The sequence below is a fragment of the Flavobacterium amylolyticum genome (genome assembly GCF_048284335.1).
Taxonomy (GTDB): Bacteria; Bacteroidota; Bacteroidia; order Flavobacteriales; family Flavobacteriaceae; genus Flavobacterium.
This window is the reverse complement of the sequence record NZ_JBLVPG010000002.1, coordinates 1-57671: the sequence shown is the minus strand read 5'-3', so window position 1 is coordinate 57671 and position 57671 is coordinate 1. Positions and strand designations below refer to the sequence as shown.

Annotated in this window: 45 protein-coding genes and 2 pseudogenes; 30 read left to right on the top strand and 17 right to left on the bottom strand. The window is 33.1% G+C overall.

Annotated features, from left to right (window positions below):
• Positions 1–820 precede the first annotated feature (820 nt).
• Positions 821–2287, top strand: a complete 1467-nt coding sequence (locus ACNQF9_RS06485; protein WP_417960317.1) for a glycoside hydrolase family 130 protein — start codon at positions 821–823, stop codon at positions 2285–2287.
• A gap of 69 nt (positions 2288–2356) precedes the next feature.
• On the opposite strand, the gene ACNQF9_RS06480 is transcribed toward ACNQF9_RS06485, so the two are convergent.
• From ACNQF9_RS06480 to ACNQF9_RS06470, 3 genes are all read right to left on the bottom strand, one after another.
• On the bottom strand, positions 2357–4768 hold the full coding sequence (locus tag ACNQF9_RS06480; protein WP_417989881.1) for a TonB-dependent receptor: 2412 nt from the start codon (positions 4766–4768) through the stop codon (positions 2357–2359).
• A gap of 64 nt (positions 4769–4832) precedes the next feature.
• Positions 4833–6125, bottom strand: a complete 1293-nt coding sequence (locus ACNQF9_RS06475) for a sensor histidine kinase (RefSeq protein ID WP_417989880.1) — start codon at positions 6123–6125, stop codon at positions 4833–4835.
• The gene (locus ACNQF9_RS06470; RefSeq protein WP_417960320.1) at positions 6094–6771 is read right to left on the bottom strand and encodes a response regulator transcription factor; all 678 of its coding nucleotides are present in this window, start codon (positions 6769–6771) and stop codon (positions 6094–6096) included. The genes ACNQF9_RS06475 and ACNQF9_RS06470 overlap by 32 nt, the downstream gene beginning before the upstream one ends.
• A gap of 573 nt (positions 6772–7344) precedes the next feature.
• Between ACNQF9_RS06470 and ACNQF9_RS06465 the strand changes: the two genes are divergently transcribed.
• On the top strand, positions 7345–9264 hold the full coding sequence (locus ACNQF9_RS06465; RefSeq protein WP_417989879.1) for a metallophosphoesterase: 1920 nt from the start codon (positions 7345–7347) through the stop codon (positions 9262–9264).
• A gap of 68 nt (positions 9265–9332) precedes the next feature.
• Here ACNQF9_RS06465 and ACNQF9_RS06460 read toward each other — a convergent pair whose 3' ends face one another.
• From ACNQF9_RS06460 to ACNQF9_RS06450, 3 genes are all read right to left on the bottom strand, one after another.
• The gene (locus tag ACNQF9_RS06460) at positions 9333–11132 is read right to left on the bottom strand and encodes an alkaline phosphatase (protein WP_417989878.1); all 1800 of its coding nucleotides are present in this window, start codon (positions 11130–11132) and stop codon (positions 9333–9335) included.
• 164 nt (positions 11133–11296) lie between these two features.
• Entirely contained in the window at positions 11297–12991 is a 1695-nt protein-coding gene (locus tag ACNQF9_RS06455) for a RagB/SusD family nutrient uptake outer membrane protein (protein WP_417960323.1), read from the bottom strand.
• 15 nt (positions 12992–13006) lie between these two features.
• Positions 13007–15958, bottom strand: coding sequence for a SusC/RagA family TonB-linked outer membrane protein (locus tag ACNQF9_RS06450; protein WP_417960324.1), 2952 nt, complete (start codon positions 15956–15958; stop codon positions 13007–13009).
• A 1078-nt stretch (positions 15959–17036) separates the two neighbouring features.
• On the opposite strand from ACNQF9_RS06450, the gene ACNQF9_RS06445 reads away from it, so the two are divergent.
• From ACNQF9_RS06445 to ACNQF9_RS06435, 3 genes and pseudogenes are all read left to right on the top strand, one after another.
• Positions 17037–17486, top strand: a complete 450-nt coding sequence (locus ACNQF9_RS06445) for a transposase (protein ID WP_417990211.1) — start codon at positions 17037–17039, stop codon at positions 17484–17486.
• Positions 17487–17518: 32 nt separating this feature from the next.
• Positions 17519–18055 carry an IS3 family transposase gene (locus tag ACNQF9_RS06440; RefSeq protein ID WP_417989877.1) on the top strand — a complete coding sequence of 179 codons (537 nt, stop codon included), beginning with the start codon at positions 17519–17521 and terminating at the stop codon, positions 18053–18055.
• Positions 18056–18318 (top strand): annotated as a pseudogene (locus ACNQF9_RS06435) (IS3 family transposase).
• A 325-nt stretch (positions 18319–18643) separates the two neighbouring features.
• Here ACNQF9_RS06435 and pdxH read toward each other — a convergent pair.
• Positions 18644–19288, bottom strand: coding sequence for a pyridoxamine 5'-phosphate oxidase (pdxH, locus tag ACNQF9_RS06430; protein ID WP_417960437.1), 645 nt, complete (start codon positions 19286–19288; stop codon positions 18644–18646).
• 1426 nt (positions 19289–20714) lie between these two features.
• Positions 20715–21758, bottom strand: a complete 1044-nt coding sequence (locus ACNQF9_RS06425; protein ID WP_417989876.1) for an NAD(P)-dependent alcohol dehydrogenase — start codon at positions 21756–21758, stop codon at positions 20715–20717.
• Between the two features lie 235 nt (positions 21759–21993).
• On the opposite strand from ACNQF9_RS06425, the gene ACNQF9_RS06420 reads away from it, so the two are divergent.
• Together ACNQF9_RS06420 and ACNQF9_RS06415 are read left to right on the top strand one after the other, a co-directional pair.
• Positions 21994–22428: a DUF6526 family protein gene (locus ACNQF9_RS06420; RefSeq protein ID WP_417989875.1), complete on the top strand. Its 435-nt coding sequence runs from the start codon at positions 21994–21996 to the stop codon at positions 22426–22428.
• 102 nt (positions 22429–22530) lie between these two features.
• A complete protein-coding gene (locus ACNQF9_RS06415; protein ID WP_417960328.1) occupies positions 22531–23100 on the top strand; it encodes a pentapeptide repeat-containing protein in 570 nt (189 codons plus the stop codon).
• Between the two features lie 650 nt (positions 23101–23750).
• On the opposite strand, the gene ACNQF9_RS06410 is transcribed toward ACNQF9_RS06415, so the two are convergent.
• Both ACNQF9_RS06410 and glyA read right to left on the bottom strand, forming a co-directional pair.
• Positions 23751–24344, bottom strand: a complete 594-nt coding sequence (locus ACNQF9_RS06410; protein WP_417989874.1) for a MiaE family protein — start codon at positions 24342–24344, stop codon at positions 23751–23753.
• A gap of 121 nt (positions 24345–24465) precedes the next feature.
• Complete coding sequence (gene glyA / locus ACNQF9_RS06405) at positions 24466–25740, bottom strand: serine hydroxymethyltransferase (RefSeq protein WP_417960330.1); 1275 nt, start codon at positions 25738–25740, stop codon at positions 24466–24468.
• Between the two features lie 108 nt (positions 25741–25848).
• On the opposite strand from glyA, the gene fahA reads away from it, so the two are divergent.
• From fahA to argH, 12 genes are all read left to right on the top strand, one after another.
• Positions 25849–27132, top strand: a complete 1284-nt coding sequence (fahA, locus tag ACNQF9_RS06400; protein WP_417960331.1) for a fumarylacetoacetase — start codon at positions 25849–25851, stop codon at positions 27130–27132.
• A 136-nt stretch (positions 27133–27268) separates the two neighbouring features.
• A complete protein-coding gene (locus tag ACNQF9_RS06395) occupies positions 27269–28453 on the top strand; it encodes a hypothetical protein (RefSeq protein ID WP_417989873.1) in 1185 nt (394 codons plus the stop codon).
• A 473-nt stretch (positions 28454–28926) separates the two neighbouring features.
• A complete protein-coding gene (locus ACNQF9_RS06390; protein WP_417960333.1) occupies positions 28927–29544 on the top strand; it encodes a GNAT family N-acetyltransferase in 618 nt (205 codons plus the stop codon).
• Positions 29545–29548: 4 nt separating this feature from the next.
• Positions 29549–30742, top strand: coding sequence for an argininosuccinate synthase (locus ACNQF9_RS06385; protein WP_417960334.1), 1194 nt, complete (start codon positions 29549–29551; stop codon positions 30740–30742).
• On the top strand, positions 30735–31712 hold the full coding sequence (argC, locus tag ACNQF9_RS06380) for an N-acetyl-gamma-glutamyl-phosphate reductase (RefSeq protein WP_417989872.1): 978 nt from the start codon (positions 30735–30737) through the stop codon (positions 31710–31712). The genes ACNQF9_RS06385 and argC overlap by 8 nt, the downstream gene beginning before the upstream one ends.
• Positions 31713–31802: 90 nt before the next feature.
• The gene (locus ACNQF9_RS06375; protein WP_417989871.1) at positions 31803–32939 is read left to right on the top strand and encodes an aspartate aminotransferase family protein; all 1137 of its coding nucleotides are present in this window, start codon (positions 31803–31805) and stop codon (positions 32937–32939) included.
• An 87-nt stretch (positions 32940–33026) separates the two neighbouring features.
• The gene (locus tag ACNQF9_RS06370; RefSeq protein WP_417989870.1) at positions 33027–34226 is read left to right on the top strand and encodes a glutamate-5-semialdehyde dehydrogenase; all 1200 of its coding nucleotides are present in this window, start codon (positions 33027–33029) and stop codon (positions 34224–34226) included.
• A gap of 66 nt (positions 34227–34292) precedes the next feature.
• Positions 34293–35054: a glutamate 5-kinase gene (proB, locus tag ACNQF9_RS06365; protein ID WP_417989869.1), complete on the top strand. Its 762-nt coding sequence runs from the start codon at positions 34293–34295 to the stop codon at positions 35052–35054.
• Positions 35055–35123: 69 nt separating this feature from the next.
• Positions 35124–36071: an N-acetylornithine carbamoyltransferase gene (locus ACNQF9_RS06360; RefSeq protein WP_417989868.1), complete on the top strand. Its 948-nt coding sequence runs from the start codon at positions 35124–35126 to the stop codon at positions 36069–36071.
• Positions 36061–36846: an acetylglutamate kinase gene (gene argB / locus ACNQF9_RS06355; RefSeq protein ID WP_417989867.1), complete on the top strand. Its 786-nt coding sequence runs from the start codon at positions 36061–36063 to the stop codon at positions 36844–36846. Before ACNQF9_RS06360 ends, argB begins: the two co-directional genes overlap by 11 nt.
• Positions 36843–37913, top strand: coding sequence for a M20 family metallo-hydrolase (locus ACNQF9_RS06350; RefSeq protein ID WP_417989866.1), 1071 nt, complete (start codon positions 36843–36845; stop codon positions 37911–37913). Before argB ends, ACNQF9_RS06350 begins: the two co-directional genes overlap by 4 nt.
• Positions 37914–38052: 139 nt before the next feature.
• Positions 38053–39333, top strand: coding sequence for an argininosuccinate lyase (argH, locus tag ACNQF9_RS06345; protein WP_417989865.1), 1281 nt, complete (start codon positions 38053–38055; stop codon positions 39331–39333).
• Positions 39334–39596: 263 nt separating this feature from the next.
• On the opposite strand, the gene ytxJ is transcribed toward argH, so the two are convergent.
• Positions 39597–39986, bottom strand: coding sequence for a bacillithiol system redox-active protein YtxJ (gene ytxJ, locus ACNQF9_RS06340; protein WP_417989864.1), 390 nt, complete (start codon positions 39984–39986; stop codon positions 39597–39599).
• A gap of 144 nt (positions 39987–40130) precedes the next feature.
• Here ytxJ and clpB point away from each other — a divergent pair, with 144 nt between their 5' ends.
• Positions 40131–42734, top strand: coding sequence for an ATP-dependent chaperone ClpB (gene clpB, locus ACNQF9_RS06335; protein ID WP_417989863.1), 2604 nt, complete (start codon positions 40131–40133; stop codon positions 42732–42734).
• Positions 42735–43448: 714 nt separating this feature from the next.
• Positions 43449–43774 (top strand): annotated as a pseudogene (locus ACNQF9_RS06330) (transposase family protein); the annotation flags it as partial.
• 792 nt (positions 43775–44566) lie between these two features.
• Here ACNQF9_RS06330 and ACNQF9_RS06325 read toward each other — a convergent pair.
• Positions 44567–44917 carry a 4Fe-4S dicluster domain-containing protein gene (locus ACNQF9_RS06325; RefSeq protein WP_417960353.1) on the bottom strand — a complete coding sequence of 117 codons (351 nt, stop codon included), beginning with the start codon at positions 44915–44917 and terminating at the stop codon, positions 44567–44569.
• A gap of 132 nt (positions 44918–45049) precedes the next feature.
• Between ACNQF9_RS06325 and ACNQF9_RS06320 the strand changes: the two genes are divergently transcribed.
• The 5 genes from ACNQF9_RS06320 to ACNQF9_RS06300 all read left to right on the top strand — a co-directional run bounded on the left by ACNQF9_RS06320 (position 45050) and on the right by ACNQF9_RS06300 (position 49229).
• Positions 45050–46108, top strand: a complete 1059-nt coding sequence (locus tag ACNQF9_RS06320; protein ID WP_417960355.1) for an acyl-CoA reductase — start codon at positions 45050–45052, stop codon at positions 46106–46108.
• 93 nt (positions 46109–46201) lie between these two features.
• Complete coding sequence (serC, locus tag ACNQF9_RS06315; protein ID WP_417960357.1) at positions 46202–47272, top strand: 3-phosphoserine/phosphohydroxythreonine transaminase; 1071 nt, start codon at positions 46202–46204, stop codon at positions 47270–47272.
• A 121-nt stretch (positions 47273–47393) separates the two neighbouring features.
• Positions 47394–48344: a D-2-hydroxyacid dehydrogenase gene (locus tag ACNQF9_RS06310; RefSeq protein ID WP_417960359.1), complete on the top strand. Its 951-nt coding sequence runs from the start codon at positions 47394–47396 to the stop codon at positions 48342–48344.
• A gap of 115 nt (positions 48345–48459) precedes the next feature.
• Positions 48460–48894, top strand: coding sequence for a DUF6146 family protein (locus ACNQF9_RS06305; RefSeq protein WP_417960361.1), 435 nt, complete (start codon positions 48460–48462; stop codon positions 48892–48894).
• A 32-nt stretch (positions 48895–48926) separates the two neighbouring features.
• Positions 48927–49229: a DUF6787 family protein gene (locus ACNQF9_RS06300; RefSeq protein WP_417960363.1), complete on the top strand. Its 303-nt coding sequence runs from the start codon at positions 48927–48929 to the stop codon at positions 49227–49229.
• A 248-nt stretch (positions 49230–49477) separates the two neighbouring features.
• On the opposite strand, the gene ACNQF9_RS06295 is transcribed toward ACNQF9_RS06300, so the two are convergent.
• From ACNQF9_RS06295 to ACNQF9_RS06275, 5 genes are read right to left on the bottom strand one after another with little or no spacing between them, the layout of a single operon-like run.
• Positions 49478–50323, bottom strand: a complete 846-nt coding sequence (locus tag ACNQF9_RS06295) for a DUF2911 domain-containing protein (protein ID WP_417989862.1) — start codon at positions 50321–50323, stop codon at positions 49478–49480.
• Between the two features lie 52 nt (positions 50324–50375).
• Positions 50376–51050 (bottom strand): HAD family hydrolase, encoded by a 675-nt coding sequence (locus ACNQF9_RS06290; RefSeq protein ID WP_417960367.1) that lies wholly within the window; start codon positions 51048–51050, stop codon positions 50376–50378.
• A 21-nt stretch (positions 51051–51071) separates the two neighbouring features.
• The gene (locus ACNQF9_RS06285; RefSeq protein WP_417989861.1) at positions 51072–51821 is read right to left on the bottom strand and encodes a tRNA threonylcarbamoyladenosine dehydratase; all 750 of its coding nucleotides are present in this window, start codon (positions 51819–51821) and stop codon (positions 51072–51074) included.
• 16 nt (positions 51822–51837) lie between these two features.
• A complete protein-coding gene (locus tag ACNQF9_RS06280; protein ID WP_417960371.1) occupies positions 51838–52503 on the bottom strand; it encodes a TatD family hydrolase in 666 nt (221 codons plus the stop codon).
• Positions 52503–53105 (bottom strand): DUF1684 domain-containing protein, encoded by a 603-nt coding sequence (locus ACNQF9_RS06275; RefSeq protein WP_417960373.1) that lies wholly within the window; start codon positions 53103–53105, stop codon positions 52503–52505. The genes ACNQF9_RS06280 and ACNQF9_RS06275 overlap by 1 nt, the downstream gene beginning before the upstream one ends.
• 96 nt (positions 53106–53201) lie before the next feature.
• Between ACNQF9_RS06275 and ACNQF9_RS06270 the strand changes: the two genes are divergently transcribed.
• The 4 genes from ACNQF9_RS06270 (at position 53202) to ACNQF9_RS06255 (ending at position 57153) form a co-directional block, all read left to right on the top strand.
• Positions 53202–54419, top strand: a complete 1218-nt coding sequence (locus tag ACNQF9_RS06270; RefSeq protein ID WP_417960375.1) for an MDR family MFS transporter — start codon at positions 53202–53204, stop codon at positions 54417–54419.
• Between the two features lie 271 nt (positions 54420–54690).
• Positions 54691–55059, top strand: a complete 369-nt coding sequence (locus tag ACNQF9_RS06265; protein WP_417960377.1) for a BlaI/MecI/CopY family transcriptional regulator — start codon at positions 54691–54693, stop codon at positions 55057–55059.
• A gap of 41 nt (positions 55060–55100) precedes the next feature.
• Positions 55101–56942, top strand: coding sequence for a M56 family metallopeptidase (locus ACNQF9_RS06260; protein ID WP_417960379.1), 1842 nt, complete (start codon positions 55101–55103; stop codon positions 56940–56942).
• A 70-nt stretch (positions 56943–57012) separates the two neighbouring features.
• Positions 57013–57153, top strand: a complete 141-nt coding sequence (locus tag ACNQF9_RS06255; protein WP_417960381.1) for an SsrA-binding protein — start codon at positions 57013–57015, stop codon at positions 57151–57153.
• Positions 57154–57671 lie beyond the last annotated feature (518 nt).

Sequence of the window (57671 nt, the reverse complement as noted above, 5' to 3'; positions counted from 1 at the left end):
CCGCTCTATGTTAATACATAGTAAAAGTCTCTACGATTATATGAAGAAATAGTATTAACACCATTTTTTACTTCATAAACTTTAAACCTTTTCAACTGTAACCAATGGTATTAAAGTCTTAAGATTGAAAAATAATTCTCAAAGATAAAATGAGAACATCTAATATTATATATTCTTCTAATACTTTTACCGCTTTAAAAGTATCATCCGAAAATAAAAACGTATTGTCAATATGTGCTTATTTATGCCATTTGCTTTACCTAAAAAAACGTTAAAACTAAGTTCTTAATTACATTATTGATAACAAAATGCATAAAATAGAACTAAACCTCGTTTCAAAATAAAAATTAAATAATTAATCTAAATAAACATTTAAAATTAAACTTCAGTGAGTCGTAAGATTTTAAAAAAGTTAGTTGAAATGGTATCAAATATTTACACTTATTTTATGATTTTTTTGTAATTTTGAGGTAATCACTTAATGAAAAGTTACGCTTACAAAATTCATGATATATTAAAGTGAATTGTTTTGAAACAGTTTGGGAATTCAAATTTCAACATAATGATTTAAAAAGCAACACTTTTTTTGCTTTAACTGTTCAATTATTTAGTTTCTTCATCCAATACTTGTTTTATAAATCAATATTCTTTGCACAAGGTTATAGATAGAAATAATTCGGAGTACGAATAGATAATTTTCAATCAAATATACTAAAGTTGATTCCTTTAAACAGGGTTTAACATCAAAGGAGCATGCTTTAAAATCTTCTTATACTTCCTGAAAAAGCGTACTTATTTATTATAATTTAAAAATAAAGCTATGAGAGTTCCTGTTATCCGAAAAAATATAACATTTACCCCTGATTCCAGAAGGGTAGTAGCCCGGTATTTTATGAATGGTGAGCAACGGACTCAAAAAATGGTGAGTCACATAATGATATTAGATGAAAAACAAGTAGTAGAAACCTTGGAACATACACTTCGAGAGTTTGCCAGAAGACACCGAAATATTTCAAGTATATTTTTTAGACATTGCGAAAAAATTAGAGGCATTATTGAAGGCATGAAAATCAACTATGACGCACTCTCACAAGAACGAAAAATGCTTATTGGTTCTTATTGTACAATGGAATATGCTATAGAATCGGCAGCTATTTTTAACCCTTCCATTGTTGAAGATTTTGATCAGTCAGGTCTCGAAAAGGGCGAAAAGCGTGTCATTATTTCTTTCCGTGCTACAGGTGAAGGTCATATTTCCTCAATTGTTTTTAGAAGAGGAATTCTGGATAAGAATAACAATCTTCAGGTAATGAAAATTGGTAGTAACATTGACAAAGCAGAGATTGTTCATAAAACGCTTTATAATAAAGAACGCTTTTTGATTAAATTAGCAGAAATGCATACTTCAGATAAATACTCAACACGCATTATGCAGGATCTTCCAGATGAATTTGAGTATGCGGTATTAAAAAGTTTGGTAAATAGAGCATTAAGCGATCCTATGATTCGGCAGGAGCGGAGAATTGCACTCGAAGAAGTGATCTGGTTAGCAGATTCATTTTATGATTTACAATTCAAACATGATTCCGATATCACTGAACGTGTTATATTTCCGATATCAGATTCTGAAAGCCGTGGTATTGAAGATGCGCGTTTTGTGCGTTTTGTGGACGATGATGCCTCAGAGCGTGTTATGGCTACTTATACGGCTTATAATGGTCATGTCATCCTTCCTAAACTTATTTCTACTGAAGATTTTTATACGTTCCGTGTAATGCCTTTATATGGAACTGGTGCTCAAAATAAAAATCTAGCATTATTCCCTAGAAAAATCAAAGGAAAGTATGCCATGCTATCTAGAATTGATGGTGTGAATAATTACCTCATGTATTCCGATAGGCCTACACAATGGAATAATCCTGTTATTATTCAAGAGCCTCGTTACACCTGGGAATTTACACAAATAGGGAATTGTGGATCGCCGCTTTGGACTGAAGAGGGATGGTTGGTTATTACGCATGGTGTTGGAGCTATGAGGCGGTATTGCATAGGAGCTTCGCTGTTTGATTTAGACGATCCTTCAAAAGAAATAGGAAGATTAAAAGAACCCTTACTCTCACCGCTCGAGGATGAACGGGAAGGCTATGTTCCTAATGTTGTGTATTCATGCGGTTCTATTATTCACAACTGCAGTCTAATATTACCTTATGCGGTATCGGACTATTCATCTACTTATGGCGTAGTCGATTTAATAGAATTAATCGAGGCCTTGAAGAAAAGTAAATAATACTTTAATGATCCTCAATTTTATCATTATAAAATGGTGTAATAACGGTGAGACTTTTGATCTTTGTATCTAAAATTTATAGTTGTAACCCAATCGAATTACTTGTGTTTCGTAATAATCAGAACTAGTGTAGCTAAATTGCTGTCCTTGAATTTGTTTTTTGATTACCAAAGTATTAAAAAGGTCAGTGGCATTCAAGAAGAATTCTCCTTTACCCTTTTGAACTGTTTTTTTTATTCCTAAATCAATTGAAAAACGTGATCTTATTTTGCCTTGCGGAATAATATCCGGTGCTAAATAAATTCCGGTTACTTGAGCATCTACTTTTTTAGATAAATGCAATGTATTGTTCCACTTTATATTTCCAGAGAAAACATCTTGTTTCCCAGCTGAAAATGTATTGGGTTTTGGATATAAATTTTGAACAGTAAAGGCATCAATCTGATTGTAATACGCATTAAAGTTCAGATTGAACGAATACCATTTTGCAATATTTTGTGAAAGAACCATTTCGGCTCCTGTATTGGAACTTTTATTTAGGTTTTGAAAAATGGCATAAATGAGATTGCTATCAGGAATTGTAGACGCAATGCGTGTAATAGTTGCATTGGCAAAACGATGGTAAAAAGCCGTATAAAAAGATCCTTTTTCTAAATTCCTCCTGAAACCTAACTCTAATAAATTAGTAAATTGTGGTCTCAAGGCGGGATTACCAACTTTTATAATTTCTGCATCGTCATACTTTGGAAATATTCGAATATCCACTTCGTTTGGTCTGTCAATTCGGCGGTTGTAAAATAGAGATATTTTGTTGTCTGCATTAATTTTGTAGGCAAAACGAAAATTTGGGAACGGTTCAAAATAGGAATAACCATTAGTTTTGTATGTGGGATGATTTGAGTTTACCTCATAGACCAAATCTAAATATTCCATTCGAACCCCAATTTCTGCCTCAATGGTACTAGTTTCATAAATATAGTTAGTATACAACGCCGGAATAATTTCTTTATACGTTGCTTTTCCTCCAGCATCGGCATCCAAAGGAGAATTTGTTCCTGGGAAGAATTGCATATTGGTTGGGATAATTCGGTTGCGAAGTTTTAAACCAGTTTCAATTCGTCCATATTTTAAAGGTTTACTATAATCAATATTAAAATCCATTACTTTTTCATCCGACAAAAGTTTGAAAGCGTCTTTACTGGAATATGTTGGTAAAATATTATCAAAAAAATATTTTTCATCCTCTCTATGAAAAGTATAATTAAAGCCCATATTTAGTAAATGTCCCGCTTCTTTGAATTTATGTTGATAGGCAACAGTACCCATAAACGTTGTTTTTAATTCATCTTCCAAAAACTGCCAGAGTCGTAATCTTTCGGTAAAGTCAGCATTAAAGAAAGGTTGATCACCATTGTCAATAATTTTTTCTGTCCCAAATAAACCTGAAACAGTCAGTGTGTTTTGGTCATTAATATTCCAGTCGATTCCAGATTTTATAGTAGTAAAATGGGTGTTTCTATTTCTTTTTAATTGTTGGTTTATACGAGTCCCGTCCTCATATGTACGTGTTACAAACTCATTTTTATTTAGTGTTTCGGTATACAAATAATCGCCTTGAAAAAAAGCATTAATTTTGTTTTTACGATAGTTTAGGGACAGTGTAGGATTTATTTTTGGCGTTACCGCATATTGAGGTCGTATTGTAGGTAAATTTTGTTTTCGTTCCCATAAAGCTCCTATTCCTGAGGTAAAACCAGCTTTTCCATTAAATCCTTCTTTTTTGTTTTTCTTATAAATGATATTAATTATTCCAGCGTTTCCGTTAGCATCATATCTTGCGGATGGATTATTTATAATTTCAATTTTTTCTATAGCTGAAGCCGGAATGTTATCTAAACCAGATTGATTCCCAAAGCCTGTTAATGCAGTTTGTTTTCCATCAATCAATACCGTAACTTTATCATTGCCTCTAATTTGTACTTTTCCGTCTTGAACTGTAACTCCGGGTAAATTTTGCATGGTTTGTAATACAGATCCACCACTTTGACTGATATTATCCGCCACAGAAAATGTTTTTTTATCCATTTTTTCACTAATTCCATTTCGTTTAGTAACAACTATGACCTCGTCTAATGTTGTGGAATCTTCCTCTAATTCTATAGTTCCTTGATCTAAAAATTCAGAAAGAGAACCAATATACACTGATTGTACCTTTGTTTTGTATCCAATGTATGAAAATTCCAAAATATACGTATCCGATTTTATATTGGATAACGAAAACCGACCTTCTTCATTAGTTATTGTGCCCATAATTAAAGTATTACTTTCGACTGTCTTTAAGGCAACGTTTACAAATGGTAAAGCTGATTTTGTTATTTTATCTTTAGTAATTCCAGAGAGTGTAACTGTTTTATTTTGTCCTAATAGACTTGTTACGCTCAACAGTAGAATAGAGGTTATCAGATTGATTTTAATTCGCATTGCAAGTATCTTTTTTAATTTAATAGTACAAACGTCTAAATAGAATTTGAAGAAATGTTGAATTTTAAAACTGAATTTCAAAAATATGAAGATTGTCTTTGAAGTGATAAGAAACTTTCCAAGTATTATTTTCTGCAATTTTCTTAATTATTGATAATCCCAAGCCATTTCCCTTTGAAGAGGGATTGACTTTAGAAAAACGCTCAAATAATGTATCCGTTTCCAATGATTTCGGTATTCCTGTATTAGAGAAAATTAAGGAGTTTTCATCTAGAAATACTTTTATACTGCCATTTATAATGTTATGATTAATAGCATTTAAGAATAAATTTTTAATCATTATTTCAGATAAAAAAGCATTAGTATTTAATAGAACATCGGATTCTAAATGTGTAGTTATAGCAATGTTTTTTGCAATCGCTTGTTCTTTAAAAAAGTCTAATTGACTGGTAATAGTGTTTTTTATAGCAACCACCTCGGGAATGTTATACATTTTACTTTCAATTTTAGACAGTAACAAAAGATTTTTATTTAATCGGTTTATTCGTGTAATAGTTTGATTTAGTGTATCTAGTATTTCAAATTGTCCTTTAGTTACGTCTGATCTTTGCAACAATACTTCTATTTTACCCTTAAAGATCGCAATAGGTGTTTGTAATTCGTGTGCGGCATTCTCGATAAACTCCTTTTGACTTTTATAGATTAAAGTATTTTTTTCAATCCATTTATTTAAAACTGTATTTAAACGATTAAATTCCTCAATAGTATTTAGAGCTAATTGAGGATTGGAATTTCTGTCAATTTCAAATTTTTCAATTTGTTGTAACGTTTCGTAAAAAGGTTTCCATAGGGTTGTGGATATTCTTTTAGTAATACTAAATAACCCCAACAGGAGAATTAAAATTATTAGAGTAAAGACGCACAAAATACTAATTATTAAATCTGAATTATCTATGAGATTAATTTTTGCAGAAAAAACATAGGGTTTATTGTTTATGAACACGGGAGTTTTCAATACACGATAAGGCTCGTTTTTCTTTTTTAAAATGTTATAAAAACTTTTCTTGTAGAATGTATCTTTTGAAATCTTTGTTTGTTCTTTTTCTATTTTTAAATCCCTGTTTAAAGTATTAAAAGCATAAATTTCATTGTCTTTAATTTGAGTAGCATAGAACAATATAAACTCTTTTTTTTGAACAATCAGGGCTTCATCTGTTTCGTGAAGGTATAATAATTGAATTATAAAAAAGAATAAGGGAATACCCAATAGCATTACCATCAAAGAAAATGTAATGTAATAATTAAGCGTTTTATGTAATAATTTTTTAGTCATTTTCCCATTTGTACCCCAATCCATAAACGGATTTTATATAATCATAACTTCCTGATTCGTTCAGTTTTTTCTTTAAATTTTTAATATGAGCGTATACAAAATCGTGATTGTCTAACATATCCGCCATGTCTCCAGAAAGATGTTCTGCAATAGCACTTTTAGACAATATTTTCTTATTGTTGCCGATCAAAAATAACAACAAATCGATTTCTTTTTTAGTACAATCGATTTTTTTCTCTTTAATTTTGACTGTTTTAGCTAAAGTATCAATCTCAATTTCATTGAATACGATGATATTATTCCCATTGAATTTTTTTCTTCGTATTAAAGATTGAATTCTTACGAGTAACTCCGAAAGATGAAACGGTTTGGTCAAATAATCATCTGCTCCTAAATTGAATCCTTCTATTTTTGTTTCTAAGGTTTCTTTTGCTGAAATAATAATTACGCCATCCGATTTCTTTAATGCTTTTAGCTCTTTCAATATACCAAAACCATCTCCGTCGGGAAGCATTAAATCTAATAAAATACAATCATAATCGTAGCTAGTAATTTTGTTTAAAGCACTCTGATAATTACAGGCTGTTTCACAATGAATATCATTTGTTTTTAAATAACTTTTTATGCTTGATGCAATTTCTATTTCGTCTTCGATAATTAAAATTTTCATTCTGCAAATTAAGAAATGAATTTTGAATGAAAATTGAATTTAATTATCCGATTTTCAATATAGTATGTCGTTTTATTACCGTTATTCATGGTTTAAAATGTGCTTTTTAGTAAAATCTATCATACCATTAGTATATATTCAAATCCTACAACTGAGAAATAATAAAACGACTATGATTAAAAAAACAACCCGTCAAAAGCTGAACAAAGAAACTACAAAAAACAAAAAAATGTTCGCTTGTTGATAAATAAAAATCGCAATGATTATTTCAAAATATTTAATCTTATGATTTACTATCAAAATTAAAAGATCTGATTTAAAAAAAAATAAAATTTAGATCGCATTATAAAATCTTTAACAAGCTGTTTAAGTCCCAACTTACCATGTATTAAAAAAAGGAGTCCTTTCTAACTGCATTTTTTTACAATAAGCAAGCTTGAATTTAAGAAATAAGGAGAAAACAATATAAAACACATAACATTACCTTAAATGAATAGTAATTTATTATTATTATTATTATTATTATTATTGTACATATTTAAAGACATCATACCTAATCAATTTTAATCTTCAATGAGTCGCATAATCGTTTATTTTTCACTCTTCCTCTGTCTTTTCCCTTCCTTTTCAAAAGGGCAGTCTCCCCCTGACGAAATAAAGATTGCTTTTCTAGCAGATGTTCATTTTCAAGATCTGTATGGGAATTTAGCTGACACCGATTATAAAGGAGTCATTAATACTAAGAATGGAAAACATACTTTATTAAGAACTATGGAATCGCAATTACATTCTACACGTATTTTTAATGAAAACTATTTTGCCTTTATCGCAGCTCTAGATGATATAGCTCAACGTGGTGTAAAAATCGTAGTACTTCCGGGTGATTATAGTGATGACGGACAACCTCTTCACATTAGGGGTTTGAAGAAAATCCTTACTAATTATTCTAAAAAAAATGGTGTCCAATTCTTTATCACCACAGGCAATCACGATCCTTCAGGACCTTTTGCTCAAGAATCAGGGAAAGATGATTTTTTGGGCTCGGGAGGAAAACGACAGCCTATTTTTAGCAAAAAAGAATTGTATGAACCCAACAGCAATACTGAAAACACATTAGTGATTAGCCAAGATATTGCCAAAATGGGATATCTCGGTATTACAACCGAACTAAAAGATTTTGGTTTTTTTCCAAAAGAAAATGATTTATTCTGGGCCTCTCCTTTCAGCACGTATTCAGCTGACAATTACGATTATATTAAAGCTACCGAAGCCGCTTCTTTGACTAACCGAAACTATTGCGTAGCACCCGAACATTCAGTTCCCGATGCAAGTTATGTGGTAGAACCTATTGCAGGGCTTTGGCTACTGGCCATTGATGGTAATGTCTATATTCCTGAAAAAGGGAGTGCTGAAAACTCAAAGGACTCCAAAGAGTATTCTGATGCAGGTTTAGGCTTCAATAAGGTGCTTTCACATAAAAAACACCTGATAAAATGGATTGAAAAAATAAGTGTAGAGGCTAAAAAAAGAGAGAAAACCCTAATCGCATTTAGCCACTTTCCAATGGTAGAATTTAATGATGATGCTTCCACTGAAATTGAAGAATTAATGGGCAAAGGAAAATGGCAATTAGACCGTGTTCCGAAGGAAGAAGTCGCAGAAACCTTTGCTGATGCCGGATTGAGAATCCATTTTGGAGGACACATGCACATCAATGATACCGGAGTTCGAAAAACCAAAAAAGGAAATACGTTGGTAAACATTCAAACCCCTTCTTTGGCTGCCTACATTCCTGCCTACAAACTACTCACTATCAAAGAAAATGAGGTCATGGAAATTGAAACGATACCAATCACTAAAGTGCCCCGATTCAATGAACTTTTTGATCTTTATAAAATGGAATATAATTTTTTGAAAAATAAGAACACAGCAGGCATTTGGAATACCGCAATTTTAGAAACAAAAAACTACCATGATTTTACCGATTATCATTTGAAAGAATTGGTCAGATTACGCTTTTTACCAGACGATTGGCCGGAAGAATTTAAAAATTTTATTTTAGAAATTTCTGCTGAAGACTTGCTCCTACTCGCCAATATAAAATCTACAGCAGATTATAATACCATTATAAACCATAAAAGCAATTTTGAAAAAGAATGGAAAAAAGCAGAAAACAAAGTAAAGCAACAATTAAAAAAGAATCTGTTCAATCAAAGTGATTTTAATTGGTCTGGTTTGGAGCTGATCACCGACTTTTATCGCATTCGAAGTGCTGATGAATTGGCTGTAGCCGAAATTGGAAAAGAAAGAATAAAACAATATCAATTTATTATCGCTTCGTATCTTGACCATCAAAAGGGAAGAAAATTAAATCCTCAAAATCAAACAGCAAGAAATACAATTCTTTTTCTGACCATTCTGAATAAGTTCTTAAACGGAGCTCCTGCAGATCATTTTTTTGTTGATTTGAAATCGGGTATTATTCAAAAATAAAAAAAGAAATACCTTTTATTGATATCTCTTTCTCTCAATAGGTTTAATTTTATGAGAATACAATCAAATTATTGAAGTTTCAAAACTTGTTTGATTTTATGAAAAACTTCATTGTTTTCATATACACCAGAAAAAATATCCGATTGCGGTCCATAGCTAAAGATCGGCACCATAATTCCTGTATGATCATAAGTTGTAAAATCACCTTCAATCATTTTCTCTTTTAAATTCCCTTGCGGTAGCGTAAACCCCGATGTCTCATGATCTGCGGTAACAATGACCAAAGTATTGCCGGTTTGATCCGCAAATTTTATAGCCTCGGTTATCGCTTTGTCAAAATCAATTCCTTCCGAAACAATTCCGGGTACATTATTCGCATGACCGTAGGAATCAATCTGAGCGCCTTCAACCATAAGAAAGAACGGTTTATTCTTGGCATTCAAAAATTCCAATCCCTTTTTTGTGGCTTCTGCCAATAAATTTCCACGTCCTTTTAAAACACTGGGAACAGTATTTTCAGAGAAAAAAAGACCAACTTGATTCTTGTTACTATTGCCAACATCTGCAATGGAATTTAAAATTGAAAAATCAGCTTTAGAAAAACCAGCAGCGAAATTTCGGCTTCCGCCACCCATAAAAAGTGAAATCTTACTATTTATAAGATCATTTGCGATTGCTGCTGTCATATCGCGCTCTTTTTGGTGCGCATAAAAAGACGCAGGGGTCGCTCCTGTAATATGATCCGTGGTGATTAAACCCGTACTAAAACCCTTTTTGCTAAGGACTTCCATAATATTTTCAGTAGGCATCCCTAAGGAATCCACTCCAATTGCCCGATTGAAGGTTTTTTTACCAATAGCTAATGCGGTGCCTGCTGCAGCTGAATCGGTGGTAAAATCATCAGAAGATTGCGTTTTTATAAACCCTATTGATTTTAATTGCGTCAGTGTCAATTGCCCACCATTAGCCAAAACAGCAGTAGAAATCTGAGCAAGTCCATTCCCGTCGCCTATAAGCAGAATTATATTTTGTATAGGACTGTTTTTCTTGTCAGACAAATAAGTAGGTCTGTAAACCGGCGAATCAATCGTATTGTAAAAAACTCTGCTGTCTAAGGAATTCAAATAGCGTGAACTCTCGTAAGGCATGTCGGTATTTATAAAATCGACTCCGAGATCCTTGAACGTTTTCCATGCTGTTTTAGAATCTGGACAACCCCAAAAACGGAATGGTTTTCCATAACTATGCGCCTTATTGATTGCTTCGGATACCTTTTTGTAATCTTCGGCAGTAAGACGTCCTTTTCCGTTCCAAGATGAAAATTCGCTGAAACTTTTGCTGATTAGCGCCACCTTTTCCCACTGTTCTTTTTCTGGAATACTAGCAAAACTTTGAAAATCAAATTGAATGTAATTAGGGTATTGCATATATGTTTTTGCTTCTGGTCGGTTTCCCGATATCACAATGGAAAAATTTTTATTGTTTATTACATTAGGGTAATTTTCTAAAACAGCAATCAGTTTATTTAACGTTGCAACAGACTCGGTTTTAATATCAATAAGTAATTGTATGGGTTGCTGATTGCCCATTTTTAGTGTCATTACTTGTTGCAAAGGATCTAAATACAGCTTTTCAAGGGTACGTTCTTTTTTGATATCAGTCTCGGTATGGCTTACATACAAGTTATTATCCTTCAAAAAAACATCCGCTTCAATAGAATTTAAACCATTGGCGTAAGCGCTCCAAAACGGAATATTTTGCTCATAATCATTATGAGAATGTATTTTATATTTTTGAATCTCTTGTGCCTGAACGAACTGCAAAGAAAACAGCAAGGCCAGAACTGAAATTTTAATTGATTGTGACATAGTATAAATTTTGGTTAATAAACGTATTTTAATTATGTAGACCTTTCGGCTGCTATTACAGTTCACCGAAAGGTCTTTAATAAAATTATATTTTATGACGTGATTCAGTAGCTCAGTTTAATTTTCTCCTTTAAAACCATGCTAAAACCACTTTTTTGATCCAATTAATATCCTGCGTTTTGAACTAAATATCCAGGCTTGTCTGAAGCTCCATCAATAGCAGATTGTGGAATTGGAAAAAGACGTTTCTGAACATTACCATCCGTTTTTTCGGTCCAAGTTCCTTCATATTTTCCAAAACGAATCATATCTGTACGTCTGAGCATTTCCCAGTAAAATTCAAATCCACGTTCTCTATACAAAAGATCGAGTGTCATAGCAGTCAAGGCAGGCGGAACAATTCGGGCTGTTCTTGAAACTCTTACCAAGTTCACATCTGCAAGTGCACCAGCTGCATCATTTGATTTATGAAGTTTTGCTTCGGCACGCATCATATAAACATCAGCCAATCGAAGAATGACAATATCGGCATCACCTCTATTTCTCCCATTATCTGATTTTTTACTAAACTCATATTTCAATACTCTGTATCCACTGCTGTAACCACTTCCTTCTGCGGTAAAATCTATTTTCTCCGTATGGTTGACTAGTTTTGTTTTATCCGCTCTGGTTATATTTCTCAGTTTACCAATTTTATATCCAATTCCATCAGCACAACGAGCAAAGGGTTGGCCATTAGCAGTTGTAAGTAATCCATATTGCTGGCCTCTGATAATCCCGCGATCAATTTCAAAATTAGCTGCCGTAACACACGAATCCGCAGGTATTATAAGATTCTTTTTAGAAAACCTAGGATCCATTGTTGCGGGATCCTTAGAGCCATAAGCTGCGACCCAGGTTTGATAAAAATCAGATGTAATGGCTGGACCGTCAGTTCCATTTGCTCTTACAAATGCGGGAAGCGGAAACCGGTCTCCTGATAAGGAAAAATAAGCCAGTCGGTTATGACCATTCAATTCTGCTCGTTGATCAACAGCAAAAATTAACTCCTTATTGGTATGGTTTTCATCATCAAATATTTCAAAATATTCGGAGGAAAGATTGTATTGACCCGATTCAATAATTTTAGAAGTATACAAAATGACCTTATCCATGTCCTCTGATTTGAAATCAAAAGTACTTGCATATGGATTCCGATACACTGCAGCATTTAAGTGCAAACGAGATAGAAGTCCCCATACAGCACCTTGAGTAATACGACCGGGTCCTGAAGTTTTAGAAACCTCATTTTCAATAGACAAAAATTCGTTTTTGATATAATCTACCGCTTCAGAACCACGTAAAACAGTAGAAATTTCAGCAGGGTTTTCTTTTACAAAAATTAATCCAAAAAGATCTAAACTCAACATAGAGTAATACGCTCGTAGCCCTTTGGCCTCAGCCAAATAAAGTTTAGCCGCAGGATTGCTTGATGCCAGAGGACTTAGTGCATTAATTGCTGTCACGGATCTCGAAATACCTTGAGTGATGGATCCCCAAGTATCTTTTATTCGAATGTGGGAGCTACTGTAAGTATGACGATGCATATCAATAAAAATCCCATTATCACCCCAATCAGTTCCTCCTCGATAAGGCAAAATAGCTTCATCCGTTGATATTTCCTGAAGTGTAAAATAACTGGTGTGTAAAAATAATCCCGGCAAAACGGCATAAGCTGGTGCAATACTTCCATCGGCAACCGCACCTGATGTGGCACCGCCAGTTAGAGACTCGTCTAAAACTTCTTCTTCAAGTGTTGTACAACCAAATTGCAATAAAGTGGTAAAAACGGTCAGTAATAGTATAATTTTATTTTTCATGTGAATTGTATTTAATTAAAAGGAAACATTAAATCCGAATAGGAATGTTCTTGCTTTAGGATAACTCAAATAATCGATACCGTAAGAAGTAACTCCAGCTACAGATCGGTCTGAATTGACCTCTGGATCGTAACCGTCATAATCCGTAATGACAAATAAATTTTGACCGGTTACTGAAAATCGCATCGAACTAATCCAATCTCCAACGCCAATCGACTCTGGTTTTAAAGTATAGCCAAGAGATACATTGTTCAAGCGAAGAAAGGCACCATTTTTCAAGTATCGTGTTGAAATAGAAGCCGGGTTTGTAATCGACTCCGAAGGAAATTCTCCCGCTGGAGCAGTTGTGTTTAATGACTTGGCTAAACGAGCTTTATAGAAATTGGAATTGGCTGTGTTGTCATAGATTTTATTTCCAGCAACACCATTAAAATTAAAGTTTAAGTCAAATGCTTTGTACGCTAGATTACCATAAAAACTGAATAATTTGTCTGGCAATGCACTTCCGGCTACAACACGATCTGCATCGGTATCCAAACCATCATTATTGGCATCTCTAAACTGGCTCATTCCTTGATCATTGATTCCAATAAATTCTTTCATAAAAAAAGTACCAATCGGTTGACCGTTTACATAACCGTTAATCGTAGCCGATGAAAGTCCTGATCCTGAAGCACTTCCTGTAGTGAGCACCGTAAACGGCGAGTTTTCAATTTTATTATCAATAAAAGACACGTTACCTCCAAATCCAAATGAAATTCCTTCTTCACTTTTATACTGATACGCTAGTGCGAATTCCAGACCGCGATTGGTAATAGTCATATCTTTTACATTTGTCCAATACGTCGAAGCGGGCTGAATAGGATCAGATGGTACTACTTCAAGCAAAATATTATCAGAAACCTTATTAAAATAATCTACAGTTCCGGATAAAGCCCCTTTAAAGAATCCAAAATCCAAACCAATGTTAGTTTGTATAGAGACTTCCCATTGAATGTCCGGATTCGCAAAACGAGCAAAAGTAGTTCCTCCAGGATAAGTGCCTGTTGAATAAAGGGGATAACTAGTACTCCCACTCACTGAGGTTGTCGAGGAAGCTTGCGTAATTTTAGATGGTATTTCTTGATTTCCTGTTCGACCCCAACCAGCTCTTATCTTAAGGTTGCTAAAAGGGCTTTTTTGCATGAACTCCTCTTCAGAAATCTTCCATCCTGCTGAAAATGAAGGGAAATTTCCGTATTTATTGTTACTTCCAAATTTTGAAGAACCATCTCTACGCAAAGTCGCTGTCAATAAATACCGATTTTTAAAACTATATCCCAGTCTTCCAAAAAACGATTGTAATTCATTTTTAACCGCTGATCCCGAAGGCATATTATCTATTAAATCCAATTCTTGACCCAAACCTGGATTGTATTTAGGATCGATACCATTATCTTTAAATCGATCGATACTCCAATGCCGGTATTGCACGAATGTTTTTTGGAATGAATGACCCGCCAAAAACGAAAAATTATTCTCGCCTAAATCAAAATTGTAAGTAATGTAATTCTCTATCAAGGTGTTTTTATTATTGCTATAAAAAGAATCAAGTCGTCCATCTTCTTGAGGCAAAGTACTTGGTCTATTTTGAATATCGCGATCAGAACTGGAATTATCAACACCAAAATTCAGTTTATAATCCAAACCTTTGATGATTTCAAACGAAGGAGAAATATTCGCTATAATACGATTCGTTTGAGTCAAATCTTCATATAGTTTAAGGCGAATCAAAGGATTAAAAACATCCGGAAATATAGAAGGAACTCCATTTTCATCATAAGCAGGATACGTCGGATTAAGACTTAATGCAGTCCCTATAAGCCCTTGAATGGTTGGCCGCTCGCTAATGGTATTGGTAACATTTAGGTTCAAATCAATCTTGAGCCTATTATTAAGCAATTTTTGGGTGAGATTAATTCTGCCTGAAAGTCTCTTTAACTCACTATTTTTCAAGATCCCTTGCTGATCCTGGCTTCCTATAGAGGCAAAATAAGTCAGATTATCAGCGCCACCACTTAATGATAGGTTGTGATTTTGTGTCAAAGCAACTCTGGTAATTTCTTTTTGCCAATTAGTGGATCCGCCTAAATCAATAAGCTCTCCGCCAATTTCAACAACTCTTGATCTAAAGGCATCAGCACCGTAAACCAGAATTTCTTTAGCCATCCTTGAGGATCCCAAACTAGTGGAATAGGTTACTTTTGACATTCCTTTTTTACCTCTTTTGGTTGTAATCATAATAACTCCGTTAGCACCTCTTGCTCCATAAATAGCCGTTGCTGAAGCATCTTTCAATACATCAATTGATTCAATATCATCTGCATTAATGAAACTCAGTGGATTAATTGCCCCTCCTGTAGCAGAATTATCAAGAGCAAACCCATCCACAACAAATAAAGGTGTACTTCCCGAACGAACACCACCTTGACCACGTATGCTTATGGTTTGATTACTTCCTGGTTCTCCGCTTGCTGATGTGATATTGACTCCTGAAACCTTACCTTGAATTAATTGTTCCGGAGAAGTAACGATGCCACGATTAAACTGATCGCTTTTTACAGAAGTAACCGCACCCGTAACGTCGCTCTTTTTTTTAGAACCATATCCAACTACAACCAAATCCTCTAATTGCGTGGCGCTTGACTGCAACTTTACATTTAATTTATTGTAATTTTTAATGATTATTGATTGTGTTTCTAATCCTATGTAAGAAAAAACTAAAACATCTCCAACGGATGCCTTTATGCTAAAACGACCATCCAAATCAGTTATTACTCCTTGATTATTTCCTTTTATCAAAACATTAACACCTGGTATTGGGTAATTTGCATCATCTAATACTACTCCTATCACTTCTATTTGTGCCCATGATGCGACAGAAAACACCATTAAAAGGAATAACATCAAAAATTTACTTTTTTTCATCTTTTATCAATTTATTTATGATGGACAAATAGAGTCGTTAATTGCTAAATGAATGTTAATTACGAAACAACAAAAAGTAAAATTTTCGAAAACAAAAAAGTGAGGCTTAATTTAAAGATTCAAGAGATCAACAGCCCAAACTATTAATAAATCTAACTCGATTTAAAATCAAATAAGAAGAGAGTATATAATTAGTTTTTAAAATATTATTCATTTTGGATACTATTAAATAAAATTAATTTGTTCTACAATTACTAAGTATTTATAATAAACTAAACAATTACATAAGAACTGTATCTAAAAAACATTGCATTAATGCATTTAAAAAATATTTCTACATTTATCAAAAAAATGAAGTTTTACACAATAAAATTAATTTATTGTAGAGGCAAACAAAGGTTAAAAAAGAATAAAACATAAACGAACAATAAAAATTCAACATTTATACGCTCTTGTTTTTAACCTATTTTACGCTAAAAATTTATTCCTTTTAAAATAAATTTGTATAACTTATTGACGATAAAAATTTTATAAGATTCAGATGACTAATACCGCTATACTATTCGAAAATCATTTCAAATTTTGTATAATCTGAGACAAATAATTTATGATATCGTTTTGACGAATGGCGCCTAAAAATAGAAATTAAGTTTGAGGTTCATAACGTTAGAGGGATTTAATATCCTAACATATCTGTAAATATTCTAATTTTTATAAAAAGGTTACACCTGTATCAAAAAAATGATTATCTGGTTAATGTAATATCTGATGATTACTTTAAATCAAAAAACAAACTTATTTACGGTAAAAACTTATTTTAAGAAAATGAATAAAAATATAAATACTTATAAATTTATAGTAAAAAGTATTTAGCCTTAAATAATTAAAATAAAATTTTATTTATATTGATTATTACTCATCCAATACCCCAAAATCATAAAAGGCTGACTTTTATGAACTGCCCCCAAAAAGTTAGACACTATTTGGGGGCAGTTTTATGGAAAGAAAAGTCAAATACAATTATGAATTTAAACTTCGCTGTGTAGAAGAAGTTTAAAAAAACCGTTCATTAAGTGCCATTGCCAAAGAAAATAGTGTAGCCTTAACAGGTCTTAAAGTTTGGATTAGATGTTATCACAAATTTGGAAATGCAGGTCTTTTACCTGTCCAAAAAAAAACAAATTACAGTACAGACTTTAAGTTAAAAGTTCTACAAACGATTGAAAGGAAGTTATTATCTTTGAGTGAAGCTTGTTTGACATTCAATATTCCGTCAAGTTCAATAATAAGGCGTTGGCAAAGAAGATATGCACAAGAAGGTGTAGCAGGCTTAGAACTTAAACTTAAAGGAAGACCAATATCTATGAATTCAAAAAGAGCCAAAAAGACACCTGACAAACCATTAATTAGAGAGGAAGAACTCTTAAAAGAAAATGAAGCCTTACGAAGTGAAATCGCTCTTCTAAAAAAGTTTAACGCCTTAATTCAAGCCAAAAAATTGCAGCAGCAGAAAAGGCTCAAGCCATAATAGAATTAAGGCCTAATTTTGATTTAGATATTTTGCTAAATCAAACTAATATGGCTAGAAGTAGTTATTATTATCATAAAAGAAGAACTCAATTAAACGATAAATATCAAGATGTTAAAGAGTTAATTAAGCAGATTTATAATCATCATAAAGGTAGATTGGGTTATCGCCGTATTACTTTAGCAATCAGACAGAAAGGAATCGTAATTAATCATAAAATAGTGTTGCGACTAATGAAACTTTTAGGATTAAAAAGTTTGATTAGAATCAAGAAATATAAATCCTATAAAGGAGAACAAGGCAAAATAGCTCCGAATATATTGCAACGAAATTTTGAAGCAACACAACCCAATCAAAAATGGGCAACCGATGTGACCGAGTTTAATGTCTCAAGTAATAAATTGTACTTATCGCTTGTAATTGATTTATTTAACGGAGAAATAATAAGTTATGAATTATCTGAAAGGCCTAATTTTAATCAAATAACCAATATGCATAAAAAGTCTTTTAGAAGAATACCAAATAACACCAATTTAATATTACACTCCGATCAAGCCTGGCAATATTAAATGAAACAATATCAAATGCTATTAAAAGAAAAAGGATTAGTGCAGAGTATGTCAAGAAAAGAAAACTGTTTAGATAATGCAGTTATAGAAAATTTCTTTGGCATATTAAAATCAGAACTCTTTTATCCTATGAAATTTAATGATATTAACCATTTAAAAAAGAAATTAAAGAATATATTAAATATTACAATAATGAAAGAATCAAACTAAATCTAAAAGGAATGAGCCCGATACAATATCGAGCTCATTATTATCAAAATTAATTATAAATTTGTCTAACTTTTTGGGGGCAGTCTATTTTTTGGTGAAAGACAGCCTTTTAAATATAGAAAAAGCAAGTTGTATTGTGGTTAACATTTAAATATATTCTTATACCATATGCAGAATTTCTATTGATCGTAATGCCAAAAGTGTCTTCTTTATTTTCTTATAAAGTTTCTAAATCAGTATTATTAACCGGAAAAAAATTTGGATATAAAAATAACCTAACCAAGTATGTAATCTATTTTTTATTAAAGTGTAAATATAAAACCGTTAAAAAAATAACTGATTATACTATGCGTATTTAATAAGCGTATAATTCTTACATTACGGAGACAATCTATCTGTTTTCCATGAACAATCATTTTGAATCGTGTACCGTATTCTATCATGTAATCTATTAGGCCTTCCTTGCCAAAATTCAACTTCTAATGGGGTAACTATAAATCCACCCCAATGTTGTGGTCTTGGAATTATAATACCCTCAAAATCTTTTTCTAACTGCTTTAAATTTTCCTCTAAATATTCTCGTGAGGGCACAACTTCACTTTGACTGGAAACAATTGCTCCTAATTTACTCCCATCAGGTCTTGATTCAAAATAACGATCAGATATTTCTTCGGAAGTAGGCTTTGCAATACCTTTTACAATTACTTGACGTTCCATATTATGCCAAAAAAAAGATAAGCAAACATTAGGATTTTCTAATATAGCCCTACCTTTTTCCGAATTATAATTTGTAAAAAAAACAAACCCATTTTCGGTAAAATTTTTTAATAAAACAATTCTAGATTTTGGGAAGCCATCCAAGCCAATAGTAGCAATGGTCATTGCATTTACCTCGCTATTACCCCCATATTCCTCCACTTCATGAAACCATTTATTAAATAGATTTATAGGATCCGTAGGTATGTCAGATTCTAATAACTCGCTTTTTTCGTACGATTTTCTATAATTACTTAAGTCGTTAATAATTTTTATTTTAACCATATAGAATTAGTTTTAATATTTAAATTAGTTTTAATTTCAAAAATAATATTATTGTCCTAGTAAACCCATTTCTCTGGCGTTATTTTTGAGAAAATCATAGTTTTAAAATTATAAAATATTTTTAATAATTTCGCTTGAATAAAACTGACCCTACTTAATAAAATGCTTTTTTCATTTAATTGCTTAATTATGTAAAGAAATAGGTCAATTTGCTGACTTAAGTATTATAGAAATTTAAAAATAACTGCCTATACAGAAAAAACATATAAATAGACAGAATACTTATAATCAATAATATAGTGCAATATTTTTTAAAAAAAATAAGCATTTTTACAAAAACTGCCCATGATTTATAGTTTTATTAAAAATTAATGAATAAATATTCCCGATTGAAAAAATACGTAAAGCACTCCATATTAGCCAAATAAAGCATTGTTGTTAAAAAAAATAAGGAATTATGCTAGAATTAAACTGAAAATCGTCGTAAAAAAGAACAAATATGATTGATTTATTTTAAAACGAAGCAATACTACCAATTTATCAGGATAATACTAGAACTTCATAGTTTAAGTTATAAATTTTTAAAATCTTTAAGCTTTGAATCTATAAGAAAAGCAATTTCAATAGCAAAATAAATCAAAAAGCTAGGCTAACGTAGTAAATTAAAACAGAAGTTTAAAATATCAACCAACTCAAATCATAATTATTTAGTCGCCGAAAGTATATTAAATGGAAAGTTTGTTGCAAAAACTCCTTAAAAAGTATGAGCTTATGTTATTACTTCTTCCCTAACCAAAGAAGAAATTGTACCTCTAACAATTATTATGAATTTGTATGTTAATAAATTACAATTCGGAGTTTGAGTTATCGAATCAGTATTGAGGGCCATTGGGAAAGCTAGTTGGCGTATCAAACTTGATTTAAAGGTTGGAAAATAGCATTTAAAAATCGAAATAGTAATGAATGTGATTTTCCATTTCGACAGTGATGTTAAATATCATATTAAAATTGTGTAAATGTTCTTTATTCTTATAAATTCAACCCGCAATATAAGTCAAAAAGATAATTATTAAGGCATTACGCTATCGCAAATATTTTTTTAAATCTTTGAAAACTGCCTCGAGCTAAAGCGAACAGCCGAAACAATTTATTTGAGAGAATAATCTGATTTTAAAAGAACCAAAAACGATAATTTTTGAACACATTAAAGTTTTTTCACAACATAAAAAGGAGATATTCTGCCTTAAAGTATATAAATTTTAAAGAATTAAATAAACTCTAAAAATGTAATTTAACTTAATATTGGATTTCATTTTCTTGTCAACTTTCCTGTTGATTTAAACTTAGGAAATATAAAAGCCCTAAGCATTTAGAATGTTTAGGGCTTTTACTAATCTTAAAACTACTTTTATAAAGTTGCCATATCAATTACAAAACGGTAACGCACATCACCTCTAATCATTCTGTCGTATGCATCATTAATGTTTTTGATGTCAATCATTTCAATTTCAGAAACAATACCATGTTCTGCACAGTAATCAAGCATTTCTTGAGTTTCTGGCAAACCACCAATTAATGAACCTGCTAAGCTTTTTCTGCCACCTATTAAGCTAAAAGCACGAATTTCATAAGGCGTTGGCGGTACTCCAACACAAATATGTACTCCGTTTACTCTTAATAAAGACATGTACACATTCAAATCATGTGGCGCTGAAACAGTATCCAGAATAAAATCAAAATATCCAGTTACACTTTTTAGTTGTTCTGCATCTTTAGTAACAATAAATTTATGAGCTCCTAATTTTTTAGCATCAGCTTCCTTATCCGGAGAAGTACTTAATACAGTAACCTCTGCTCCAAAAGCAACACCAAATTTAACGGCCATATGTCCCAAACCGCCTAAACCTAAAACAGCTAACTTATGTCCTTTCCCTACTTTCCAATGTTTTAATGGAGAGTAAGTAGTAATTCCAGCACAAAGCAATGGCGCAACAGCCGCTAGATCTAATTTATCAGAAACTTGCAAAACAAAATCTTCATGAACCACTATAGTATTGGAATATCCACCATAAGTGGGCGTTTTCCCGTCTTGTCCTAAAGCATTGTACGTTTCAGTACTTCCGTTTAAACAAAATTGCTCTAATCCCTCTTGACAGTTCTCACAAGTTCTACAAGAATCTACCAAACATCCTGTACCTGCCAAATCTCCTACTTTAAACTTTTTGACATGACTTCCCACTTTTATCACTTTCCCTACAATCTCATGTCCAGGGACCATTGGGAATATTGCTCCTCCCCAATCATCTTTTATTTGGTGAAGATCACTATGACAAACACCACAAAATTGAATGTCGAATTGTACATCATGTGGTCCAACTTCTCGTCTTTCAAAATTCCAAGGGGCTAAATCTGTTTTTGAATCCTGTACTGCGTATCCTTTAGTAGGTATCATATTTTTTATTTTTTATAAAATTATGGAATTAATACCATTTACTCGCCATATAAAAACCAAAGGTTTTCACAAAATTTCGTACTGTTTATCCTTAAATCTGTAAAAAAGAGGCATTCGTATTTATGCATCCAGCATACAAATTTATATTGTTTTGACTTTCTGATAATTAAAAATTATACTGACTTTGAAATAGACAGTTTTAACTATCTTTAAAAAAATATAAAAATATAAAGTGATGAAAACACAATCCTACAAAAACCATATTCGCTTTTACTCACCCCACCATTTTATCTTTTATCCAATTATAATGACATTCCTGAGCATTAGTGTGTATTTTAGTTTCACAACTGCTGATCAATTAATTTGGGTTTTTATTAGTATTCTCTTTACAGCACTATTTTCCTTAGCATTTATGTTGCGGCAACATTATGCCTTAACTTTACAAAACCGCATTGTACGATTAGAATTGCGCTACCGTTATTTTACTATAACCGGAAAAAGATTCGAGAATTTCGAACATCGGTTAACTGATGATCAAATATTTGCCTTACGGTTTGCACCAGATGAAGAGTTACTAATGCTAACTGAACGAGCACTAAATGAAAACCTTTCTGGAAAAGCAATCAAAAAAGCGGTTATCAATTGGAAAGGTGATTATGAAAGAGTTTAAAAAATCATATAATATTACTTCTCTTTCAAACTTATTGTGATTCAGAATTTCGTTTCTTTGTTGTGGTAAACTTTACACTTAATCCGAATTTAAACCCCCTAAATGCCAGAATATTTCCTCGATTTCGAATACGATAACATCGCTTATAACGAAGAAGAAGTTAATTTTAAAGAATTTGAATGTTGCACTTTTACGAACTGTAATTTCTCAAAATGTGTATTTCTTGCGGTTACTTTCATTGACTGTATTTTCAATGATTGCACCTTTAGTGGCGCGAAAATAAATTATGTCGCTTTTAGAACCGTAATTTTTAATCGGTGCGAAATCAAAGAAGTCAATTTTGCCATGTGCGATAAATTAATTTTCGAAATCGCTTTTACCAATTGTATTCTGGATTTTTCTAAATTCTACACGTTAAAAATCAAAGGAACATCGTTTACCAATTGTAGTATTATCGCAGTAGATTTTATGAATACTGATTTGACCGCTGTGGTTTTTGACAATTGTGATTTATACCGTTCTGAATTTGCTAAAGCAATTGCCAATAAGGCTGATTTCAAGACAAGTTATAATTATACTATTGATCCTACCTCGACAAAATTAAAGAAAGCTATTTTCTCCTTAAATGGATTGAATGGTCTTTTGGCTAAGCATGATTTAATAGTCAAATGATTTGTTCAATACACATTACTATACAAACACTACCTGTTTTCAACAAATTAATAAGTCTAACAGTATAATAATTGATCCAGAATCAAGGATTCACAATATATGCAATACAAAAACCTGACAAAATTGAAAAATCGAAAAACGAATGGTTCAAATCTATTTGCTGCTAGAAGGATTCCTAAGATAATTGGAGTAACGCAATTATTATAAAATACGGCAAATAGTGAAGTATCAATAATTAAACCTGTAATACAATTTTTAACAACCGGAACATTTAACAGTTAAATTACTTCAGTATCCTATAGTCTAATGACTGCAAATAGAACACTACTAAAGGAATGGCTACTATAATTTAAATGCATCCAGGTTTCGATTTTAACTAAAGATTCCTCGTCAGAGGACACGGTATTTACAAACCATTTATTACTAAATACGTTAGAAAAGCGAATCATTAAAGACACATGAAGTAATTATTTATTTTCCTCAGGTGAAGCAAATCACTTGAAAAATATATAAAAATTTAAGATTCAAAGATTTAGTTTTTCAAAAGCAAAAGGTCCTGTTTTTAGCTATGATTTAATCCAATAACTTCTTCAGCAACTAACTTCAAAATCTATGGAGAAAGAAAATATTTTAGTAAAACTAGCTTATACTTATCCATGAATGGTTTCGTTTTTACCATAATTAGCAATAACAGCCTCTTCAAATTCAAGCCATTCTAGCCACCTTTTTTCAACATCAATCCCAATTCCGTATTTCCGAGCATAGGTGATAAAAGTGGTGTAATGCCCTGCTTCACTCTCCATCAAATCTCTGTAAAAAACTGATAATTCTTCATCATTAATATTCTCCGAAAGAACTTTGAAACGTTCACAACTTCTTGCTTCAATCATTGCAGAAAATAACAAACGTTCCACTAAGCTTGAAACTCTGCTTCCATTTCCATTTTTTTTCATGTACAAGTACAATTCATTGACATAATCATCTTTTCGTTCGCGCCCCAACTTCAAGCCGCGTTTAATGATAATGTTATGTACTTGTTCAAAATGATCAATTTCCTCTTTAGCCAAAGCCAATAAATCCTTAACTAAATCCTGATGTTCTGAATTATTAGTGATAATTGTAATTGCATTTGTTGCTGCTTTTTGTTCGCACCAAGCATGATCGGTTAGGATTTCCTCAATGTTTTTTTCTACAATATTCACCCATCTTGGGTCCGTTGGTAATTTTAATCTTAGTACAGACATAATATTAATCTTAAAGTTAGAAAGTAATAAAGTCGAAAGTCGAAAGCCAAAACTAGGATAGAATATTAAATTCTATTCCAAGACCTTCAACTTTCGACTTTAAAAACTTTAATACGCTTTATTAGTACACAAAAATAGCTCTTTCGCTCATCATTTCGTTTACTTCATTTGCTACTGCTTCGATAACATCTTCGTTCGTGTGGTCCATTAACACTCTATCAATTAAAGCGACAATCGTTTCCATGTCTTCTTCAACAAGACCACGAGTGGTAATAGCCGGAGTTCCTACACGAATTCCTGAAGTTACAAATGGTGATTTATCATCAAATGGAACCATGTTCTTATTTACGGTAATTTCTGCCTTCACTAACGCATTTTCAGCATCTTTTCCAGAAATATTTTTATTTCTTAAATCAATCAACATCATGTGATTATCTGTTCCGCCAGAGATGATTTCATAGCCTCTTTTTACAAAAGCATCCGCCATAGCATTAGCATTTTTTTGCAATTGTAAAGCATATGTGAAAAATTCATCTTTTAACGCTTCGCCAAATGCTACTGCTTTTGCAGCAATAATATGCATTAAGGGGCCACCTTGATTTCCAGGAAAAACTGCTAAGTCTAATAATGATGACATCATTCTTATTTCTCCTTTTGGTGTAGTTAAACCAAACGGATTTTCAAAATCTTTACCCATCAAAATTAATCCTCCACGAGGACCACGTAACGTTTTGTGGGTTGTTGTAGTAACTATATGACAATGAGGCAATGGATCATTCATCAAACCTTTGGCAATAAGACCTGCAGGATGAGAAATATCAGCCAATAAAATAGCACCAACACTGTCCGCAATTACTCTAAAACGCTCAAAATCCATATCACGGGAATAAGCCGAAGCTCCTGCAATAATTAATTTTGGTTGTTCTCTAGTTGCTATTTCCTGAATTTTATCATAATTTAAAAGTCCTGTTTCCTTATCAACACCATAAAAGGAAGGTGTGTACAAACGTCCTGAAAAGTTAACTGGAGAACCGTGAGTTAAGTGCCCTCCATGTGACAAATCAAAACCTAAAATTTTATCTCCAGGCTTGATACAAGCGTGGTAAACCGCTGTATTAGCTTGTGAGCCAGAGTGTGGCTGTACATTTGCATAAGCAGCTCCAAAGAGCTCTTTGGCTCTATCGATAGCAATTTGCTCAATAACATCAACTACTTCACAACCGCCGTAGTATCTTTTGCCAGGATATCCTTCAGCATATTTATTGGTTAAAACAGAACCGGCTGCTTCCATTACTTCGTCACTTACGAAGTTCTCTGAAGCAATAAGCTCTAATCCGTGAATTTGTCTTTCTTGTTCTTCTAGAATAAGGTCAAAAATTTGTTCGTCGCGTTGCATTTTTTTGATTTTCGTTAATTTGATGCAAAAATACAAAAAAACGTTTGGTTAATAGTTAGATTATAATATATTTGATGAGTAATTTTTTATTAAAATAATTAACAAAATATGCCAATAACAGCTAACGATACCAATAGAAAATCATGGCTAGAAGTACCTGCCAATAGTGATTTCCCCATACAAAATATTCCTTTTGGTGTTTTTCTTACTAAAGAAAACATAGTGACTGTAGGCACTAGAATAGGAGATTTTGCAATCGATTTAGGAGCTTTACAACAATTAAGTTATTTTGAAGGCATTGAACTGACCGATGATATGTTCATGCAGGATACTTTGAATGATTTTATATCTGATGGTCAAAAAACATGGCGTTTGGTTCGAAACCGAATAGCTGAACTTTTTGATGTGAAAAATTCAAAATTACAAGATAATGCTAAAGATAGAGACATTATAATTTTCAAGATGGAAGATGTAGAAATGCAATTACCAGTACTAATTGGTGATTACACGGACTTTTATTCCAGTAAAGAGCACGCAACTAATGTAGGAAAAATGTTCCGTGATCCTGAAAATGCATTATTACCCAACTGGCTTCACATACCTGTGGGTTACCATGGAAGAAGTTCTACCATTGTCCCTTCTGGGATTCCAGTACACAGACCAATGGGACAAATGCTGCCAAATGGAGAAACTACGCCAGTTTTTGGTCCTTCTCGTTCAGTTGATTTTGAACTAGAAACCGCGTTTATTACGACCGATGTAAATATAATGGGAGAAAACATTGCCGTAACCGAAGCTGAAGATTATATTTTCGGAATGGTTTTATTGAATGACTGGAGTGCCCGTGACATTCAAAAATGGGAATATGTGCCCCTAGGACCATTTTTAGCAAAAAACTTTGCGACTTCAATTTCACCTTGGATTGTTACAATGGATGCTTTGGAACCTTTTAGAACGAAAGGGCCAAAACAAGAACCAACACCACTTCCCTATTTGCAACAAAAAGGAAAACATTCTTTCGATATCAATTTAGAAGTCGCCATTCAACCTGAAAACTCAGAGGCGACTGTGATTTCTCATTCGAATTTCAAATATTTATACTGGTCAATGTGTCAACAATTAGCGCATCACACCTCTAATGGTTGTCGCGTAAATTCTGGAGACATGATGGGCTCAGGTACTATTTCAGGACCAACTCCGGATAGTTATGGTTCTATGCTTGAATTAACTTGGGGCGGAAAAACTCCAATAAAATTAAAAGACGGTACGGAACGTAAATTTATAAATGATAACGATACTGTGATCATGAAAGGATTTTGTCAAAACGGGCATGTAAGGATTGGTTTTGGTGAAGTTTTCAGTAAACTACTCCCTCCATTCGTGAGAAAATAAAAAATTAAACCTATACTTTTCAAAACCTAACATCTATTCTATTTTTGTTAGGTTTTTTTTATGGGATTATTTTTTAAATTTGAATTCATAAAACAAGATTACAGCTTCAAAAAAACACTCCTTACTTTTTTTGCTTATGAAAAAAATCATTCTTTTAATATCGTTGTTTATTCTTGTTTCGTCCTGCGGGGTAAAACAAACTCAAAATTTATTAAGTTCTGGAAATTACGACCCAGCAATTGACAATGCAATCTCTAATTTACGAACTAATAAAAACAAAAAAGGGAAGCAACAATACATTTATTTACTGGAAGAGGCTTTCGCCAAAGCTAAAGAACGCGATTTGAATACGGTAAACGTATTGGAAAAAGAGGCAAATCCAGCTCAATTAGAGAAAATGTATCATACGTATTTACAACTGAATTCCCGTCAGGAAAAAATCAAACCGTTACTTCCTTTGAAACTACTTAAAGAAGGACGAAATGCGATTTTTCCATTTGACAATTATAACGACAAAATCATTGCTAGTAAAAATGCATTATCAGCTTATTTGTATGCTAATGCCAAAAAATTAATGGAAACTTCAGATAAAATGAATTATCGAAAAGCGTATGATGATATGGAATATTTAAACCAAATAACTCCAAATTATAAAAACGTTTTACAACTCATGGATGAAACTAAATTTAAAGGTTCTGATTATGTTTTGATTTACACCAAAAACGAAACAAATATGATTATTCCTTCTCGCCTGCAAAATGACTTATTGGATTTCAGTACTTATGGTTTAAATGATAAATGGACCGTTTACCACAGTAACAAACAGAAAGGAATTGATTATAATTATGGAATGGTAATCAATTTTAGACATATTTATATTTCGCCTAAGCAAATAAAAGAAAGAGAGTTTGTAAAAGATCGCATCATAAAAGATGGTGTCAAAAAACTAATTGATGCTAACGGAAAAGAAGTTTTGGACGAAAAAGGCAAAGTCGTGATGGTGGATAATATGAGAAATGCTACAGTACGCATTTATGAATTCAAACAGTTTAAATCCTGTCAAATTACCGCTAAAGTTGACTACATCAATTTTAAGAGCAATCAATTATTGCAATCTTTCCCAATAACTAGTGAGTTTATTTTCGAAAATATTTATGCCACTTACAAAGGAGATCGACGCGCCTCAGATGATAATTATTACTCTTATTTTGACAAAAGAGCGGTAGCTTTTCCAAGCAATGAACAAATGGTTTATGATACCGGAGACGATTTAAAAGCCAAAATAAAAGATGTAATCAGCAGTAACAGGTTTAGAAACTAATATTTTAAATTAATACTATTACATAGAACTGCTTGATAATTAAGATTATAAATTATTTTTTTCGATTTAAAAAATCAACAATCGATTAAAATTTTGTTACAAAATACAAAATTAGTGTTGTATTTTAAAAATATGTGTACTTTTGTACCAATGAATAAAACAAGTTTACATATAACTTCTTTGTCACGGACAAACAGACCTACTACTTCTCCCGAAGTACGGATGCTATCTCTATAGTACCCAAAAGTTGTTTCGTATCTTTATTCATTCTTCATTTTTTCCGTTTTGAAATTACCGCTATCTTTTATTGGACTAACACATCTAAAAATCAATACCTATTTACTACTATCATACTGTAGTTCAATTTATTGCACAAAAATGGACTGTTTTAGTATTATATTTGAATTTGGTAAAAATACATTTCATAAACAAATATACAAATCATTTTATAACTCAAAAATTCAGCTTTTGAAATGAATATTGCTATCCTAACAACTCAGAAAGAACATTATAAGTATTCGCAGGAAATATGCGAAACTATAGAATTATCCGCCCTTTTGAGAGGTACGGGAATTGCTAAAAGAACTCCTGAATACATTCAGAAAAAAATGGAAAGCAAAGATGCCGTCATTGCATTAGACAATGGAAAATTTGCTGGTTTTTGCTATATCGAAAGTTGGCAACACGGGAAATTTGTAGCACATTCTGGTTTGATTGTACATCCTGATTACAGAAATTTAGGTTTAGCTAAAAAAATCAAATCATTTGTTTTTGACTATTCATTGGAAAAATATCCGGATGCTAAAGTATTTGGAATAACAACTGGCTTAGCGGTAATGAAAATTAATTCAGATTTGGGTTACAAACCTGTCCCTTTTTCAGAATTAACCAATGATCCGAGTTTTTGGAAAGGATGTCAAACCTGTACCAATTATGAAATCCTAAAAAGCAAAGACAACAAGATGTGCTTGTGCACCGGAATGCTTTATGATCCAAAAGAAACACCCAAAGCACAACCTAAACACCCATTTAACGTTAGAGTGTTAAACCGATTAAAATCAATTAAAGAAGCCTTGTTCTTAAAAAAATAATATCATGAAAAAAGTTGTATTAGCTTATAGTGGAGGATTAGATACGTCCTATTGCCTAAAATATTTAAAAAACGAAAAAGGATATGAAGTTCATACCGTTCTTATAAATACAGGCGGATTTGATGAAGAGGAACTAGCCGCTATTGAAGAAAGAGCCTACGAATTAGGAAGCGCACAACATGCAAATCTTACCATTGTAGATAAATATTATGACAAAGCCATTAAATATTTGATTTATGGAAATGTATTAAAAAATAATACCTATCCGTTATCCGTAAGCGCAGAGCGTGTTTTTCAAGCTATCGAAGCAATTAAATATGCAAAATCTGTTGGTGCCGAAGCAATTGCTCACGGAAGTACCGGTGCAGGAAATGACCAAATTCGTTTTGATTTAATTTTCCAAACCATTGCTCCCGAAATTGAAATCATTACTCCAATCAGAGATTTAAAATTATCCAGACAGGAAGAAGTGGATTATTTATCTAAAAATGGAGTTCATTATTCTTGGGAAAAAGCACAATATTCCATTAATAAAGGATTGTGGGGAACAAGCGTAGGCGGTAAAGAAACATTGACCTCAAATCAATCGTTACCAAGTGAGGCGTACCCTTCACAATTGCAAAAAAAGGGTGAAGAGAAAGTGACACTACAATTTGAAAAAGGACAATTAGTAGGTATCAACGGGACATTGGACACACCGACAAAGAACATCGTTGCATTAGAAAAACTTGCCAACGCTTACGCTATAGGTAGAGATACGCATGTGGGTGATACCATCATCGGAATTAAAGGAAGAGTAGGTTTTGAAGCTGCTGCGCCATTAATCATCATCAAAGCACACCATTTATTAGAGAAACATACGCTGGGTAAATGGCAACAATACTGGAAAGAACAACTGGGGAACTGGTACGGAATGTTGTTTCATGAAGGGCAATTTCTAGACCCTGTAATGAGAAACATCGAGGCTTTCCTAGAAGACACTCAAACGACTGTAAATGGGACCGTTATCGTTTCGCTAAAACCATATCACTTCACATTGGACGGAATTGAATCTGAAAATGATTTGATGAATACCTCTTTTGGTCAATATGGGGAAATGAACAACGCCTGGACATCGGACGATGCCAAAGGATTTATCAAAATTCTTGGAAATGCCCAAAACATATTTTCATCTGTAAATAAACTGACCCATGATTAATATTGGAATAATTGGTGGTTCGGGTTACACAGCGGGGGAACTTATCAGAATATTGATGTTTCATCCCAATGCTACACTTGATTTTGTTTACAGCACAACAAACGCTGGAAAACCACTTTCGGTTGCGCATCACGATTTGATGGGCGATATTGAAATGAATTTTACAGATACTGTAAATCCAAATGTGAATGTTGTTTTCTTGTGCTTAGGACACGGTAAATCAAAATCATTTTTAGAGAACAATCAATTTGCGAGTCATACCAAAATCATCGATTTAGGAAATGATTTCAGATTGACAAAAGACAAAGATTTTGACAGTAAAACTTTCGTTTACGGTTTACCTGAATTGAATAAATCGGTGATCAAAAACGCTCAGTTTATTGCAAATCCAGGTTGTTTTGCAACAGCGATTCAATTGGCATTATTGCCTTTAGCCAAAAACGAAATGCTTACGACTGACGTTCATATCAATGCCACAACCGGAAGCACGGGAGCTGGAGTTTCACCTTCGGAAACGACGCATTTTAGTTGGAGATCAAATAATATGTCACATTATAAAGCTTTTGAGCACCAACATATGGGTGAAATAAACCAAAGTGTCAACCAATTACAGGCGGAATATACAAACGAATTGATTTTTGTACCCAACAGAGGTGATTTTGCCAGAGGAATTTTTGCAACATTATACACAACAATCGAAGAAAATCTGGAAGATGTAGTAGCAAAATATGAGGCTTTTTACAAAGACCAACCTTTTGTAACGGTTACTACCACTGGAATCAATATGAAACAAGTAGTTCAAACGAATAAATGTATTATTAGTTTAATGAAAAAAGGAAACCGGTTATTGATTACTTCAGTAATTGATAATTTAACAAAAGGAGCTTCTGGTCAAGCCATTCAAAACATGAATTTAATGTTTGGATTGGATGAAAGTACGGGATTGCATTTGAAACCAAGCGGATTCTAATTTTTCTATTTTAAATGATAAATTTTAAATTCTAAATTTAAAAATCGATTCATTTAAAATTTAAAATTCAACATTTAAAATAATTAAAAAATGAACTTATTTGACGTTTACCCATTATACAACATCACTCCTGTAAAAGCATTAGATTGTACTATTACAGATGAAAAAGGAGTGGAATATTTAGATTTATATGGTGGTCATGGAGTAATTTCCATTGGACACACCCAACCTGATTATGTAGCCAAATTAAAAAATCAATTGGATAATATTGGTTTTTATTCCAATGCGATTCAGAATCCATTGCAAGTAGAATTAGCAGAGAAATTAGGGAAACTCTCCGGATTGGAAGACTACACTTTATTCTTGTGCAGTTCTGGAGCTGAAGCCAATGAAAACGCCTTGAAATTAGCCTCTTTTCACAACAATAAATCTCGTGTAATTGCTTTTGATAATTCCTTTCATGGAAGAACTTCGGCGGCGGTTGCGGTAACAGATAACAAAAAAATTGTTGCACCAATCAATGCACAACAAATCGTTACTTTTTTACCCTTGAATAACATCGAGTTGTTAGAAAACGAACTAAAAAAAGGAGATGTTTCTTCTGTAATCATTGAAGGAATTCAAGGAGTTGGCGGTTTAGACCAAGGTACAACTGAATTTTTTCAGGCATTAGAAAAAATATGCGCAGCATACGATGCCGTTTTGATTTTGGACGAAGTGCAGTCAGGATACGGAAGAAGCGGAAAGTTTTTCGCTCACCAACATCATGACATCAAAGCCGATATTATTTGTCTGGCGAAAGGAATGGGCAACGGATTTCCTATTGGCGGAATCTTGATTTCTCCAAAATTCACAGCGAGTTATGGATTATTAGGAACTACTTTCGGTGGAAACCATTTGGCTTGCGCCGCTGGAATTGCTGTTTTGGATGTCATTGAAAGCCAAAAATTAATGGATAATGTAAATGACGTTTACGTCTATTTTTTAGAGGCAATCAAACAAGTTCCTGAAGTAATTCAAGTAAAAGGAAGAGGGTTAATGCTCGGTGTAGAATTTGATTTTGACGTAAGTACACTTCGTAAAAAAATGATTATAGACAAACATATTTTTACGGGAAATGCTAATAATAAAAACTTATTAAGAATCCTTCCTCCATTGACAATCAAGAAGGAAGCAATCGACACCTTTATAATAGCTTTAAAAGAAACATTGGCAGAATTGAAATGATTTTTTAAACATATAAGTCATCTAAGCTCCTAAACTTATGTGACTTATATGCTTATATTTTTTTCTAAAATAGTAAACCAAAAACTAATGAACTACGTATTACCAATAGAAAAACGAAATTCAGTTTTAAGTCGCATGGCCGAACTTCTTGAACAAGAAAGAGCCAATCTTAAGACTATAAATCAACAGGATTTACATCATTATTCTGGAGATGACTTGGCCATGGAAAAACGTTTATTGGTTGATGACGCCAAAATTGACGGTATGATTTTATCCATGCAACAATTGGCCAGTCAAGAAGATCCTATTGGCGTAGAGCGTTTTAATTTCGACCATGAAAACGGAATGAAAATCATCAATAAAACAGCGGCTTTCGGAACCATAATGATTATTTATGAATCCAGACCTGATGTTACTGTTGAAGCTGGTGGAATTGCTTTCAAATCCGGAAATAAAATTTTATTGAAAGGCGGAAAAGAATCTTTACAATCCAACTTGAAAATTGTAGAATTGTGGCATCAAGCTTTAACAGCAAACCATGTGACTACAGCATGGGTGGAATACTTGAATTATAATCGGGAAGAAACGCAGGTATTTTTAGAGAAACCGACACAAAAAGTGGACTTAATCGTTCCTCGTGGTGGCGAGAAATTAATCGCTTTTGTAAAAAAACACGCCACCTGCCCAGTAATAATAAGTGGTCGAGGAAATAATTTTGTGTATGTAAATAAGGAAGCCGATTTAAAAAAAGCGCTTGACATTATTATCAACGGAAAAACCTCAAACATATCGGTTTGCAATGCTTTAGATAAAGTTTTAATTGATACTAATCTTGAGAATTGGGAAGCTTTTGCTACCAATATAGTTCAGGAATTACAACAAAGAAACGTTACTGTTTTGGGAGATGAAAGTATTTCCAAGGCAACAAACGTTCCTCAGATTGAATCGGATTTAATTTGGCATGAAGAGTTTTTAGATTATAAAATTGTTATTGGAACAACCAATTCGGATCAGGAAGCGATTGACAAAATAAATAAATATTGTGGTGGACATTCCGCTTCGATAATCACAAAAAATGATGCTATTGCCCAGGAATTCATGGAAAATGTAGATACTGCAGCCGTATATCAAAACGCCTCTACCCGATTCACTGATGGAGGACAATTTGGTTTAGGTGGCGAATTAGCCATAAGCACAGACAAATTACACCAACGTGGACCAATTGGTTTGCAACATTTAGTTACTAATAAGTGGTATATTTACGGGAATGGACAAACGAGAAAATAGTCGTAAAGTCGAAAGTAATAAAGTCGAAAGATTGAAAAAAAGAAGGATTCAGAATAAAGAAAAAAAATGGCTAAAAAAAGAATTTTATTAAAGTTAGGAAGCAATACGTTAACCAAGGAAACCAATCACATTTCGAGAGGAAAGATTGAGGATATTGGGATGCAAATAGCCGCTTTACAAGACGATTACGAGTTTATTATTGTAAGTTCTGGTGCGATTGCTGCAGCCAAACAATTTGTAAAACTGGAAAATCAAGACAAAGATGTTTTTGTAAAACAAGCGTTGGCTTCTATTGGCCAGCCACATTTAATGCGGATTTATCATGAAAATTTTAGTGATTTAGGATTGCTAATTTCGCAATGTTTGCTTTCTTATTCTGATTTCGAAAAAGAACAATCCAAAGTAAATATCGTGAACACCATCAATGTGTTAGTCAAAAACAATTACATTCCGATTATCAATGAAAATGATACCGTAGCAACGGATGAGATTCGGTTTGGTGATAACGATAAATTAGCCGCTTTGACCGCCGTTTTATTAAATGTTGATATTCTTATCATTGCCACCAATACGAACGGGATTTACACCAAATCATCCATTCATGATGCAGTTCCTGAAACCATTTCTTTGGTAACCGATTTAAAAGTATTGGAAAAAGAGATTGGCGATTCTAAATCTTCTCATGGAACCGGTGGAATGCAATCTAAAATAGAAGCATCGGCAATTGCCAAAGCCGCTACTATCGAAACCTGGATTGTCAATGGCTTGGAAGACAATTTTATTTTGAAAGCTTTAAAAAACGAAATACCTTTTACTAAAATTCTATAAAATGTTAATTTGGTTAATCGTTAATTCGGTTAATCGATTAAGCAAATAACCGATTAAATAATTAAGACAATGAACTACATTTCCATACAAAACATAGATTCGCTCAACAAATGGGTGAAACAAGCATTAAAAATCAAGAAAAAACCCCTTAAAAATAAAAAACTGGGTAAGAACAAAACCTTAGGGATGTTGTTTTTTAATTCCAGTTTAAGAACACGTTTGAGTACACAAAAAGCAGCTTTGAACTTAGGAATGAACGTGATGGTAATGAATTTTACCAGCGAAGGTTGGACATTAGAATTTGAAGATGGAGCCATCATGAATTCCGGTGCTTCAGAACATATTAAAGAAGCGGCAGCAGTTGTTTCTCAATATTGCGACATTATTGCTATCAGGGCCTTTGCCGGATTGGTAGACAAAGAAAAAGATAATGCCGAAACCGTTCTTATGGGTTTCTTAAAATATGCCACTGTGCCAATTGTTAATATGGAAAGTGCTACAGGACATCCGTTACAATCGCTAGCCGATGCAATAACTATGGCCGAACACAAAACAAAACACAGACCAAAAGTAGTTTTGACTTGGGCACCACATCCTAAAGCTTTACCTCAAGCGGTACCCAATTCCTTCGTGCAAATGATGCAGTTACAAGATGCAGACTTTGTTATTACGCATCCTGAAGGGTACGAATTGAATACTGAAATCACGAAAGATTCCAAGATTGAATACGACCAAGACAAAGCTTTCGAAAACGCCGATTTTATTTATGCCAAAAACTGGAGCAATTATAACGAGTATGGTCAGATTACAAATTCCGACCCAAATTGGACTGTAACTGCCGACAAAATGAAACTGACTAATAATGCTAAATTCATGCACTGTTTGCCAGTAAGACGTAATGTAATTGTAACGGATGAAGTGATTGACAGTGAAAATTCAATTGTTATCGAACAAGCCAACAATAGAACCTATGCTGCACAATTAGTGTTGCAAAAAATATTGGAAAATGGAAAATAAAAAACCGGTAACCCTAATAAAAATTGGAGGAAACATTATTGACAACCCAACGGAATTAGCACAATTTTTATCTGATTTTTCTCAGATTGAAGGCTATAAAGTACTCGTTCACGGCGGTGGAAAATCAGCTACCAAAATGGCGGAAAGCATTGGTTTAATTCCTCAAATGATTGATGGAAGACGCATCACCGATGCCGCTATGCTTGATGTAGTTGTGATGATTTATGCAGGTCAAATCAACAAAAATATCGTTGCTCAATTACAAGCTAATTCCACCAATGCGATGGGGTTTTCTGGTGCTGATGGGAATTTAATTCAATCGGATAAAAGAAACCATCCTACAATCAATTATGGTTTTGTTGGTGATGTAAAAAAAGTGAATACAAACGTATTACAAACGTTACTTTCTAGTGGAATAGTTCCTGTATTTTGCGCAATAACACACGATGGAAAAGGACAATTATTAAACACGAATGCCGATACCATTGCCAGCGAATTAGCGATTGCTTTATCGGAAGTTTTTGATGTCACTTTGAATTATTGCTTTGAAAAACCGGGTGTTTTATATGATGCCGAAGATGATTCTTCCGTAATTGAGAACATAAATCAAGAATTATATTCCAAATTAAAAGCTGAAGGCGCCATACATTCTGGTATGATTCCTAAATTAGACAATTGCTTCAATAGTTTGTCCAAGGGAGTTCAAAAAATAAAAATTGGTCATCACAGGATGATGCAAGATAAAACGGCATTGTACACTACAATTACACTATGAAGAGTATAGAAATCCTTACACAAGAGGCCATTTCGTTATTAAAAGCACTGATTGAAACGCCTTCATTTTCAAGTGAAGAAGAACAAACAGCACTTGTAATCGAAAATTGGTTTAGACAAAATAATATCCCTTTCAAAAGAGAGAATAATAATATTTGGGCTTTCAATAAGAATTTTGATAAAACCAAGCCAACACTTTTACTCAATTCGCATCACGATACCGTAAAACCAAACCAAGGTTATACTAATGATCCATTTGAAGCTATCGTAAAAGACGGCAAATTATTTGGATTGGGGAGCAATGATGCGGGAGGTTGTCTGGTCTCGCTTTTAGCCACTTTTGTTCATTTTTATTCGAATGAAAATCTGCCTTACAATATTGTGATGGTCGCTTCAGCCGAAGAAGAAAGCAGTGGCAAAAATGGATTAAACAGCGTATTGAAACATTTACCGGAACTGGAATGTGCCATTGTTGGCGAACCTACTTTGATGCAATTGGCCGTAGCCGAAAAGGGGTTATTGGTATTGGATGTCATCGTAAAAGGTACTGCCAGTCATGCAGCACACAACAATCCGGATAATCCTATTTACAATGCGATACCCGTTATCGAATGGTTTAACAGTTATCAATTCGAAAAAATATCGGAGGTTTTAGGTCCTGTAAAAATGACCGTAACACAAGTCACTGCAGGTAAACAACACAACGTAGTTCCCGCAGAATGTCATTTGGTTGTCGATATCCGAGTGAATGATTGCTATAACAATCAAGAAATTTTAGATATTGTAAAAAAACATTTGACTGCCGAAGTCAATCCGCGTTCGATGCATTTGAATGCATCTTCAATTCCTGTTGCACACAAATTAGTACAAGCCGGAATCGCACTGGGAAGAACCACTTACGGGTCGCCTACCCTCTCGGATCAATCGGTTTTGAGTTGTCAATCCTTGAAATTAGGACCTGGTGAAACCCTACGGTCACATTCGGCAGACGAATTTATATTTATAAACGAAATAGAAGAAGGAATTCAATTGTATATCAAAATACTAACTGATTTTTTCAAACAATAAAAGTCATCCTGAGCGCAGTCGATGGAGGAGCCAATCCCGCTATTCGTTGCAATCTTTTATTTTTTTAAAGAAAAAAAATAAAAGGATTTCCACTGCTATCGGGGCTAATCTAACAGTCTAAAAATCTAATTATCCATATATGAAACTTTGGGAAAAAGGAATACCAACAGATAAACAAATAGAACATTTCACCGTTGGTAACGACAGAGAACTAGATTTAGTGCTTGCCAAATACGATGCTTTAGGCTCTATTGCTCACGCTAAAATGTTGCACCAAATCGGACTTTTGACAACTTCCGAAACGGAATCTTTAGTTCTGGCTTTAGAAGATATTATTATTGATGCAGAAAAAGGGCATTTCGAAATCGAAGATAGTTTTGAAGACGTACATTCTAAAATCGAGTATCTTTTAACGCTAAAATTAGGTGATGCCGGAAAAAAAATTCATACTGCCCGTTCTCGTAACGACCAAGTTTTAGTAGACGTTAATTTGTATCTAAAAGACGTCGTTAAAGAACTAAAGGAACAAGTAAAAAGTCTTTTTGATTTGCTAATGGAATCGGCTGAAAAACATCAAAATGTTTTATTGCCCGGATATACTCACCTTCAAATTGCGATGCCTTCTTCTTTTGGAATGTGGTTTTCTGCTTACGCCGAAACCTTAATTGATGATATGACGATGCTAAATGCTGCTTTGAAAATTGTAGACCAAAATCCATTAGGTTCAGCTGCAGGTTATGGAAGTTCCTTTCCAATTAACAGAACATTCACTACAAAGGAATTAGGGTTTGAAACCTTAAAATTCAATTCTGTAGCGGCACAAATGAGCCGTGGAAAATCAGAAAAAACGGTTGCTTTTGCAATGAGTAGTGTTGCTGCTACTTTGGCGAAGTTTTCTATGGACGTTTGTTTGTATATGAGCCAGAATTTTGATTTTATCAGTTTACCTGCCCATCTTACAACAGGTTCGAGCATCATGCCACACAAGAAAAACCCGGATGTTTTTGAATTGATTCGTGGAAAATGCAACAAGATTCAAGCGCTGCCCTACGAAATTACTTTAATTACCAACAACTTGCCAAGCGGTTATCACAGGGATTTGCAATTGTTGAAAGAAGGACTATTTCCAGCGATTCAAAACCTGAAAGCCTGTTTGGATATTGCTATTTTTGCTATAAAAGATATTAAAGTAAAAGAACACATTTTAGACGATAAAAAATACGATTATTTGTTTACGGTAGATTCCTTAAACGAAATGGTTGTTGCCGGAATGCCTTTTAGAGATGCCTATAAAGTAGTTGCAGAACAACTGGAAAATGGCACTTTCAAATCGCCAAAAGAAACCAAACATACGCACGAAGGAAGTATTAACAATTTGTGTTTAAAGGAAATAAAAAGGAAGATGAGAGATTCTTATTAATTCAAAACAAAAATAATGGTTATAATAAAATCCATTCGTTGAAGCGAATGGATTTTTTTGTTTTTAAAATTGCTCTATTAATTGCCGTTGGTTTTAACCAACGATAAAATGTAAAAGAAAGAATTGGCTTTAGCCAAAATGGTTGAACAATTTTGGCTATAGCCAATTCTTTCAAAATCTTAAATTCCGCTGGTTAAAACCAACGGCCAACAGAATAACCATAAATTTAATACGATCAAAAAAAACACCTAGAACCTAACTATTTACAACTTCCCTTTCAGTTCCTCCGCATCAATATCGCTATGCGAAACATTGTAAATGGCTTTTCCGTCTTTAATTAAAATCAATTGTGGGGATTGATGCGTTACACTAAATTGATCCGCAATGGCATTAGAAATATCGCGATACGCTATTAAATCTAAAAAATAAGGCGTAACTTTATCTGAGCTATTAAACTCATTTTCAAACTGTTTCAGTGCCATCCTACTTACACTGCATCGGGTACTGTGTTTAAAAATGGCTACTGGTTTTTCATTCGAAATAGCAATAATTTCATTCAGTTGTCCTAAATCGGTTAGTTCATTCCAATTGATTTTATTTTCATTTAAATCCTTGTCGTCTGAACTATTGAACATATTTTTAAAAAAACTCATAATTATCTTATTTTAAGACATTTTGACTTTGAAATATGATAACAATCATGAAATTTCTGTCAATTTGTCTGTATTATTATATTGGAATATAAATTGAATATTGATTCGCAAAGTTAGTCAAATAACACCAAAACAATAACCATCATGAACATAAATAAATTTACTATCAAATCTCAGGAAGCCATTCAGCTTTCCCAACAATTGGCGCAAAGCCACGGGCAACAACAAATAGAAAACGAACATATTTTCAAGGCTATTTTTGAAGTCGATGAAAATGTGGCGCCTTTTATATTGAAAAAACTGAATGTAAATGTGCCCTTGTTTCTTCAAATATTAGACAGTACAATTCAGAGTTTTCCGAAAGTTTCCGGTGGCGAAATTATGCTTTCCAGAACTGCAAACACAACACTAAATGAGGCCGAGATTATTGCAAAAAAAATGAATGATGAATTTGTTTCTGTAGAGCATTTAATTTTAGCGATTTTTGATTCTAAAACTAAGGCTGCTCAAATATTAAAAGATCAGGGAGTAACCGGAAAAGGATTAAAAGCCGCTATCGACGAATTGCGAAAAGGAGAACGGATAACCTCTGCCTCTGCTGAAGAAACCTATAATTCTTTAAATAAATACGCCAAAAATCTAAACGAATTGGCCCGTGCCGGTAAACTCGATCCGGTTATTGGCCGTGACGAGGAAATTCGCAGGGTATTACAAATTCTAACACGAAGAACTAAAAACAACCCAATGCTCGTAGGAGAACCAGGAGTGGGAAAAACCGCCATTGCCGAAGGATTAGCACACCGAATTGTAGATGGAGATGTTCCTGATAATTTGAAAGATAAAATCGTGTATTCCCTTGATATGGGAGCATTAATTGCAGGTGCCAAATACAAAGGGGAATTTGAGGAACGATTAAAATCTGTGGTGAAAGAAGTGACTTCTGCCGAAGGCGATATTGTTTTATTCATTGACGAAATCCATACACTTGTGGGAGCCGGCGGTGGCGAAGGTGCCATGGATGCGGCAAATATTTTGAAACCGGCGTTGGCTCGTGGAGAACTACGTGCCATTGGGGCAACAACATTAGACGAATATCAAAAATATTTTGAAAAAGACAAAGCACTTGAAAGACGTTTCCAAAAAATAATGGTCGAAGAACCAGATACTGAAAGTGCTATTTCGATTTTACGCGGAATCAAAGAAAAATACGAAACGCACCATAAAGTCCAAATCAAAGACGATGCTATTATTGCGGCTGTCGAATTATCGCAACGGTATATTACGAACCGATTTCTTCCAGATAAAGCTATCGATTTAATGGACGAAGCCGCTTCAAAATTGCGTATGGAAATCAATTCGAAACCGGAGGAACTCGATGTTTTGGATCGAAAAATCATGCAATTGGAAATTGAAATTGAAGCCATTAAACGAGAAAAAGACGAAAGCAAACTCAAAGTTTTGGGTATGGATTTGGCGAATCTCAAAGAAGATCGCAACGAAATCTACGCCAAATGGAAATCAGAGAAAGATGTAGTCGATAACATTCAAAGCGTAAAAACGGAAATTGAAGACTTCAAATACGAAGCCGAACGTGCTGAACGTGACGGTGATTATGGAAAAGTAGCTGAAATTCGGTACGGTAAAATCAAGGAAGCACAAGAACGTTTAGCAATTTTACTCAAGGAATTACAAGAAAACCAATCTGGAACTTCGTTGATAAAAGAAGAAGTTACCCGCGAAGACATTGCCGAAGTGGTAGCCAAATGGACTGGAATTCCGGTGATGAAAATGCTTCAGGGCGAACGAGAAAAATTATTGAAACTGGAAGATGAATTGCATCACAGAGTCGTAGGACAGGAAGAAGCCATTCAAGCCGTGAGTGATGCCGTGCGCAGAAGCCGTGCGGGACTGCAGGATATGAAAAAACCGGTGGGGACCTTTCTTTTCCTTGGTACAACAGGAGTTGGAAAAACAGAATTGGCAAAAGCCTTGGCCGAATACCTGTTTGACGATGAAAATGCAATGACGCGTATTGACATGAGCGAGTACCAAGAACGCCACAGCGTAAGCCGTTTGGTGGGTGCGCCTCCGGGATATGTGGGTTATGATGAAGGCGGACAATTGACCGAAGCCGTACGTAGAAAACCCTATTCCGTAATATTATTGGATGAGATTGAAAAAGCGCATCCGGACACGTTCAACATCTTATTACAAGTATTAGATGAAGGACGTTTGACCGATAACAAAGGACGTCTGGCCGATTTTAAAAACACGATTATCATCATGACTTCTAATATGGGAAGCCAGATTATTCAGGAGAAATTCGAAAATCTAAAAGGAAGTGTGGAAGCCGCAACCGAATTGGCCAAAGTCGAAGTTCTTGGGTTGCTAAAACAAACGGTGCGTCCTGAATTCATCAATCGTATTGACGAAATCGTAATGTTCACGCCATTGACTAATGAAAATATTGCTCAAATTGTAGGGTTGCAACTGAAAAATGTAACCAAAATGCTGGCGCAACAAGGCATCACGATGGACGCAACTCCAGAAGCCATTGCTTATTTATCTGAGAAAGGATACGATCCGCAATTTGGAGCGAGACCAGTGAAAAGAGTGATTCAAAGAGATGTTCTCAATGAACTGTCCAAAGAAATTCTATCGGGAAAAATAACTACCGACAGCATTGTTTTGATAGATGCATTTGATGGGAAATTAGTTTTTAGAAATCAAAGCGAATTGATGTATTAAATTTGATAAGTGAATACTGTAATTATATTTTAAGATATTTAAATATTGATTAAAACGATAATATAAAAATAAATATCAAATAGTCAAAATCACTTTTTACAATGATTAAAAATAAAATCAAAAATATTTAAAAAGAAGACTTTATAAGCGATTTCAATCATTAGAATTTTGATTATTTAAAGGCTATTAAATTAAATTCAATAATACTAGAATTAAGCAATATCAAAAAGAACTTTCAATTGATTCAAATTAAATAATATCCAATTCGTTCAGCTTTAGGAAAGATTTTTTCAAGCACTTATCAAATAAATAATCGAGAAAACAAATCGTTAAAGGTTTCAAAAACATCTCTAATCAAAATCATGAATTATAAAAATACAGGGGAATCATTGTAAAAGGATAAATATTATGCATGATAATTAAGATATTTCGTTTAAAATTACTTAACCGCTAAAAAATTTAATAATCAAATTAATTATAATAACATAGCTTAACCTATTTTGCAGTTTTAATTTTCACGTTCAAGTACTGAATACCTATAAATTCAATTGAAAAAACTATTCAGATAAAATTTATAATTTAAACAAAACCAATATTAATACTAGCCGTTTTATACTCAATTTAATGTTTTAAGAATATTTTATCAAGCCGTTAAGTGTAATTATTTGAAAAAAAAAAAAAAAATCGATTAGATATTGGGCAAGATGTTGAAATCAAATGTCTGATTGTGTGTCGCTGGGAGATAGAGGTTATTCATCTTCAACATTACAATTAGATTTATTTGAACAGCGAATATGAAATTAGAATCAATCAAATTGGATATAAAAACAACCCTGCATATCTAGACAATCAAGAAAAAGAGTAAAACAATTATTCTCTCAATTATGTGGGGAATTTATAATTAGACTAAATTATGCTAAATATTTTCAAGATTTAAAACAAGAATTCTGGTCAAAATAACAGCATTAACTTTGGTACTATTTATTAATAAATTTATTTTTGAAAGACCAATAAACAATATAAAAACACAAATAATCTAATTACACCGAACTGGTTCGTATAGTAAAAAGCAACTTAGCTTTTAAACACAAAATTGTTGATTTTTTTAAACAAATTTATAATTATCCCAAAGACAAATTTGGTTATCAACTAATTACTTTAATAATTATAAAAAAAACGAATTAAAAGCTAATCCCAAAACATTACTTCGAGTTATGGAAATTTAAAACTACAAAGACTAGCCTAAATAACTTAAAAAACTATACTAAAGTATTTCTAAATTATATTTTACCTTAGTTTAATCCCAAAAACCAAATAAAAATGTACAAACAGGCCTAATTGAAGTAAATGTTTTTGGGAATAATTTGTATTTGTACATTGTTAATTTATTTAATGGCAAAATAATACGTTAAAAATTATATCAAAGATCCAATTTTAATTTAATGATTAATATACAAAACTTACAATAAATTAGTAATTTAATAATTTATCGCACTATATAATGAATCACCTTAATTCTCTTAAAAAAGTAATGGTCAAAAATTCACCTAAAAGAAAACTGTTAACATAACACATCAGATAAAAAAAAATTTAGCAAAAATCAAAAGTCTTGTGTTAAATGAAATTAAAACACAAATACCATTTAAAAGCAGAAATTAAATATTCATAAACCTTATTACAACAACGAGAAAATAAACTCAAATATAAAAATAAAGAGCCCAACAAAATTAGACTCTTTATTATGATATTAATTATAAATTTAACTTGATTTTTTGCAGGAAATATAGACTTAGACTCAGGATTCCCATTTCAACCCAATACAGGATTATATGCTATTCATTATGTAAAAAAGCTTGTCTGTTTAACAATGTTTCTTCACTTTCTACATGGCTATCATCTGGAATACAACAATCTACTGGGCATACCGCAGCACATTGTGGCTCATCATGAAACCCTTTACACTCCGTACATTTCCCGGGGACGATATAATACACTTCATCAGAAATTGGCGTTTGAGCCTCATCTGAATCCACTTCGGAACCGTCAGGTAAAATAACTTTACCCTTCAGCTTAGTACCATCTTTATACCTCCAATCGTCTGCTCCTTCGTATATTGCTGTATTTGGGCACTCGGGTTCACAAGCACCACAATTGATACATTCGTCTGTTATAATAATTGCCATCGTTATATGTTTAAAAGTATACCGCTTTAGGTTTAAAGTTTGTTTTAAAACTTATGTTTTTTAACAATGCCTAATTACTTTATCCTTATTTTTGTGCAAAATTACAATCAAAACTATTCATAAGCAAACATTATGACATTAGAAACAAAAAAAAGTGTTTTTGTTGAATTAGGAAAATTTTTAAGTCAGTTTTCCGAGAATAACACTTTAAAAAATCCGGCTGTTTTGCAAAACGAAACGTTTTTTAATGCTTTTGTCGATTTAATAAAATTATCGCAATCGCACAATGGATGGTATACCCCTGAAAACGTTTATTTTTCAATCCAATCATGGGCACAAGCATTAACGGAAGAAAACCTAAATAAATGGCTTTCTGCCTATGATTTAGAAATAAAAGACCCAAAAAAGATTGCCTTAATTCTTGCTGGAAATATTCCATTAGTGGGGTTCCATGATTTTCTGTCGGTTTTAATAACTGGAAATTCTGTTTTAATAAAAACATCTTCAAACGACCAACATTTATTGCCGTTTTTAGCTAAGTATTTAATTGCTATAACACCCGAATTAAGTCCTAAGATCACTTTTGTCGAAGGAAAATTAGAAAATTTTGATGCTGTAATTGCAACAGGAAGCAATAACACGTCTCGTTACTTTGAATATTATTTCAAAGACAAACCATCCATAATCCGGAAAAGTAGGAACTCCGTTGCTATTTTAACTGGGAAAGAAACCAAAGAGGAGCTAACCGCTTTGGGCGAAGATATATTCCGTTATTTTGGGTTGGGTTGCCGTAATGTTTCTAAACTTTTTGTACCAAAAGGATATTCCTTTGTTGCTTTTTTTGAAGCCATATTTGAATATCAAGACATTATACATTACGAAAAATATGCTAACAATTATGATTATAACAAAGCCGTTTTCCTGATGAGTAATTTCAAATTATTGGATAATGGTTTTTTGACCTTGAAGGAAGATCAAAGTCATGCCTCTCCTATTTCAAGTGTGTTCTATGAGTTTTACGAGGATATTAATGAATTACAAATCAGATTACAATCTGAAAGTGAGCAAATACAATGTGTTGTAGCCGACAGTACTATTGAAAACAGTGTGGCTTTTGGACAAACGCAAAACCCCCTATTATGGAATTACGCAGATAACATCGATACAATTTCATTTTTGCTAACAACCTAGGCAAAAAAAGTTCAATTATTCCGAATTAATTAACGCTTTTTAAACTCCTATTGCCGAAATTTGCACTTTAATTTTTTGGACATAAACTACACCATGAAAAAACACAACTACAGCGCAGGACCTTGTATTTTACCGCAAGAAGTTTTTGAAAAATCAGCACAAGCAATATTAAATTTTAATGATTCAGGACTATCTCTTTTAGAAATTTCGCACAGAAGCAAAGATTTTGTTGCGGTTATGGAGGAAGCTAGGGCTCTAGTTCTTGAGCTTTTGGGTCTTGAAGGTAAAGGATACCAAGCTTTATTTCTTGCTGGAGGAGCGAGTCTAGAATTTATTATGGCACCGTACAACTTGATGAAAGAAGGAGGAAAAGCAGCATATCTTGATACGGGAACATGGGCTGGAGCGGCTATCAAAGAAGCTGTACTTTTTGGAGAGACCGTAGTTGTTGCTTCTTCTAAAGAGCAAAATTACAATCATATTCCAAAAGGCTATAGTGTACCAGAAGATGCTGATTATTTTCATTGCACCAGTAACAATACGATTTTTGGAACACAAATGAAGGAATTTCCATCAGTAAATATTCCTGTTGTATGCGATATGAGTTCAGATATATTCTCAAGAGCATTAGACTTTTCTAAATTTGATTTGATTTATGCTGGGGCACAAAAAAATATGGGCCCCGCAGGAACTACCTTAGTCGTTGTAAAAGAAGCCATTTTAGGTCAAAGTGGTCGAATTATACCAAGTATGCTAGATTACAGCAAACATATCAAAGCAGAGAGTATGTACAATACACCGCCTGTTTTCCCTGTTTATGCATCTTTATTAACTTTACAATGGTTAAAAAACCTTGGTGGTGTTGCAGCTATTGAAAAAATAAATAATGAAAAAGCAGCATTACTTTATGCAGAAATTGACAGAAATCCATTATTCAAAGGAGCTGCAGCCATTGAAGACCGTTCAAATATGAATGCTACTTTCTTATTAAATAATGAAGCACATGCAGCAATATTTGATGTGATGTGGAAAGCTGCTGGAATCTCAGGCTTACCGGGTCACCGTTCTGTAGGCGGTTACAGAGCGTCCATGTACAATGCACTTCCATTAGAAAGTGTTCAGGTGTTAGTTGATGTAATGAAAGAATTGGAAAAAAATATTTAATGATGAAAGAATTGAAAGATTCAATTAGTAAATCTTTTAATTAAAATCACACTTTAAAATTAAAAAATCCTGATTGAATCCTTAAATCATTTAATTTTTCAATCTTAAAAAATAAACACAAATGAAAGTATTAGCCAACGATGGGATTTCTAAAAGTGGAATCCTAGCTTTAGAAAAAGGTGGGTTTGAAGTTATAACTGCAAAAGTAGCACAAGAACAAGTGGCTAATTTTGTCAATGAAAACAATGTAAGCGTTGTTTTGGTGCGCAGCGCTACTAAGGTTCGTAAAGACATTATTGATGCTTGCCCAGGATTAAAAATTATTGGTCGTGGTGGTGTTGGAATGGATAATATTGATGTCGATTATGCTAAAAGTAAAGGTATTCACGTCATTAATACTCCGGCTTCTTCTTCTGAATCAGTTGCAGAATTAGTTTTTGCACATTTATTTTCTGGTGTACGTTTTTTACATGACTCGAACAGAAATATGCCACTTGAAGGTGATACAAACTTTGAAGGATTGAAAAAAGCCTATGCAAACGGAGTTGAATTAAGAGGAAAAACTCTAGGTATTGTAGGTATTGGCCGCATTGGTCAGGCTACGGCTAAAATGGCTTTGGGTTTAGGTATGAAAGTAATTGCTGCAGATATGTTTATCCCACAAGTTGACGTTAAAGTAGAATTTTTTGATGGACAATCTATTACAACGAATATAGTTTCTCAGTCTTTAGAGTCTTTGTTCAAAGAATCTGATTTCATTACCTTACACGTTCCAGCGCAAGATGGATATATTATAGGAGAGAAAGAGCTTGCCATTATGAAAGAGGGCGTAGGTATTGTGAACTGTGCTCGTGGCGGTGTTATTGATGAAGTGGCATTAGTGAAAGCTTTAGACAGCGGAAAAGTATTGTTTGCAGGGTTAGATGTTTTTGAAAACGAACCAACTCCAGAAATGGCTATTTTAATGAATCACAAAATATCATTAACACCACATATTGGAGCTGCAACAGGAGAAGCGCAGGACAGAATTGGCACTGAATTAGCACAACAAATTATAAGCATCTTAAATTAAATTTTTCATCATAATTATTTAAAAGAGGTTGTCCTAAAAAGACAACCTCTTTTTTTGTTAAAACAACTATCATCAACCATCCGTTTTTCGTAACTTTATAATTCATTTATTTATTATGAAAAATAGCTATTGCATTATAATTTTCCTTTTTTGCGCCCTTTGGGGATGTACTACGGCAAAGTCAAACTTCCCCAGCACTGAAAAATCAGTTGCGGCTCAAGGAGATACGGTTCGAATTGCCAATGACAAACTGGAATATGAGGTTATTATCATTGACCCTGGTTTTAGCACTTGGCTTAATTCAAGAGCTTTACCTCGTAACTACCATTCCCAATCTTTTATGGAGGGCAAGAATCAGCTTTATATTAGTGAATGGAATAATCGGGTTTTGCAACCACAGCGCTATGATCCCAATTTATATGAAATGACGATCAATTACAACCCTAATATAGATTATGGGTACGAAGTAAATTATCTGATTTACAATTACATGATTTATTTTCAGAACACGTACAAACAAAAACTTTTTGGTTTTGTCCCCATCAGATAATGTCACTATATTTGTATTCATTATAAATAAAAATGAATACACTAAAACAACGATGGGGAATTGAAACAAATTTCCAGCTTATCATTATATTAATTGTTTTTGCAATAACCGGTTCGGCTTCAGCATGGTTGTCAAAACCTTTTTGTTTTTGGCTGGGGATTACAAAAGAAGATTTAGGCTATTGGTTTACTCCTGTTCGGTTACTTTTAATTTTTCCTATATACCAAGTGCTTTTAGTCTTGATAGGATTTCTGTTTGGGCAGTTAAAATTCTTTTGGGCTTTTGAAAAAAAAATGCTAAAACGAATGGGACTTGGATTTCTTTTTAAAGATTAAACTACATAATATTTAAATTGAATGTTCCTAAAAAAACAGATTCTATCTAAGGTTTTTTATGGAAATAAAAGTCAAGTGTCCATATAAATTTAAAGCTATAATAATTATAAAATAATAAAACTGAATTTAAAAAAAATGAGCCCAATATAATATTGAGCTCGTTATTATCAAAATAAATTATAAATTTCTCTAAAATCCCGTTTCTCAAATGGAAACGAGATCTTCTTATATAAAAAAATTTAGAATGGTTAGTTTTTACTCCACTCTGCAATACTATCTTTATTCATTTTTACATAGTCTTGGTTTTTTGCAATTTCAGCTGCTGCAAGAGATAATTTAGCCGTTTCGATAGCGCCTTTTTTGTCTCCAAGTTTGGCTTGAATCAATGACTTCAATCTGTTAAACCAAAACGGTTTGTCTTTAGACATATCCAACGCTTTGTTTACATAAACTAACGCTTTTGTATTGTCACCATTCGATTGAAATAAAAATTGAGAGGCAGAAAAATAATCTGCGGCAGTAGGACCCGCTAATGCTTTCTCGATATTAGCTGTTGCTTTTTGTTGTGTAGGCACTTCAAATTTTAGAGCGGCATACGAATTCTCCCAGTACATTTCTAAAAATGCAAAATTATTATCTAAATTACTAATTCCAATAGTAAATGTTTCCACACTTCTATTTAACGTTTCTGGCTTAACAGTAGCTCTAAGCGCCACATTCTCTTCTTTCCACTCTTCTGGATTCCCCCAGTTATCAGTAGTTTTATAAAATATTATTTCCCAGCTTTCTATTTTAGGGATAGTATACAATGAATATTTTCCTTTTTTCAACGTTTTGCCATCAATAACAACATCGTCGCTAAAAGATACGGTTGTATTTTCATTTGCTCCTGTTCTCCAGACTTTTCCAAAAGGAATCAAATTGCCAAAAACAGCTCTACCTCTAGCACATGGTCTTGAATAATTAATCTCTACATCTGTCAAACCAACTGTTTGCATTATAGTAGCTTTTGGACTTGACTGCGGCGTTTTTACTTGTGCCTCAATGGTGAAATTTGCGATGATAATGGCAAATACAATAATTATTTTTTTCATGTTACACATTTTTTATGTTTCCCAAATTTACAAATTCGGTAGTTTGTAAATGTTAATTATTTCTTAATTTAGAATCCATTTTATTTACTAGATCAAAATCTAATTCGTTAAAATGATTAATCACAACATCAGCCTCAGATAAATCTTGCGCCTCAGAATGAATACTGTTGTAACCCACACAAAAAATACCGGCAGCTTTAGCGGCTCTTATTCCGTTTGTGCTATCTTCAATAACGATACAATTCTCTTTTGGAGCAACTGATAAACTAGCAGCATGTTCAAAAATAGCAGGATGTGGCTTTGATTTAGGAAAATCTTCTCCACTCACCACATGTGTAAAATAGTCGTGCAACTTAAACCTACTAAACACACGTTCAATAGTAACTTTGGATGCCGAAGAAGCCAGAATCAATTGCATACCATTTTGATGCAATTCTTTAATAAGATTTTCAACACCTTGCAATAATTCTAAATCAGCTTTACTATCAAAAGCATCATTAAAGATGTTTCGTTTTCTTTGTATTAAATCCTCTACTTCGTGTTCTATAACGAAAACTTCTTTCAATTTCTGAAACGTATTTCGAGTAGAAAAACCGGTAAATGAAGTATACATTTCCTCCGTAACAGTAATATTTAATTCCTCGAATTGTTTGAAATAAGCATAACGGTGAACAGGTTCCGTATCGACAATTACGCCATCCATATCAAAAATTACGGTTTGTATCATTTTTTTAATTATTTGAATTACTTAGATACCACTGATTTTCAATTCTGAATTCTGAACACTATTTTTAAGTAAATAACGAATCACAGTTTCTGCGGCATACAAACCAAATAATCCCGGCATATAACTGTTTGTACCGTAAAATGATTTTTTGAAATTGGATCCATCAGTCATTTTCAAACTCGTTTCATCTTGAATTTCAGAAGAAAAGACGACTTTCAGTTTATCAATTTTCACTTCTTTTAATCGTCTTCTGATGGTTTTAGCAAAGAAGCAATTCACGGTATTGGTAATATCCGTCACTTTCACTTTAGAGGCTTCCATTTTTCCGCCAGCGCCCATACTGCTAATGATTTTTACTCTTTTTCGCTTGGCGCCAATAATCAAATTCAATTTTGGAGTCACACTGTCTATGCAATCCAAAACATAATCAAATTCCTCTGAAACAATTTCGAAAGCACGCTCCGGCGAAAGAAATTCCTGCACACGAGTCAATTTCAATTCTGGATTAATGTCCATCAATCGATCCCCTACAACAGTCACTTTAGGTTGCCCCACAGTCGAATGTAAAGCGGGTAATTGTCGGTTTATATTTGTAATATCAACTACGTCACCATCTACAATAGTAATGGATCCCACTCCTGCTCTTGCCAAAAATTCAGCCGCAAAAGAACCAACACCCCCTAATCCTACAACTAATACATTTGCATTTTTCAAATTATCTAAACCTTCTTTTTTGAATAAAAGTTCGGCTCTTTCTGTCCACTCTGCCATTTTTTTTGTTTAAAGTTTAATGTTTTTGAAAAATTCTGAAATCAAAAACTTTATTAAAATTAGTATTTACCATTTCCTGTATTTCTTCCACAGAAATTCCTTTGTATTTTGCTGCCAATTCATAAACTGCTTCAATTCCTTCTTCAACAGTATCCGTTTCGAGAAAAAATCGATTATTGGGAACGCTTTTAAAAACAGCTTCTAGGTCCTTATTTAGCAATAAATATTTTCCAAACGAAATATAAAATCCATTGTCCACTAATTGTTTGGCAACTGGTGCATTTTTCGAAAATCCATGAATCAACATAGGAACTGAAATATTCATTTTTTTCTTAATTGAAATCAATTCCTGAAAAGCCGCGACACAATGTATTACCACTGGTTTTTGATATTGCTGTGCCAAAAGCAATTGCTTTTCGAAAACCATTTGTTGTAATTCCATTGGAATTTCGATGCGTTTGTCCAATCCACATTCGCCCACAGCGAGACAATTCCCCTCTTGTAATTTACTTTCGATTATCGCCAAATCAGCTTCTATTCGTTCTTCAACGATAAACCACGGATGAATCCCGACGGAATAATACGGAATTGTGGCATCAAATTCCTGTGGATATTGATTCACTAATTCCAACACATTGGGCTGATTAGTCCATTTATGCGTATGCAGATTAAAGAATTCCATTAGTCGTGAAACTTTTTAACCCCAGCTTTTATCTCGATATTCAAATCATTTTCCAATGGGACTTTTGGACAGGAATACATAGGATTATAAGCGCAATACGGATTGTACGATGTATTGAAATTAATCACAATCGTATCTCCTTTTGGGATTCTTAAATCGATATATTTCCCGCCAATGTAGCTTTCCTTGCCTGAAGTCAAATCTGAAAACGGCAGAAATAAATATTCTTTATATTCTTCTTTTTTGGAAAGCTCAATATTCTTGTACACATTCAGTTTCAAATCCTGACCGTCAATTGTAAAAGAAAGCTCCCCATATTTTACATACAATGGTTTTCTGTCTGTTGAAGTTTTCATTTCAAAAGGTTTCTCGTTTTCTGTTCTGACAAAAGTAGCAGTCACAAAAAACTTTTCGTCAACAGGATAAAAATCAAGTGTTTTGAATTCCGCTAAATCTTCTGCTGTCAAAGGGCTTGTCTTTGCATCCGCATATTCTGCATTTAATTCCGTTTGAAATTTAGCTACAGCCGAAACGTCCAATTGTTCTTGGCCAAAGCCAAAATTTAATTGCACTAAAAGAAACAAAGTGAATAGATTTCTCATGTTCTTATTTTTATGCAAAAATAGTTTAAAAGTTACTAGGACACAAAGACGCATCGGTACAAAGTTTTCTACCTTTGTGAAATTATAACTTTATATATGCTCAAAACTGCTTTTCAACGCTACATAAATAATTTCAGAGGATTTACAAGAGAAGTTTGGATTCTTACGCTGATTACTTTCATCAATCGTGCCGGCACGATGGTTTTGCCTTTTTTATCAAAATATTTAAAAGAAGATTTAAGTTTTTCTTATGCTCAAGTAGGATGGATTATGGTTGCTTTTGGTTTTGGTTCTATGTTGGGGTCCTGGCTTGGAGGCAAATTATCCGATAAAATAGGATTTTACAAAATCATGGTTTTCAGCTTATTCACTAGCGGAATATTACTATTTTTAGTACAATACATACGAACTTTTTGGGGATTGTGTATTGGAATGTTCTTTATCATGACCGTAGCAGATATGTTTCGTCCGGCCATGTTTGTATCTCTGGGCACGTATGCCAAACCTGAAAATCGCACCAGAGCATTGACCTTAGTACGGTTAGCTGTAAATTTAGGTTTTACTGCAGGACCGGCTTTAGGAGGTTTGATTATCATGAATTTAGGTTACAGCGGCTTATTTTGGGTAGATGGAAGTTCTTGTATTGTATCTATTTTAATTTTTACATTATTAGTAAAAGAACGCAAAAAACCAGCCGATTTGAATGCGGCAGATAGCGAAACCGAAATACCTGCTTCTGTTTTCAAAGACAAGATATTCTGGATTTTTCTCTTTATCTGTTTTATTACGGCAATGCTTTTTTTTCAACTTTTCACTACTTTACCCTTGTATCACAATGAAAAATTTGGGCTTACTGAATTTCAAAGTGGACTTTTATTATCCTTAAATGGATTGTTGATTTTCTTTCTGGAAATGCCAATTGTGAGTATTAGCCAAAGAAAAAACATCGATAAACTCAAAATTATTCTTTGGGGTTCGCTACTTATGTCTATTAGTTTCTATGTTTTAATGATTAATATTTGGGCAGGGATATTAATTGTGAGTATTATATTTATCACTTTTGGAGAAATGTTCATCTTTCCTTTTTCTAATTCTTTCGCTTTAAGCCGCGCTCCAAAAGGCCATGAAGGGCGCTATATGGCTTTGTTTACCATGAGTTTCAGTTTAGCGCACATTGCAAGCTCCAAAACCGGATTGGAAATCATTGCTGCCTTTGGTTACCAAACCAATTGGTTTGTCATGGGAAGCTTAGGAATTCTTTCGGTAGGCGGTTGTATTTGGCTGCAAAAATTAATTAAGCTGGAAAATAAATAAGTAAGTCAAAAGTTTAAACGTCGTAAAGTCAAAAGGCGCAATATTGTAAACAGTAGTTTTAAATCAATCTGTTGTATCATTTTGCCTAGTTTTTAAACACAACGTAATAAATGGTTGTTACTTAATTCCTGAATAAACTTGTTTGACTTTAATGTTTTAGTGCTAAAATAAATTTGATCTCAGTACTACACCTGTTTTTTTAGTTAATAAACTATATTTTTAGTTGTGTAACTAAAAATATAGTTGTAAGTTTGATTCAAATAAAAAAATCATGCAAAAACTGACAAATAAAGAAGAAGAAATCATGCACATTTTATGGAAGCTAAAAAAAGCATTCGTAAAGGAAGTCATAGCAGAAATAACGGAAGAACAACCACATTATAATACGCTTTCGACTATTGTTCGAAATCTGGAAGAAAAAGGTTTTGTGTCCCACAATGCTTTTGGAAACACACACCAATACTTTCCTATCGTGAGTTTAGAAGACTATAGAAAACGCTTCATGAACACAGCTATCGATAATTATTTTAACAGTTCCTATAAAAATATGGTCTCTCATTTTGCCAAAGAAGAAAAAATCTCTGCTGCCGAATTACGAGAGATTTTGGCAATGATTGAAACTCAAAAGGAAGAAAAATAATCCTTTAAAAAAAAAACTCCAGAATAAAATCAAGAATCGTTATGGAAGCATTGTACATTTATCTCATCAAATCCAGTGGATTAATCGCACTGTTTTATTTGGCTTATTATTATATGTTGCGAAAAGAGACCTTTTTTACAAGTAATCGTTGGTTTCTATTATTGGGTTTACTCACTTCTGTAGTTTTGCCGTTAGTGGTTTATACCAAAATAATAATGGTAGAATCAAGCTCCAAAAACATTGACTGGTCAAGAATTCCTGTAACAACAAGTATCAATAATGACGGTTTTGAAATCAATTGGTATTTAATAGCTGGAATTATATACGCAATTGGAATAGTTTTATTTCTAGTCAAATTTGGTTTCGATTTTTATAGTTTAAATACCGTTTTGAAAGGAAAAACCATTCAAAATCAAGCCGATTTAAAATTTATTGATACCACTGAAAACGTTGCCCCATTTTCCTATTTTAATACTATCGTTTATAATTCTTCATTATACAGCAGGTCCGAATTAGAAAATATTTTGGAACACGAAAAAGTGCATAGCGATCAAAATCATACCGTTGATGTATTGATTTCAAGACTATTTTGTATCCTTTTTTGGTTCAATCCGTTCATTTGGCTCTACAAAAAGGCGATTTTACAAAACTTAGAATTCATTGCAGACTGTGAAGCCTCAAAAAAGATATCTGACAAAAAAGCGTATCAGTTCACGCTTTTAAAAATAACAACACACGAGAATTGTGTTGCCATTACCAATCATTTTTATCAATCATTAATCAAAAAACGAATCGCTATGTTAAACAAAAATCAATCAAAAAAATCGAATTCCTGGAAGTATGCAGTAATAATTCCCATATTAGTGGCATTTGTAATGCTTTTCCAAGTAAATGTAATTGCGCAGGAGAAAACAACTGTACAAGCAAAAACAAAAATCATAAATGCAAATGAACAATCAGTGGATGTTTACAAAATAAATAAAAATACTACTGATGAGGAATTAAAAGAAAAATCTAGCAATCTAAAAGAAAACTATGCTATAATCGCTACTTTCTCCGGAATAATAAGAAATTCCAAAAACGAATTAACCGCTATAAAAGTTGATTTGAAAAAGGGAAAAGAAATTGCACAGAAAATGGAAACAAAAGGAACTGAAGCAATAAATGAATTTGGAATTATAGTATCTAAAAATGATAATGGAACGCTTACTGTAAATTTTGGATCGGATGAAACAATTATCAATCAAAAAAGTACTGTTATTACTCCAAATGTACCATCAATGCCTGAAAAAGAAATTTTTATCAACGGCAAAAAAGTAAGCCAAGATGATTTGGATAAAATTGATCCTAAAGAAATTGCGACTATGAATGTCAATAAGAATGATAACAAACAGGAAATCCGAATTATTACTAATAATTATAGAAATATGATTAACGAGAATGACATTTATATCAATAACGAAAAAGTGTCTCAAAATGAATTAGACCTTTTAGATCAAAGTACAATTGAGAGAATGGATGTAAATAAGGAAGGTAAAACAATCCGTATTATAACCAAAAATGGAGTGCAATATTCTCAAGAGAAAAATTTAGCCGTTCCTCCAACGCCGCCAACACCACCAGTTTTGAATATTAAAACTCCAGCTTCTCCAACATTTCCTAAAGCGCCAAAAGCACCAAAAGGTGACCCAATTAAAGGAGATAAAAAAGCTTGGAAAGAGTTTGAAAAGGAAATGGAAGACTACGAGGTTAAAATGAAAAAACTAGAGCCTCAAATGGAAGCTTTCGATAAGCAAATGGAAGAATTTGATAAAAAAATGAAAGTGTACGAACAACAAATGGAAGTATATTATTCTAACTTGGAACGCGAAATAAAAAAATAATATCTTCATAAAAAACCAAAAAGACGGTCCTCATCAAGACCGTCTTTTTTTATATCTTTGAAAAAAAAACATGTATAAAATCCTAGCCGAAATCAACAAAATCATTCTACCTAGTTTTACCAAACAAGGATTGGATTTGGCTAAAGCCAAGAAATGGCAAATAGCAATTATTGGCTTTAGGTATTACGTGACAACACGTGCATTAAATTAATACGTATTTGATGCAAAAATTTCATTCCCTTTGATTTTCGCCCTTCCATTTAAAAAAGCTAATTCCATCAGAAAATTACATTTCACGATTTCGACTCCCAATCATTCCAGAAGTTTACAAGCTGCTTTCGCTTTACATAATTTGTTTTTGATTCCATAACGATGTTTTTTGTGTATCGATATTTCAGGATGGGACAATTAAATTACAGGAATATTAGTTACTTTTTTTAAAATTTATATTGGTTCCTATTATTAATCAACTGATATAAAATAAAAATCTGCATTTTAAAAAATCATACAGATAATTATCTAATTAGATAGATATAAAAATTAATCTATTCTTAACGTGATCAAGAAATATTAATTAAAGAAAGTTTTAGACCTTACCCTTTTACCATTTAGAAAAGCAGATTAGTTTGATTTAAACAATGCTCGGTAGTACTAATTGCTACTATTTAAAAAGAGGGCAAAAAAAAACCTATTCAAATAAATGAATAGGTTTCTTTAAAGAAAGGCGAC

Bases quoted from the DNA above. Each gene is read 5' to 3' on its own strand.
- ACNQF9_RS06305 (WP_417960361.1), top strand. From the start codon at position 48,460: ATGAAAAATAGCTATTGCATTATAATTTTCCTTTTTTGCGCCCTTTGG.
- ACNQF9_RS06270 (WP_417960375.1), top strand. From the start codon at position 53,202: ATGCTCAAAACTGCTTTTCAACGCTACATAAATAATTTCAGAGGATTT.
- ACNQF9_RS06485 (WP_417960317.1), top strand. From the start codon at position 821: ATGAGAGTTCCTGTTATCCGAAAAAATATAACATTTACCCCTGATTCC.
- argB (WP_417989867.1), top strand. From the start codon at position 36,061: ATGGAAAATAAAAAACCGGTAACCCTAATAAAAATTGGAGGAAACATT.
- ytxJ (WP_417989864.1), bottom strand. From the start codon at position 39,986: ATGAGTTTTTTTAAAAATATGTTCAATAGTTCAGACGACAAGGATTTA.
- ACNQF9_RS06455 (WP_417960323.1), bottom strand. From the start codon at position 12,991: ATGAAAAATAAAATTATACTATTACTGACCGTTTTTACCACTTTATTG.
- ACNQF9_RS06325 (WP_417960353.1), bottom strand. From the start codon at position 44,917: ATGGCAATTATTATAACAGACGAATGTATCAATTGTGGTGCTTGTGAA.
- ACNQF9_RS06415 (WP_417960328.1), top strand. From the start codon at position 22,531: ATGCCAGAATATTTCCTCGATTTCGAATACGATAACATCGCTTATAAC.
- proB (WP_417989869.1), top strand. From the start codon at position 34,293: ATGGCTAAAAAAAGAATTTTATTAAAGTTAGGAAGCAATACGTTAACC.
- ACNQF9_RS06420 (WP_417989875.1), top strand. From the start codon at position 21,994: ATGAAAACACAATCCTACAAAAACCATATTCGCTTTTACTCACCCCAC.
- ACNQF9_RS06260 (WP_417960379.1), top strand. From the start codon at position 55,101: ATGGAAGCATTGTACATTTATCTCATCAAATCCAGTGGATTAATCGCA.
- fahA (WP_417960331.1), top strand. From the start codon at position 25,849: ATGCCAATAACAGCTAACGATACCAATAGAAAATCATGGCTAGAAGTA.
- ACNQF9_RS06350 (WP_417989866.1), top strand. From the start codon at position 36,843: ATGAAGAGTATAGAAATCCTTACACAAGAGGCCATTTCGTTATTAAAA.
- ACNQF9_RS06280 (WP_417960371.1), bottom strand. From the start codon at position 52,503: ATGGAATTCTTTAATCTGCATACGCATAAATGGACTAATCAGCCCAAT.
- ACNQF9_RS06370 (WP_417989870.1), top strand. From the start codon at position 33,027: ATGAACTACGTATTACCAATAGAAAAACGAAATTCAGTTTTAAGTCGC.
- serC (WP_417960357.1), top strand. From the start codon at position 46,202: ATGAAAAAACACAACTACAGCGCAGGACCTTGTATTTTACCGCAAGAA.
- ACNQF9_RS06360 (WP_417989868.1), top strand. From the start codon at position 35,124: ATGAACTACATTTCCATACAAAACATAGATTCGCTCAACAAATGGGTG.
- ACNQF9_RS06385 (WP_417960334.1), top strand. From the start codon at position 29,549: ATGAAAAAAGTTGTATTAGCTTATAGTGGAGGATTAGATACGTCCTAT.
- glyA (WP_417960330.1), bottom strand. From the start codon at position 25,740: ATGCAACGCGACGAACAAATTTTTGACCTTATTCTAGAAGAACAAGAA.
- ACNQF9_RS06410 (WP_417989874.1), bottom strand. From the start codon at position 24,344: ATGTCTGTACTAAGATTAAAATTACCAACGGACCCAAGATGGGTGAAT.
- ACNQF9_RS06375 (WP_417989871.1), top strand. From the start codon at position 31,803: ATGAACTTATTTGACGTTTACCCATTATACAACATCACTCCTGTAAAA.
- ACNQF9_RS06470 (WP_417960320.1), bottom strand. From the start codon at position 6,771: ATGAAAATTTTAATTATCGAAGACGAAATAGAAATTGCATCAAGCATA.
- ACNQF9_RS06460 (WP_417989878.1), bottom strand. From the start codon at position 11,132: ATGTCACAATCAATTAAAATTTCAGTTCTGGCCTTGCTGTTTTCTTTG.
- ACNQF9_RS06425 (WP_417989876.1), bottom strand. From the start codon at position 21,758: ATGATACCTACTAAAGGATACGCAGTACAGGATTCAAAAACAGATTTA.
- clpB (WP_417989863.1), top strand. From the start codon at position 40,131: ATGAACATAAATAAATTTACTATCAAATCTCAGGAAGCCATTCAGCTT.
- argH (WP_417989865.1), top strand. From the start codon at position 38,053: ATGAAACTTTGGGAAAAAGGAATACCAACAGATAAACAAATAGAACAT.
- ACNQF9_RS06275 (WP_417960373.1), bottom strand. From the start codon at position 53,105: ATGAGAAATCTATTCACTTTGTTTCTTTTAGTGCAATTAAATTTTGGC.
- ACNQF9_RS06310 (WP_417960359.1), top strand. From the start codon at position 47,394: ATGAAAGTATTAGCCAACGATGGGATTTCTAAAAGTGGAATCCTAGCT.
- ACNQF9_RS06295 (WP_417989862.1), bottom strand. From the start codon at position 50,323: ATGAAAAAAATAATTATTGTATTTGCCATTATCATCGCAAATTTCACC.
- argC (WP_417989872.1), top strand. From the start codon at position 30,735: ATGATTAATATTGGAATAATTGGTGGTTCGGGTTACACAGCGGGGGAA.
- ACNQF9_RS06475 (WP_417989880.1), bottom strand. From the start codon at position 6,125: ATGGATTGGGGTACAAATGGGAAAATGACTAAAAAATTATTACATAAA.
- ACNQF9_RS06290 (WP_417960367.1), bottom strand. From the start codon at position 51,050: ATGATACAAACCGTAATTTTTGATATGGATGGCGTAATTGTCGATACG.
- ACNQF9_RS06395 (WP_417989873.1), top strand. From the start codon at position 27,269: ATGAAAAAAATCATTCTTTTAATATCGTTGTTTATTCTTGTTTCGTCC.
- ACNQF9_RS06300 (WP_417960363.1), top strand. From the start codon at position 48,927: ATGAATACACTAAAACAACGATGGGGAATTGAAACAAATTTCCAGCTT.
- ACNQF9_RS06390 (WP_417960333.1), top strand. From the start codon at position 28,927: ATGAATATTGCTATCCTAACAACTCAGAAAGAACATTATAAGTATTCG.
- ACNQF9_RS06265 (WP_417960377.1), top strand. From the start codon at position 54,691: ATGCAAAAACTGACAAATAAAGAAGAAGAAATCATGCACATTTTATGG.
- ACNQF9_RS06255 (WP_417960381.1), top strand. From the start codon at position 57,013: ATGTATAAAATCCTAGCCGAAATCAACAAAATCATTCTACCTAGTTTT.
- ACNQF9_RS06465 (WP_417989879.1), top strand. From the start codon at position 7,345: ATGAGTCGCATAATCGTTTATTTTTCACTCTTCCTCTGTCTTTTCCCT.
- ACNQF9_RS06480 (WP_417989881.1), bottom strand. From the start codon at position 4,768: ATGCGAATTAAAATCAATCTGATAACCTCTATTCTACTGTTGAGCGTA.
- ACNQF9_RS06450 (WP_417960324.1), bottom strand. From the start codon at position 15,958: ATGAAAAAAAGTAAATTTTTGATGTTATTCCTTTTAATGGTGTTTTCT.
- ACNQF9_RS06285 (WP_417989861.1), bottom strand. From the start codon at position 51,821: ATGGCAGAGTGGACAGAAAGAGCCGAACTTTTATTCAAAAAAGAAGGT.
- ACNQF9_RS06320 (WP_417960355.1), top strand. From the start codon at position 45,050: ATGACATTAGAAACAAAAAAAAGTGTTTTTGTTGAATTAGGAAAATTT.